The organism is Janthinobacterium foliorum (assembly GCF_978021625.1).
Map to the genome: position 1 here is coordinate 1 of NZ_CDXDQE010000014.1, position 57,162 is coordinate 57,162.

Below are 57,162 nucleotides of genomic sequence, written 5' to 3' on the forward strand. Positions count from 1 at the left end.
CCGCCTCGACCTTGGCCGAGAACAGCACGGCGCCCACGCCCGTCGTCACGCCGCAGCCGATGTAGCAGACCTTGTCGAACGGCGCGTCTTCGCGGATCTTCGCCAGGGCGATTTCCGGCACCACGATATAGTTCGAGAAGGTGGACGTGCCCATGTAGTGGAACAGCGGCTGGCCGTTCAGCGAGAAACGGCTGGTGGCGTCCGGCATCAGGCCGCGGCCCTGGGTCGAGCGGATGGCCTGGCACAGATTCGTCTTTTGCGACAGGCAGAACTTGCATTGCCGGCATTCCGGCGTGTACAGGGGGATGACGTGGTCATCCTTTTTCAGGGTCGTCACGCCCGGGCCCACGTCGACGACGACGCCGGCGCCTTCATGGCCGAGGATGGCGGGGAACAGGCCTTCCGGGTCGGCGCCCGACAAGGTGTAGTAATCCGTGTGGCAAATGCCCGTGGCTTTCAGCTCGACCAGCACTTCGCCGGCGCGCGGGCCGGCCAGGTCGACTTCTTCGATCGTCAGCGGGGCGCCCGCCTTCCATGCAATCGCGGCTTTGGTTTTCATGTGAGGTACTCCTGCTCGGTTTCAGACGCGCCATTATCGGGTGCCGGCGGGCAAGATGGCGCGGCAGGCCCCGCGCTTGTCTGAAAACGCGGCGCATTTGTCCGAAGCCGCCGCAGCGTGCAGCAGCGCACGGAAGCGCCGCATCCGCGGGGCGTATGCTGCGCCAGTGCGATGTGCGCTTGTGCCAGCTCAATCTTGCCGGCACCAGTACGCGCATGCTTGGCAGCAGGCCATTCGCATTGAGCTAGATTGATTCACCCCCGCCCCGCCATTCGTCGTTCCCGCAGGAGACTGACATGCGCAAGCTATTTCGCCCCCTTCCCCACACCTGGATGGCCTGGCTGCTGGCATGCTGCCTGGGCCTGCTTGCCGCCTGCGGCGGCGGCCACGACCATCATCCGCCGCCCCCAGCCACGACGGGCAGCTTGACGGTGACCATCGGCGGCTTGCCGGCCGGCGTGGTGGCCGCCGTCACGGTCACGGGTCCCGCCTCGTACAGCAAGGCACTCACGGCGTCGACCACCCTGGATGGCCTGGCGCCCGGCGCGTATGCCGTCAGCGCCGCCAGCGTCGCGTATGGCACGGGCAGCCTGGCGCCCACGCCCGCGACGCAGCAGGTGCAGGTCAGCGCCGGCGCCACGGCCAGCGCCAGCGTCGCCTATGCGGCCAGCGCGCCGCTGGCCCTGGCCCTGCAGGAGGTGGCGTCCGGCCTGAGCGCGCCCATCTTCCTGACGGCGCCGCCGGGCGACAGCCGTCTGTTCATCCTTGAGCGCGCCGGGCGCGTCCGCGTGGTGCAGAATGGCAGCTTGCTGGCCACGCCCTTCCTCGACATCAGCACGCTCACCACCACCAGCGGCGAGCGGGGCCTGCTGTCGCTGGCCTTCCATCCGCAATACGCCAGCAATGGCTATTTCTTCATTTATTACACCAACCTGGCTGGCGATATCGTCATCGAGCGGCGGCAAGTGTCGGCCGGCAACGCCAACGTGGCCGATGCCCTGTCCGCGCTGACGATTCTGACGATCGCGCATCCCACGTTCAGCAACCACTATGGCGGCCTGCTCAGCTTTGGCCCGGACGGCTACCTGTATGCGGGCACGGGCGACGGCGGCAGCGCGGGCGATCCGCCCGGCAACGCACAAAACACCAATGTGCTGCTGGGAAAACTGCTGCGCCTGGACGTGAATGCCAGCACGGTGGCCCAGCCTTACGCCATTCCTGCAGGCAATCCCTTCGCCGGCACGGCGGGCGCGCGCGCCGAAATCTGGGCCTATGGCTTGCGCAATCCGTGGCGCTACGCCTTCGACGTGCCGGCCCAGCTGCTGTACATCGCCGACGTGGGCCAGGATAACCGGGAAGAAGTCGATGTGCGCCCCGTGGGCCAGGCGGGCAACAACTATGGCTGGAACATCATGGAAGGCACGCAGTGCTACAACAGCGCCAGCTGCAACCAGGCAGGGCTGGTGCTGCCCGTCATCGACTATGGCCACGACAGCGCGGGCGGCTGCTCCATCACGGGCGGCTATGTGTACCGGGGCACGGCCTTGCCGGAACTGGCGGGCCAGTACCTGTATTCCGACTACTGCAGCGGCTGGCTAAAGAGTTTCAGCTACAGCAATGGCGCCGCTTCCGCCGTAACGGACTGGGGCATCACGAACGTGGGCAATATCCTGTCCTTCGGCCAGGATGCGCAAAACGAACTGTACATGCTGAGCGGCACGGGCAAGGTCTACCGGATTGTACGCAAGTAAACGGGCTAAACGGGCGCGCATGGGCGTGCGCACGCAGTCCTGGCCGCGCACGCCTGAGCGGCGTTTTTCGACGGGGCGCGGGGAACCGGCTAGAATTGGTTTTTTTCCGCCGCGCCCTGCGCCCCAGCTCAAGAGAACACCATGGCCCGTTTGAAACTCGAATTTCCTGAAGACCAGTACTGCTATTCCTCGCAACTGACGGTACGCACGACGGACATCAATGCCGGCAACCATCTCGGCAACGATTCCATGATTTCCATGATTTCCGAGGCCCGTGCGCGCTTCCTGTTCGAGTTCGGCGTGCGCGATATCGAAGCGGACGGCACCGGCATCATCGTTACCGACCTGGCCACCACGTACCGCGCCGAAGCGCATGCGCGCGACCAGCTGCTGTTCGAAGTGGGCGTCATGGATTTCAACAAGTATGGCGGCGACATCACCTTCCGCATCACGCGTCCCCGCGACAATACCCTGATCGCGATGGCCAAGTCCGGCTTTGTGTTTTTCAACTACAAGCGCAGCCAGGTCGTGCCCATGCCGGAAGATTTCGGCAGCAAGTTCCCACAGGTAAACTGGATCGATTAAGCGGGGCGCCGTGCCGCCATGCTGTATGCTTGCCAGGAAGACAATTGATTCTGGAGCGGCATGCGATCATCGATAAGGGCAAGACTGTGCCTCGGCCTGGCGCTGCTGGGCGCGCTACCGTGCGCCTGGGGGGCGCCGCACACCGTCATCCTGTACGGCGACGACGACTATGCGCCCTACAGCTACGTGGAAAACGGCGTCTTCAAGGGCATGTACGTCGATATCCTGCGCGCCGCCGCAGTGAAGATGCCCGCCTACCGCCTCGTCTTGCAGCCGCGCCCCTGGAAACGGGGACTCGATGCGCTGGAGAAAGGCCGGGTCTTCGGCCTGTTCCCACCCGGACGCAAGACGGAACGGCCGTACGTACAGCCGTATTCCGCCATGCTGTATCGCGAATCGGTGGTGCTGTTCTGCCATGACGCCGTCATGCGCACGGCGCGCACGCATTTTCCCGGCGACTTTGCCGGCCTGACCATCGGCGTCAACACGGGTTTCCTGCTGTCGGAAAAATTGATGGCGCCGGCGCGCCAAGGCCTGCTGCACCTGGAAGCGGCCAAGGGCAACGAAGCCAATCTGAAGAAACTGGCCTTGCGGCGCATCGATTGCTACGCCAGCGACCGCGGCGCGGCGCGCCACACGGCGCGCCAGCTGCACGGCGAGCTCGAACGTTACGGCTTTCATTTGCGCGAGGTGCTGGAGCTGTCGTCCGAAGCGACGTATATCGCCTACAGCGCGCGCAGCACGCCGGCCTACAAGGCGGACTTCATCGAACAGATGAATGCCGCCTTGCTGGCGCTGCGCCACACCGGCCAGCTGGAACGCATCGAACAGGCTTATTTGCGGGAATGATGCACGCTGATTAACGGCGCTGCACCTGCTGCTGCAAGGTCATGACGGGCTTGCTGCGGCCCGTCGGCTTGACGCCGAAGGTATTTTCAAACCAGTCATCGATCATCTTTTTTTCATAGCGCAGCGCGTCGCTGCTGGAATAGCGGTTAATGCGCTGCAAGTACGACATATCGGACAGTGCCGCGTTGCCGCTGGCAATCACCTTGCCATGCTGCTCCAGCTGGTAGCGCAGGCGCATGCGTGGCCAGTCCGTGCGGCCATCCATGATGCGCACGTCCATGGCGCCACGGCGCATCGGATCTTCGCGGCCAGCCAGGTCGATGTCCGTGATCTCGATCTTCAAATCCTGCCCCGGCCGCAAACCCTTGCCCAGCAACTGGAAATGCTCCGCCAGGCCCGCCAGGATCTGCTCGCGGTCGCGCGAGCTGAACGGCATGTCCGTGTAATCGTCGGGCTTGCTGAAATTGACTTGCACGCCGGCCCAGGCGCTGCTGCTGGCAAGCAGCGCCAACGCCGCGACCCATGTTTTCGTCGCCTTAGAAATACGCATATTCATCCCTTTCAGAAAGACTGGCCCGCAGGCAGTGACCGCAATGCCATTCATTGCAGTGCCTGGTTTCAATATAGCCTGAAGAGAAAATTTCTGGAGCGCAATACAACACATGTCGCCGCACGACACTGCCGTGACCGACTTATTTGCGCCCCTGGCGTTTCGCCTGCGTGCCGAAGGTCTTCGCAAACCAGTCGTCGATCATCAGCTTCTCATAGCGCAAGCGCGTATCGCCGGCATAGCGGTTGATGCGGCTCATGTACGACATGTCGGACAACTCGGCGTCGCCGCTACTGATCACCTTGCCATCCTGCTCCAGCACGTAGTGCAAGCTCATGCGCGGCCAGTCGGCGCGCCCGTTCAGCACGCGCAAGGCATTCGCACCATGCATGCGCGGCTCTTCGCGCCCTGCCAGGTCCACATCGGTGACATCGATTTTCAAGGTTTGCTCGGGCTTGAGCGACGCCCCCAGTTTCTCGAAATGCTGGCTCAAGTCCTTGAGTACTTGTTCGCGCTCACGCTGGTCGAACGGCAGATCCGTAAAGCGCTCGGGTTTATCGAAACGCACCTCCGTTCCCGCCCAGGCGGCGGTGCTGGCCAGGAAGGCCAGGGCCCCCAGCAGGGCCCGCGTTGATTTTTGCATGATGTTCGTCCTTTCATGAACAAGGTGGGCGCACAAGCCCCCTGATATCCCTTCAATATAACGGCAAGTACCCGCTTGGGAAGCGAAATTCATACCTTGTTACTTTCTTTCCCCGCCGCTTCCCAGGCCAGAATCCCGCATTTTTTTTGCAGATTCATTAGCAATATTATTTAAAACAAAGTATTGTCTTGAAAATATAGTTGCCTAAGCGATAAAGTATACATAGAGACGCTCCCCGGCAATTTAAAGTATTTCTTGACATGCCTGTTGCATGAATTACGTCAATTATTATTGCTTATTGTTAATACTTGGCTGTCGGTCTACAATCGACAAACTGCGCCGGAAAAACGCGCAACGCCGTTAGTCGCGCACAGGAATTCCTGGCGCGGGCGTCTTAGCATTGCGTCAGTTATGCCTTTTAGCGGAACTCGCCCTTATGTCATTTTTGTCTTCAGCATCGCCCAAGTTACCCCCGTGGAAAGTCCTGCTCGTCGATGATGAACCCGACATCCATGACATCACCAAACTGACGCTGAGCCGTTTCCGCCTGGAAGGCCGCGCGCTCAGTTTCGTGCATGCCTACAGCGGCGCCGAAGCCAAGCAGGTGCTGGCGCGCGAGTCCGGCATCGCCCTGGTGTTCCTCGACGTGGTGATGGAGCGCGAAGACAGCGGCCTGGAGGTGGCGCGCTGGATGCGCGAAGACCTGGGCAACCAGTTCACGCGCATCGTGCTGCGCACGGGCCAGCCGGGCCAGGCGCCGGAAGAGCGCGTGATCGTCAACTACGACATCAACGACTACAAGGAAAAGACGGAACTCGACCGCACCAAGCTGTTTACCACCACCTTCGCCGCCCTGCGCGCCTACCGCGACATCATGAAGGTAGAAGAGGCACGCCTGGCCCAGCTGCATTACCGCGAGGGCCTGGAGCGCGTCATCGCCGCTTCCGCGCACATTTTCAAGCAGCGCAACCTGCGCGACTTCGCCAGCGGCCTGCTGCAGCAAGTGGTCGCCCTGCTGCGCCTGGAAACGAGCATGCTGCTGCGCCTGCGCGGCGCCAGCGCCATCTCGGGTGAACAGGATTATGAAATCCTCGCGCAGATCGGCGACACGGACGACGGCATCCTCAGCCCTGCCCTGCTGTCGCAGCTGGACCATGCCAAGAGCAATAAAATTTCGCGCCTGCACGGCGACACCTATGTCGGCTATTTCCCGAACAGCAGCGGCAAGGCCTCCCTGCTGGTCTTGAAAGGCGTGGAGGAGATTTCCGACCTCGACGCGCAATTGCTGGAAGTATTCTGCTCGGGCGTGGCCATCGCCTTCGACAACATCCTGCTGACGCAGGAAATCACCGATACGCAAGCCGAGCTGATCCTGCGCCTGGGCGACGTGGTCGAATCGCGCTCGCACGAAGGCGGCAACCACGTGCGCCGCATGGCCGAAGTGTGCCAGCTGCTGGCGCAGGCGTCCGGCATGTCCGAGGAAGAAACCATGGTGCTGCGCCACGCGGCGCCCATGCACGACATCGGCAAGATTTCCACGCCCGACGCCGTGCTGCTGAAACCGGGCAAGCTCGACGCGGCCGAGTGGGAAATCATGAAGCAGCACCCGACGGTGGGCATGTCCATCCTCGACGGCTCGCAGCGCCCGCTGCTGAAGGCGGCGGCCGTGATCGCCCACCAGCACCATGAAAAATACGATGGCAGCGGCTATCCGCAAGGCCTGGTGGGTGAAAACATCCACAAATACGCGCGCATCGCCGCCGTCGCCGACGTCTTCGACGCCCTCATGCACAAGCGCTGCTACAAGGACGCCTGGCCCCTGGAGCGCGTGGTGGGCTATCTGCGCGAAGTGAGCGGCAGCCACCTCGACCCGCAGTATGTGGAGTTGCTGATTGCGAACCTGGACGAGGCGCTGGCGCTGAATCAGCGTTTCCCGGATTAGCATGCGTACGTCGGATTACGCGGCTACCAGCAAAACACACTTCGGCCCAGGCCGCCAACACGGGCATTGCGGGCCAAGCGGGCCTGAAAAATGTCGAGGGCAAGGCGCAGCGACGCAGCGGCGTAGGTAGGATTAGCGCGCAAGCGCGTAATCCGACAACATCGTTGACGTGGCTTGTGGTGGCGTCGGATGACGACCCTTCAGGCCTGATCCGGCCTACGCGACTGATATTCACGGCCGTCGTTTTCATTCTGCGAACCCGCGCCGCAAGAGCGCCTGAAAAACGTTCAGGGCAAGGCGCGCGGTCGCAGACAGTGCGAACCAGCACGGCAAGACCAAGCAACGCAGCCATGGACGTTTTCTCAGGTGCTCTTCGGCTCCAGCGGAAAGCGTATCTTGTAATGCAACCCCATGCCCGGCGCACTGACCACCTTCACCGTGCCGCCCAGCGGTCCCGTCACCAGGTTATACAGGATATGCGCGCCCAGGCCGCTGCCGCCGGACCCGCGCTTGGTCGTGAAGAAGGGGTCGAACAGCTGGCCCAGGGTGGCACTGTCCATGCCCATGCCGTCGTCGCTGTAATCGAGTTCCAGCATCTCGCCGGCCGTCCGCGCAGACAGCTTGATCTTGCCCGGTTCGCCTTCGGCAAAGCCGTGCACCAGTGAGTTGACGACCATGTTGGTGACGATCTGCGAGACGGCGCCGGGATAGCTGCGCAGCTGCACGTCCGGCGCGCAGTCGATGTCCACCTTGATGGGCTTGCCCTTCAGCTTGGGCTGCAGCGAGAGCAGGACTTCATCGAGATACTTGCGCAAGTTAAAGCTGCGCAGCTCGTCCGAGGACTGGTCCACGGCCACCTGCTTGAAGCTGCGCACCAGCGCCGCGGCGCGCTGCGTATTCGTCGTCATGATGCGCAGGGTCTGGTCGATGATGTCGAAGAACTGCTGCAAGCCGTCTTCGTCGAGCCGGCCGCCTTCCAGGTCTTCGCGCGTGAGTTTCAATTCCTGCACCAGATGGCTGGTAGCCGTCACGCAGATGCCCAGCGGCGTGTTGATTTCATGCGCCACGCCCGCCACCAGGCGTCCCAGCGAGGCCAGTTTTTCCTGGCGCACCAGTTCCGACTGCGCTTCCTGCAGCGCGCTCAAGGCGCTGTTCAGGGCCGCGTTCTGCTCTTCCAGCGTTTCCTTGGCCTTGCGCATGGCGCTGTCAGCCTGGATGCGCGCCATCGCCACGGCCACATGACTGGCCATGAATGCCAGCACGTCCAGTTCCGCCTGGCCATACACGACGGACGTGTCATAGCTTTGCACGATGATCACGCCGTATTTGCGCTCGCCCAGCAGCATGGGCGCGCCCATCCAGCTGGCGATGCCGGTATTGCCCAGCGGCTCGTCCATCTCGCCGCTGGCCACCAGCGCCGCATAGCTGTCCGCATCGAGCAGGCAGGCCTGGCGGCGCGCCAGCACATACGAGCTCATGCCGATGCCGTAATGAAAGCGTTTCACGGGCGCCTGCGCATCCTTTTCATCGACAAAGTACGGGATCGTGATGTCCTTGTTTTCCGGGTGATACAGGGCGATGAGGAAATTTTTCGCCGTCACCAGCTCGCTGATGATGGCGTGCAAACGCGCGTACAGGGTCGTCGCGTCGGCCGCCTGCGCCGACAGGTTGGCGATTTCGTACAGCGCATGCTGCAGGTTTTCCGCGCGGCGCCGCTCGGCCACCTCGTGCGCCAGCAGGGCCGTGCGCTCCTGCACCGCCTTTTCCAGGCGGTCCATGCTTTGCATGCCCTGCAGGGCGCTCGACACGTGCGTGGCGATCAGCGCGAACAGGGCCTGGTCTTCCAGGCTGAAACGGTGCTCGGCGTCATAGCTCTGGATGACGATGGCGCCCAGCACCTGGTGCTGCGGGTCCAGCAGCGGGCAGCCGATCCAGTGCTCGGCCGCCGTGCCGCCGCCCCAGGCGCCGCCGCCGATGGCGCGCATGGCGTCGTCGTCGGCCGTCATCACCAGCTGCTTGCGGTTGACGATGACCCATGCCGTGGGCGACTGCGCCGCGCTGGCCAGGCGCACGCCCGCTTCCGGGTCGGGCGAGGCGTCGAATTCGTCGACAAAATACGGAAAGCGCACGAGGCCGTCGTCGCGGTCGCTGAGTGCGACATAAAAATTCGCCGCATACATGATGCGCCCCAGCGCCGCGTGCACGGCTTGCAGGAATGCACTGATATCGCTGCAGGTACTGGCGCGCTGGCCGATTTCCAGCAACACGGTCTGGACGGCTTCCAGACGGCTGAGACGGCTTTCCATGGAGTGACAAGTGCCTTCTAAATATGTTCTGAAAATCAATATTATCAGTTCAGTCCCGCCTTGGCACGGCATTAAATGCACAATTCTTGCCTTGAGGCATGACACCACGCGCCACGCACACATTTGCCACCTCGGCGATACAGTGGCAGACTAGGCCCCTTCCTACAGACCAGACCGTCCTCATGACCGCCACGCTCCGCGCCACCCTTCGTCCCTACACCCTCGCCGCCCTGCTGGCCTTTGCCGCGCTGGGCATGCCGCCGCTGTGCGCCGCGCCGGCCAAGGCGCCGGCGGCGGAGACGGCCGATGGCGGGCGCTACTTCGGCCCCCTGGTCGACGGCAAGATGCATGGCCAGGGCCGCCTCGAGTATGCGAGCGGCGCGTTTTATGCCGGCGGCTTCGCGCGCGGCGTGTTTTCCGGCCAGGGCACGCTGCGCCAGGCCTCGGGCGTGGAATACGTGGGCGCCTTCCGCCAGGGCGCCTTCGACGGCCATGGCCGCTACACCTCGCCCAAGGGCGAGCTGTACGAGGGCAGCTTCGTCAAGGGCAGCTTCGAAGGCGAAGGCCGCTTCCAGGGCGCCGATGGCGCCACCTTCGAAGGTCATTTCAAACACTGGCGCCCGCACGGCGCCGGCAAGCTGACCGACACGGACGGCACCGTCTTCGAAGGCGAATTCGTCCAGGGGCAAGTGCTGGGCAAGGCGAAAGTCAGCACCAGCGACGGCATCCATTACGAAGGCGCACTGAAAGACTGGAAGTTCGAGGGCGAAGGCGTGCTGCGCACGGCCGAGGGCGATGAATACCGGGGCAGTTTCAAGAATGGCCAGTTCGACGGCAAGGGCGTGCTGCGCTACGCCGTGGCGCAGGCGGACGGCCGGAAAGAGGACAGCGGCAACTGGACGGAAGGCCAGCTGGACGACCCGGCCGCCGACAAGCTCACACGCGACAACATCGAACTGGCCCTGTACAACCAGCGTACCTTGCTGGACCAGGCCCTGGCGCGCATCGCGCCCCGCGACCCGGCGAAAAAAATCAATCTGTACCTGCTGGGCGTGGCCGGCGATGGCGCGCAGGAAGTATTTCACCGCGAAACGGCCTTCGTGCAGCGCCAGTTCGACCGCGATTACGGTACCGTGGGCCGCTCCTTGATGCTCGTCAACAGCCGCAACACGGTGGCGCAGCAGCCGATGGCGACCTTGACCAGCCTGCGCGCCAGCCTCGACGCCCTGGGCGGGAAAATGGACAAGCAGAACGACATCCTGTTCCTGTTCCTCACCAGCCACGGTTCGCCCGAACATGAACTGGCGCTGGCGCAAAACGGCATGGATCTGCACAGCTTGCCAGCGCAGGAGCTGGCGTCCATGCTCAAGCACAGCGGCATCCGCTGGAAAGTCATCGTCGTTTCCGCCTGCTATGCGGGCGGTTTCATTGCGCCATTGAAAGATGACAACACCCTCATCATCACGGCCGCGCGCAGCGACCGCACCTCGTTCGGCTGCGACGACCAGAACGATTTTACTTATTTCAGCGAAGCCTATTTCAAGGAAGCGCTGCCAAAGAGCGCGGGCTTTGCCGACGCCTTCGAGCAAGCCAGGATACTGGTGCAGGCGCGCGAAGCGGCCGATTTCCGCGAAGGCGGCATGGAAGCGGAAGAGCATTCCGAGCCACAGATGTTCCAGGGCAAGGCCATCGCCGCACAGCTGAAGGCGTGGCGCGCCCAGCCCCGCTAAGCGCGGCACGGCGTTCCTTCTTTCTGTACAATAGCCGTCACCATGCGCCGATTCCTCCTCATTTTGCTGCTGTTCGTGCTTCCGCTCCAGATGTCCTGGGCCGCGGCGAGCGCGTATTGCCTGCATGAAGAAGGCAAGGCGGCGCAGCACCTGGGCCACCACAGCCACCAGCACAAGGCGGATGCGGACAAGAAACCCGTGGCCGACAAGAAAGTGGCCGACCAGCAAAAAAAAGGCCAGCCGCACAGCGACTGCAACGTCTGCCATGGCATCGGCCACGCGTGGCTGCCGGCCGGCTCCAGCCTGCCCGTCGTCGACACGGCCGCCGTGATCGCCGACACTGCCCCGTTCTTTTACGCTTCGCACATCCCGGACGCGCCCAAGCGCCCCGACTGGTCGTCGGCCATCTAGGCCGACGGGACGTCCCCTTTTGTAAAATCGCAACGCGCGCCTTGAAATAATCCGGGCGCAAGCCTGCGCGTCCCGTCGAATTCTTTTCCGTTTTTTTGGAGAATTCGATGTACCGATCCCTCTATCTATTGTTACTCTCCGCTGGCCTGCTGGCCGGCAACCTTGGCCACGCCCAATCTAGCGCGGAAGCTGCCGCGCCCCTGACCCTGCCCGCCGCGCAGGCCCTGGCCGAGGGCGGCAACGCCACCCTGTCGGCCGCCCGCCACGAACTGGCGGCGCAGGGCGGCAGCGTGCAGCAGGCGCGCGCCCTGCCCAATCCGGAACTGCAAACCGTGCTGGAAGACACGCGCCGCGCCACGCGCAGCACCACCGTGCAGCTCAACCAGCTCATTGAACTGGGCGGCAAGCGCGGCGCCCGCACAGCCGCCGCCCAGCGTGGCGAAGACGTGGCGCAGGCAGGCCTGGCCCTGCAGCAAGCCGAGACCCGCGCGCAGGTGACCACCGCGTTTGTCGAGGTGCTGGCGGCGCAGGAAGGCTTGCGCCTGGCCGACAGCGCGCAGGCGCTGGCCGCGCGCGCCAGCGATATCACGGCGCGCCGGGTGACGGCCGGCAAGGCCTCCCCCGTCGAGGAAACGCGGGCCCGCGTGGCCGAAGCCAGCGTGCGCCTGGAACTGAACCTGGCGCGCAGCGCCCTGGCCAGCGCCCGCCAGCGCCTGGCCGCCCTGTGGGGCAACGCCACGCCCCGCTTTACCGTCGCCGAGGGACGCCTGGAAACCCTGCCGGAACTGCCGCCAGGCAGCGAGCTGGCGGCGCGCCTGCCGCAAGCGCCGGTCGTGCGCCAGGCAAGCAGCGCGCTGGCGCAGCGGCAAGCCCTGCTGGATGTGGAACAGCGGCGCGCCACGCCCGACGTCACCGTGAGCATCGGCATGAAGCGCTCGGAAGAACTGGGACGCAACCAGGCCATCGTCGGCCTTGCCTTGCCGCTGCCCCTGTTCGACCGCAATGCGGGCAACAAGCTCGATGCCCTGCGCCGCAGCGACAAGGCCAGCGACGAGCTGGCCGCCGCCCGCATCGACGTGCAGACCAGGGTTGCCGCCGCCAGCGAACGCCTGGCCACGGCGCGGCTCGACGTGGAAAGTTTGCGCCGCGACATCTTGCCTGGCGCCCAGAGCGCCTACGACGCGGCCAGCAAGGGCTTCGAGTTTGGCAAGTTCGCCTTCCTCGACGTGCTCGATGCCCAGCGCACCTTGCTGCAAGCCAAAAACCAATACCTGCGCGCCCTCACCGAAGCGCACCAGGCCGCCGCCGAGATCGAGCGCCTGCTGGGCGCCCCCGCTTCCCTGTAAGGAATACCGACATGCACATCACACTCAACAAAAAACAGGGCATCGCCATCGCTGGCATCGCCGCCGCCGGCCTCGTGCTGGCCAGCCTGATCCTCGGCACGGGCACATCCGCCAGCGCCCCGCCCCCTGCCGCCAAGGCGGAAGCGCATGCTGAAAAGAAAGACGCACACGGCCACGCGGCAGTGGAAGGCAGGCTGGAACTGACGGCCGCGCAAAGCCGCGCGGCCGGCGTCGTCATCGCCACGGCCGCGCCGGGCCGCATCAAGACCACCGTCGCCCTGCCCGGCGAAATCCGTTTCAACGAGGACCGCACGGCCCACGTCGTACCGCGCCTGGCCGGCGTGGTGGAAGCCGTGCAGGCGGACCTGGGCCAGCTGGTGAAGAAGGGGCAAGTGCTGGCCGTCATCGCCAGCACGGACCTGTCCGAGCAGCGCAGCGAACTGCTGTCGGCGCAGCGCAGACTGTCGCTGGCCCGTTCCACGTACGAACGTGAAGAAAAACTGTGGCGCGAGAAAATCTCCGCCGAACAGGATTACCTGCAGGCGCAGCAAACGTGGCGCGAAGCGGAGATTGCCGTGCAGAACGCGCAGCAAAAGCTCAGCGCGCTGGGCGCCACGGGCGCGGCCAAGGGCCCCCTGAACCGCTATGAGATCCGCGCGCCGTTCGACGGCATGGTGCTGGAAAAACACATCGCGCTGGGCGAAGCCGTGAAGGAAGACGCGAACATCTTCGTCATTTCCGACCTGTCGACCGTGTGGGCGGAAATCGCCGTGCCGGCGAAAGACCTGGCCACCGTGCGCATGGGAGGCAAGGCGGAGGTGAAAGCCAGCGCTTTTGTTGCCAGCGCGAAGGGCACGATCACCTATGTGGGCGCCTTGCTGGGCGAACAGACGCGCACGGCCAAGGCCCGCATCAGCCTGGCGAACCCCGACATGGCGTGGCGCCCGGGCCTGTTCGTCACGGTCGAAGTGGTGTCGGGCGAAGCGGACGCGCCCGTTACCGTGCAAAGCACGGCCATCCAGACGGTGGAAGACAAGCCCGTCGTCTTCGTGCAAGTCAAGGATGGCTACCAGGCCACGCCGGTGCTGCCGGGACGCAGCGACGGCAAATGGACGGAGATCAGGCAGGGCCTGCCCGCCGGCGCGCCGTACGCCGCGCAAGGCAGTTTTGTCCTGAAATCGGAGCTGGGCAAGGATGCCGCCGGCCACGAACACTGATCACGTGAAACAAAGGACACCATCATGTTTGAACGCTTGATCCGCTTTGCCATCGACCAGCGCTGGCTGGTGATGCTGGCCGTCGCCTTTATCGCCGGCCTGGGCATTTACAATTACCAGAAGCTGCCCATCGACGCCGTGCCCGACATCACCAATGTGCAGGTGCAAATCAATACCCAGTCCGCCGGCTATTCGCCGCTGGAAACCGAGCAGCGCGTCACCTTCCCCATCGAGACGGCCATGGCCGGCTTGCCGAACCTGGAACAGACGCGCTCGCTGTCGCGCTATGGCCTGTCGCAGGTTACCGTGATCTTCAAGGATGGCACGGACATCTATTTTGCCCGCCAGATGATCAACGAGCGCTTGCAGGAAGCCAAGGAAAGCCTGCCGGCCGGCATCACGCCCAAGATGGGGCCCGTCTCCACGGGCCTCGGCGAAATTTACCTGTGGACGGTGGAAACGCAGGACGGCGCGAAAAAGCCGGATGGCACGCCGTACACGCCGACGGACCTGCGCGAAATCCAGGACTGGATCATCAAGCCGCAGTTGCGCAATGTCACGGGCGTGACGGAGATCAATGCCATCGGCGGCTACGCCAAGCAATACCAGGTGGCGCCGTATCCGGAAAAACTGGCCGCCTACGGCATCAGCCTGCAGGACGTGGTAACGGCGCTCGAACGCAACAATGGCAACGTGGGCGCCGGCTATATCGAAAAACAGGGCGAGCAGCTGCTGATCCGCGCGCCGGGCCAGGTGGCGTCGAAAGACGATATCGGCAACATCATCGTCGCCAATGTGCAGGGCGTGGCCATCCGCATCCGCGACGTGGCGGACGTGCTGATCGGGCGCGAACTGCGCACGGGCGCGGCCACGGAAAACGGCCGCGAAGTGGTGCTGGGCACCGTCTTCATGCTGATCGGCCAGAACAGCCGCGCCGTCTCGCAAGCCGTGGATAAAAAGATGGTGGAGATCAACCGCAGCCTGCCGACAGGCGTGCACGCCGTCACCGTGTATGACCGCACGGTGCTCGTCGACAAGGCCATCAATACGGTGAAGAAAAACCTGCTGGAAGGGGCCGTGCTGGTGATCGCCATCCTCTTCCTGTTCCTCGGCAATATCCGCGCGGCCGTCATCACGGCCATGGTGATACCGCTGGCCATGCTGTTCACGTTTACGGGCATGGTGCAATACCATGTGAGCGCCAACCTGATGAGTTTGGGGGCGCTGGACTTCGGCATCATCATCGATGGCGCCGTCGTCATCGTGGAAAACTGCGTGCGCCGCCTGGCCCATGCGCAGCAAAAGCTGGGACGGCCCTTGTCCCTGCAGGAACGCTTGCACGAAGTGTTTGCCGCATCGCAAGAAGCCCGCCGGCCATTGCTGTACGGCCAGCTGATCATCATGGTGGTGTACCTGCCCATCTTCGCGCTGACGGGCGTGGAAGGCCGCATGTTTACGCCGATGGCCTTGACGGTGGTGATCGCCCTGCTGGGCGCCATGCTGCTGTCGATCACCTTCATTCCCGCCGCCGTGGCCCTGTTTATCGGCGACAAGGTGGCGGAAAAGGAAAATGCCATCATGCGTGCGGCCAAGCGCTGGTATGCGCCGCTGCTGGACAAGGTGATGCGCAACACGCCCGTCGTGCTGGTTGGCGCGGCGGTGGCCGTGCTGCTGTCGGGCTTGCTGGCCACGCGCATGGGCAGCGAATTCGTGCCCAGCCTGAACGAGGGCGACATCGCCATCCAGGCCCTGCGCATCCCCGGCACCAGCCTGAGCCAGTCGCTGGCCATGCAGCAGCAGCTGGAGCGCAAGCTGATGGACAACCACCCGGAGATCGCCCGCGTCTTCGCCCGCACGGGAACTGCCGAGATCGCGTCCGATCCCATGCCGCCGAATATTTCCGACGGCTACATCATGCTCAAGCCCCGCAAGGAATGGCCGCAGCCGAAGAAGTCGCGCGAGCAATTGCTGGCGGAAATCGAAGCGACGGCCACCAGCTTGCCGGGTAACAACTACGAGTTCTCGCAGCCGATCCAGCTGCGTTTCAATGAACTGATTTCCGGCGTGCGCAGCGACGTGGCCGTGAAACTGTTCGGCGACGACATGGCCGTGCTCGACAGCACGGCGGCGAAGATCGCCGGCGTGCTGGGCAAGATCTCCGGCGCCACGGAAGTGAAGGTCGAACAGACGACGGGCTTGCCCATGCTGACGGTGCAGATCGACCGCGAGCAGACGGCCCGCTATGGCCTCAACATTGCCGACGTGCAGTCGGCGATCGCCACGGCCATCGGCGGACAGGAAGCGGGCACCCTGTTCCAGGGCGACCGCCGCTTCGACATCGTCGTGCGCCTGCCCGACAGCCTGCGCAGCGACCTGGAGCAATTGAAGCGCCTGCCCATCGCCCTGCCCCAGGGAGCGGGCACGGAAGGCCGCGCGCGCTTCATCCCGCTCGGTGAAGTAGCCAGCCTGCAAGTGGCGCCGGGGCCGAACCAGATCAGCCGCGAAGATGGCAAGCGCCGCATCGTCATCAGTGCCAACGTGCGCGGGCGCGACATCGGTTCCTTCGTGGCGGACGCCACGCAGCAGTTGCAGGCGCAGGTGGCCATTCCCCCCGGCTACTGGACCAGCTGGGGCGGCCAGTTCGAGCAATTGCAGTCGGCCACCAAGCGCCTGCAGCTGGTGGTGCCCGTGGCCCTGGCCCTCGTTTTTGTCTTGCTGTTTGCCATGTTCGGCAATGTGAAGGATGGGGTACTGGTGTTCAGCGGCATTCCGTTCGCCTTGACGGGCGGCATCATCGCCCTGTGGCTGCGCGACATCCCCATGTCGATCTCGGCGGCCGTCGGCTTCATCGCCCTGTCCGGCGTGGCCGTGCTGAACGGCCTGGTGATGATCGCCTACATCCGCCAGCTGCGCGAACAGGGCATGCCCCTGCAGGAGGCGATACGCCTAGGCGCCATCACGCGCCTGCGGCCCGTGCTGATGACGGCGCTGGTGGCTTCGCTGGGTTTCGTGCCGATGGCCATCGCCACAGGCACGGGCGCCGAAGTGCAGCGTCCGCTGGCCACCGTGGTGATCGGCGGCATCCTGTCGTCCACGGCCCTGACCCTGCTGGTGCTGCCGCTCTTGTACCGGCTGGCCTACCGCAGGCAGGAGGAAGAGGAAATGCACGCCGCGCCCGCAGGCGCGGCGGTGTAGTCATGGAGCCAGGCGTAGCAAAATCGTAGCGAGCGGCTTCGATTTACGGCTGAGACGCGCAGCTGTACTCAATCAAGTACAGCGCGCATCGGAGGCCGCAAAGCGTGCCGCGCAGTAGATTTTGCTAGCCTGGCCGGCGGTAGCCGCCTTCGATCCAGTTGGCCGCCGCCGTGGCATTGAACTTGAACGCGGCCGAGGTACGCACCTTGGCGATCTGCTCACCGTCCGCATCGTAAGCGCTCAGTTCGGCATACGGGTGGTCTTCGTCGGGCACGATGTCGAACATCACCTTGATTTGCCCCTCATCGGTGGCGACGAACAGGTTCTTGTGCAGCTGCGCGTGCAGCTGCTGCTCGTGGCGGCGCAGCACTTCGGAAGCCGTCTTGACCAGCGTATTGAAGGCGTTGACGTCGAGCGGTTTCGGGTTTTTCTTGTCGCGGCCCATGGTCCACGGGCCCACCAGCGCCGGCTCCGGTTCGCCATCCTTGATCATGGCCACGGCCCATCCTTCATCTTCCTCATTCTTGATCACCCGCGCCGTCCAGCCATTGCCCACCCACAGGCGTGGCTCCTGGATCGGCGCGTCGTTGTCCTGCTCGGCTGCTGCGTCGGAAAAGTCGGGGAAATCGGTACTCATGGCGGTGCTCGTGGTGGAAGGTCGGGGCTAGCATGATAGTCGAAAACGCCCGTCCGTGCCGCCCTGGCGCATGCGAAAGCGGCCGCTGCCATAGCCGATCCGGGCAATAAGGCAAGGTATCAAATTAGTAGCTTTACTCTAGCGATCGGGCTTTGATATTGCTCAAGTAAACCTATTATTAATTTGCAATCTGAATTGTGTTTTTTATATTTCAAATATTGCATTTAGCAATGCTTGGCATCAAGAAACTTATCTGCCCGCGACGCCCCTCGACCCAGTACGCCGCATAGCATCCGCACGCCAGGCAATAACGTCCTCGCTGTAAAAAAAGCTGCGTACAACCATACCAATCAGAGGGATTAAATATGAAACTCTTGACTACCCTGGCCTTGGCCACGTTGACTGTTGCCGCCGGTACGGCCAGCGCCGTCCCCACGTTCACCACGGGCGGCACGGCACTGGCCGGTGAAGGCCTCGTCACGTCCGTGGCCGGCGCAACGACGATCAACTTCAACGACGGCCTACTGCCAAGCAACTATACGGGGTCCGTGTTTACCAGCGGCCATCCCGCCTACGCGGCGCAGCCACCGAACGACATGACGGCCTTCTATTCCGTCGGCGTGACGAATGGCCAGATCACGCCCGGCATGGCGACCTTCAGTGGCGGCCTCAGCTATTTTGGCTTCTACATGGGTTCGCCAGACACGTATAACAGCGTCGTCTTCACCATGGGCGATCACAGCACGGTCACCTTGACGGGATCGCAAATTGCCACCCTGGGCGGCGTCAGCGCCAACGGTGATCAATCGGTTGGCCTGTACGTGAACGCATGGGCTGGCGAAGGGGCGAAATTCACCTCGGTGGCCTTCCACTCGCCGGGCCAGGATGCCTTTGAAAGCGACAACCACGCCTACATCGCCGCCGTGCCGGAACCGGAAACCTATGCCATGCTGCTGGCCGGCCTGGGCTTGCTGGGCTTCATGCTGCGCCGCAAACAATCCTGATCAGCCACACACCGGCAAAAGCCCGCGCTGCGGGCTTTTTCACTGCCAGGCTGGCCGACGCTGCCGGCGCCGATTCTTCAGCACAGGGACATGGCGGGCCGGTTGGGCCAGGTCAGCGGCGGACCAGGCGGCACCCAGCGCGGGTCGATGGCCGGCAGCGGCGCATGGTAGTTGAAAGGATTGATGATGATCGGCGGGATCGCCGATGGCGCGCCAACGGGCTCGGCACAAGACTGCGGGGCGCTACGCTGGCGCGTGGTTCGATGGTGGGAAGGGGATAGCGATTGATCCCCGGTATCTGCAAACAAAAGCATGTTGCCCTCCTTGCGAGACTGAGGTGTTCAGTATAGGACGGCTTGCGCGTATTACAAGAAAAGAAATCTTGTTCCAAATAAGCGTTTCCCTCCTCTCAAGACCTTCCATACCGTGAAAATGACCGCCTGTCGCACGCCGCTGGCGACGGGCCAGGCACGCCGCTACAGTGTGATCATGCAAGACCCCGACACCCACACTCAGAGGCTTACCATGAAAAAATTGCTCACCTTCGTCCTCATCCTCATGCTGGCCTGCCTGTTCCTCGACAAGATCGGCGCCACGGACATGCACATGCAGTTCAACGGCAGTGACGTCGATGGTCCGCTGGAGTGGCTGTTCGGCCTGGTCTTTGCCAGTGGCGGCGTGCTGATCGCGGCACTCGTGCTGGTATGCGCCGCCGTCGTCGCGGGGGTGCTGCTGGCCGGCGTGGGCGTGGTGCTGCTCGCCGTGGTGGCGTTCTGCGTGGTGCTGGTGCTGGCCCTCAGCACGCCCGTGCTGCTGCCGTTGCTGATCCCCATCGCCATCGTCTGGCTGCTGGTCGGCCGCAACCGCAAGCTGGCGCAGGCACGCCGGCACAGCCTGTAATCACTGCGCCATGAACTTGCTGAGCACGCCGTCGCCGCCGCCCTCGTTCTGTTCGATGCGGTTGCGCCCGCCGCGCTTGGCACGGTACAGCGCCTCGTCCGCGCGCGCCAGCACGGCGTCGCAATCGGCATCGGTGCCGGCCATGGCGGCCATGCCGATGCTTACCGTAACGGTGATCACGATGCCGCCATCGATGGTCAGCGAACTTTCCGCCACGCGGCGGCGCAAGCGCTCGGCAAAGATGGCGGCCGCGCCCAGATCCGTCCCTGGCAGCAAGATGGCGAATTCCTCGCCGCCCACGCGGCCCGGCACGTCGACCTTGCGCAAGGCCTGGCACATCAGCGCTCCCAGGTGGCGCAGCACGGCATCGCCGACGGCGTGGCCATGTTCGTCATTGACGCGCTTGAAGTGATCGATATCGAGCATCAGCACGGTGGCACAGCTGGCCAGTTCGCGTTGCAGCCGCGCATGCTCATTTTCCAGCGACGCCATGAACTGGCGCCGGTTCGGCAAGCCCGTCAGAAAATCCGTGGTGGCCAGCTGCAGCAGTTCCGCATTCATGCGCTTGCGCTCGGTAATATCGAGCGATGACACCATGAGGAAGTCGAGACTGTCCGCATGGCCCGGCATCACCAGCAAGCTCAGTTCATTTTGCCGCGCCGCGCCATCGAGGCGCACGAAGCTGCTCTCGCATTCGTACAGATGGGCGCCGCCGGCCAGCGCCAGCAAGGCATCGCCAAAACGGGGCAAGGCGCTGTCGTCGAAATTCTGCGCCAGGCCCAGGGCGCCACGGCGCTGGTCGTCGTCCGTGGCGCGTACCTGCGCCAGCGCGGCGCCATTCGCGTCGATGATGCGCACCTTGGCCGCCAGCCCTTTCAATTCCTCCGGGTGCGTTTGCAACCATTCGGCCAGGTCGCCCACGCCAGCCTGTTCCAGGGTATCGAGCGCGGCGCGCACGGCCGACCAGTCCTGTTCCCACAAGGCCACGGGCGCGTAGTCGTACAGGCTGCGGAAGCGGGCTTCGCCGGCGCGCAGCGCCAGCGCCACCTGCGCCTGTTCGATGGCCATGCCCGCCAGGTGCGCCGCCTCGCCCAGGCGCGCCAGGTGCGCCGCGCCGGGCAAGGTGGGCTGGCGGTGGTAGGCCATCAACACGCCCAGCAGCTTGCCCGAGCCGCCACGCACGGGCTCGGCCCAGCACGACTGCAGCTGGGCCCGCCAAGCCAGTTCCATCGTGCCCTGCGCGCCCGCATCGGCATGCAGGTCGGCGACGATCACGCGCTGGCCGCTGCGCAACGCTTGCGCCGCGATGCCGTGCACGCCCTGCAGGGTATCGAGGTCATGGCCGTGGCTGGACAAATTGAAAAACGCGGGCAGGCCCGGCGCCGCGCCCAGCACCAGGCGGTGGCGCTGTTCGTCGAGCAGCAAGATGCTGCACAGCATGGCGGGATGGTCGGCCTGCACACTGAGCACCACGCTTTCCAGCACGCGTTCCAGCGGCGCGCCCGTGGCCAGCATTTCCAGCACTTGCCGCCGCGTGTGCTCGCGCCGTTCCATCTGGCTGCGCTCGCTGATATCGCGGAAGGTCCACAGCCGCGCCTGCTCATTGCCCAGCTGCATGCTGCGCACATATTGCTCGATCACCCGGCCATCGCGCAGGTGCAGCACGTCGCGCCGCTCGCGGTGGCCCTGCGGCGCGTGGGCGCGCGCCACCAGGAATGGCGCCGACTGTTCGAGCTGGCTTGCCACATGGCGCACCAGCGCCTCGCCATCGGCTTGCCAGTCGAGCGCGTCGGGCACTTGCCACAGGTCGCGGAAGCGCCGGTTCGAGGTAAAGATGCGGCCATCGATGTTGTCCACCAAAATGCCGTCGATGGTGGAATCGAGGATGTTGCGCAGCATGGCCTGGCTGCGCTGCGCCGCCTCGGCCATGGCCAGCACGCTCGCCTGCCCCTGCTCCAGCTGGCCGGCCAGTTCGCTGGCGCGCGCCAGCGCCCCGTGCGCGCGGGCGCGGCTGGACGCCAGCAGCCACGCCGCCAGGGCCAAGGCCAGGCTGACCAGCAGTCCCGTCCAGGCCACGGCCCGCGGCCGCGCCAGCAATTCGCCATCGAAGCCCGGCATGGCGCGCACACGCAAGGTCCAGGCATGGCCGGCGATGCGGATCGTCTGCTGCGACGCCAGGACGGCCGACGCCCCGGCCGACTGCGTGCCCGGCAAGCTGTCATACATCAGCGCCGTATCGGCCAGCTGCGCGCCGTCGTAGATTTCCAGGTCCAGCTGGCGCGACGCCTCGCCCCCCACGCCAGCCATCAGGTCGCCCATGCGGAATGGCGCGAAGACCCAGGCCCGCAGCGCGGCGCGGCGCTGCTCCACGCTGGCATGCGGCAGCGCATTGTCATACACGGGCAGCACCACCAGGAAGCCATACGCATCGCCGCTGCCACCGTCCTGCACCAGGCGGATCTTGCCCGTCATGGCGGCCTGGCCCGTGTCGCGCGCCTGCTCCAGCGCGGCGCGGCGCACGGGCTCGGACCAGATGTCATAGCCGAACGCCAGCAGGTTGCTGTCGCTCAACGGTTCCAGATAGGTAATGGGCGCGTGCCACTGGCGCTGGCCGGGCGGGCGGATGGTGTAGTCGGGATAGCCTTGCGCGCGCACCTGCGCCTCGTGCCGCGCGCGCGCGCTGCCGGGCAGCAGCGGCAGGTAGCCGATGCCATGGATGCCGGGAAAATGCCGGTCCACCTGCTGCGCCGCCAGATACGCGTGGAATTCGCCCCGCGTCACATCCTGCGAGCTGGCATACAGGCCCTGCACCCCGTGCAGCACCTGGATATACGTCTGCATGCGGCTGACGATGCTGCCTACCAGTTCCCGCACGCGAAAATCGAAATCAGCTTGCACTTGCTGCTCGCTGGCATCCTCGACGTTGCGCCAGGCGCCATACGTCAGCCCCAGACACAGGGCCAGCACCAGCGCCGCACACAGGCGTGGTCCCACCCAGTGCGACACTGGCCTGGAAAACCACGACGGGGACGCGCGTGTATGCATGACGGGCTCATCAAACTACTTCCGGGCCGCAGGCTGGCAGCGGGCTGCACGACTACCATCGGTAGTCGATGAGAATGATAGTACGTTACAGCGCAGGGCCTTGCAACGCTCAATTGTGTGTCAAAAAGACCACAACTTGCAAAGCCGCAACTGAGTTTTCCCAGCACAAATTCGACGCCAGGATAACTGATAATGATTCTCATTTATAATTGCGATTCCTTCTGCTGCCCTTCCTTGCGCCTTGACAATGCCTTCTCCGCCGCCTTCCCCCGCCGACGCTTGCTGGCAACGGCCGCTGGCCACGCCTAGACTGGCGCCGGGGTGCCGGGCCCCTGTTCTTCACGGACACCACCCACGGCATCGGGTACGACGCGGCGGGAATGCCACCGGCGCCGGGCGCACAAACGGCTATCAATGGCAAAGCGGCGCCGCGGCGCCAGCCGGTCTGAACACCATGCGCTACAGTACTGGCGATTGATTGCAGAAAACAGGAGCATCGCTTGCACGACGACCACTGGCAGGGCAGCTTATGGCTGGCGCCGGACTTTGCCATCTTGCATGGGGCAGCCGGCGCCACCGCCCGCCATGCCCACTATGCGCACCAGCTGATGCTGAGCACGGGCGCCCCGTTCACGGTGGAGCTGGACGGCGCCGTCCACACGGCGCGGCGCCTGCTCGTCGAGAGCCTGCGCCCGCATGCCATCCTGGCGGCGCCCGCGTCCATGCTGACCATCTATGCGGAACCGCAGCGCTTCGGCGCGGCGGGCCTGCTGGCGGCGCTGGACAGCCTACCCGCCCCCGCGCCGGACACCTTGGCCGCCGCACTGCAAGCCCAGCCTGTGCTGCCCCTGCCCGACGCGCGCCTGCAGCGGGCGCTGGACCAGCTCGACGCTTTACTCTCCGGCAAGGTCAGCGCGCTGGCCGTGGCCGGGGCGGCGCATTTGTCGCTGAGCCAGCTGGAGCGATTGTTCAGCGCCCGGCTCGGGCTGCCCGTGCGCCGCCTGGTGCTGTGGCGCCGCCTGCGCCTGGCCATCCGTTTCATTTTGCTCGGCAGCACCTTGACGGATGCCGCCCACGGCGCCGGCTTTGCCGATGCCGCGCATTTCTCGCGCACCATGCGCAGCCTGTTCGGCGTGCGCGCCGACCGCAGCCTGCGCCAGCTCACTGTCGAGCTGATCGATTGACGGGCGCGCGCAAGCCGGCCGGCGGCTCGGGCGCGCGCACGCCCTCTTCCGCGCGGAACGGTTCGCGCAATTGCGCCCCGTATCCGACGGGGTAGTCGGGACGGCTGCCGATGCCCAGGTCATCGCCCGTCATGCGGTAGCGGGGCGCGTCGAAGCGCGTGCCCAGCATGCGGTCCCAGCACGTAAAGAACAGGCCGAAGTTGACGTCGCCGGCCGTGCCGTACTTCATGTGGTGGAAACGGTGCAGGGGCGCCCAGGCAAACACGTGGCGCAGCGGTCCCATGCGCATATCGACATTCGCATGCTGCAACAGCAGCTGGATGGCCACGGCAAACGCCAGCACGCCCATGACGTGCTCCGGTATGCCCAGCAGCAGCAAGGGCAGCATGCCGCCCGCCGCTTCCAGCAGCAAATGCAAGGGATGCTTCATCCAGCCATTGAAGCCATACAGGCGCTGCACGCTATGGTGCACGGCATGCAGTTTCCACAGAAAATAATAACGGTGACTCAGGTAATGCACGAGGGTGATGCCGCAGTCGGCAATGACGACGGGCAGCAGCAGCTGGCCCCAGAACGGCAGCTGGACGGGCCAGAACGGCCCCAGCGCCAGGCGTCCCGCCAGCAGAGGGAAAATGGCCAGGCCCAGCAGGTACAGCGTTTCATTGACGAGCGCGTGCGCGATGTCGCGCGCGCCGTCGCCATGCGCGTGGTTCCACGCACCGTCATACGGCAGGTAGCGCTCGGCCAGAAAAGAAGCAAGCAGGGCCAGCAGCAACAGCGGCGGCAGAACCCAGAGAGCATAGTGGCAGGACGCCACCAGCACGGCGGCGGCGCCGATGAAGCCGGCCCAGAAGACGGGGCCGTACAGCGCGGCAAAGAGGGATTTCATGGCAGGATGCTCCTGTGGCAAAAACCACAGCATGGCCCCGCACCCTGCCGCGCCGCTTGAAGAAACGGCGCAAACTGCCTAGTTGGCAGCCGGTTTCACGGCCTTGCGCGCAGCGTACTGCTGGTAGCCATTGGCGCGCAGGGCGCAAGCCGGACAAGTGCCGCAGCCATAGCCCCAGTCGTGCAGTTCGCCCCGCTCGCCCAGGTAGCAGGTATGCGTGCCGCTGCGGATCAGGTCGACCAGCGGCTGGCCGCCCAGGTCTTCCGCCAGGTCCCAGCTTTGCGCCTTGTCCAGCCACATCAGCGGCGTTTCCAGTTTCAAGCGCGTGTTCATGCCCAGGTTCAAGGCCACTTGCAGCGCCTTCATCGTGTCGTCGCGGCAATCCGGATAGCCGGAGAAATCCGTCTCGCACATGCCGCCCACCAGCACCGTCAGGCCGCGGCGGTAGGCGACGGTGGCAGCCACCGTCATGAAGAGCAAGTTGCGTCCCGGCACGAAGGTGTTCGGCAAACCGTTTTCCTGCATGACGATCTCGACGTTCTGCGTCATCGCCGTGTCGGAAATGGCGGAAATCAGCGACAGGTCTATCATGTGGTCAGGGCCGAGGCGGCTGTCCCACTCGGGCGACTGGCGGCGCATCTGTTCCAGCACGCCGGGACGCACCGTCAACTCGATCGCATGGCGCTGGCCATAGTCAAAGCCAATCGTTTCCACGCGGCTATAGTGCTTCAGGGCCCAGGCCAGGCAGGTGGTGGAATCTTGCCCCCCGCTAAAGAGCACCAGTGCAGTATCAGTTGCTAGCATAATTTCTTTCTTTTCAGTTTTATTCTGTTGTTGAGTGCGCTGGGAAACGAGATTCTGTGCGCTAATAATACTTATTCGTCCGCCATCAATTTACCTATTCCGGTAACATGCAGTCAGCATTTACTCATCTGGAGCACCATGTTTTCTGCACGACCTATACGGCACACAGCCGCCGGCAAGGCGCTACGACCACGAATTTTGGCACAAGTGGTGGTAAAAGTAATGGGTCAACTGACACTGGCCGCCGCCGGCAGTGCCATCCTGGTCTTCCCCATCGCCCACGCCAACGCCCAAGAAGCCACGCAAGACGCCGCCGCGGACAGCCCTGCCGGCACGGAAGCGGCACCGGCCCCGCTGCAATACGAGGTCAAGGTGAACGCGCCGGGCGACCTCGATGAGTTGCTTGAAAAGAACCTGGACCTGGAACGCTTCCGCGGCAATCCGCGCATGGACCGCGAACAATTGCAGCGCCTCGTGCGCGATACGCCGGAGCAGGCCAAGAACCTCGTGGCCACGGCCGGCTACTACACGCCCACCGTCACCGTGCGCGTCGATACGACGGGCGCCAGGCCCGTCGTCATCGTCGACGTCGAACCGGGCGAACCGGTGACGGTCGACAAGGTCGAGCTGGAATTGCGCGGCTTCGACCCCACGCCGCCACTGGCCGCCAGCGAGCCCTACGACACGGAAGCGCTGAAGCGCAACTGGGCCCTGAAGACGGGCAGCGTGTTCCGCCAGGCCGAATGGGAATCGGCCAAGCGCGCCCTGCTGCGCGAAGTGGTGCAGACGCGCTACCCGCGCGCCCAGCTGGTCGATACGCAAGCCGTGGTCAACCCGGAAACGCACAAGGTATCCCTGCTGGTGGTGCTCGACAGCGGCCCCGAGCTGCGCTTTGGCGAACTGCGCATCGAAGGCTTGAAACGCTACGATGAAAGCATCATCCGCAACCTGGACAAGATCAGCCCGGGCGACTACTACAGCGAATCGGCGCTGCAATCGTTCCAGGCGCGCCTGCAGGACACGGGGTATTTTGCCAGCGTGGAAGTGAGCGCCGACATGAGCAGCATCCTCAGCGAACAGATCGAGGCGGGCCAGGAAAGCCAGGCGGCGGAAACGGAAGGCGCCGCCCCCGTGGCCAAGCCCGTCAACCGGGGTCCCGCGCCGCAGCTGCCGCTGGTGGTGCGCGTGACGGAAAACAAGCAGCAAAACGTCAGCGCCGGTCTCGGTTTCAGTACGAATACGGGGAATCGTGCCCAGCTCAACTATGACAACCTGAACGTGTGGGGCACGCGCTTCAAGAGCGCCATCACCATGGAAACGAAGAAACAGGCGGCGCACGCCAACTTCTATTTCCCGACGACGGCGCGCGGCTACAACGACAGCGCGGGCGCCTCGTTCGAGCGCAGCGACATTTCAAATGAAATCACGGCCGTCTCGACCGTCTCGGTGAAACGCAACTGGGGCGGCACCAATCTGGAGCGCAGCCTGACGTTCGAGTTCCTCAGCGAAGACAAGACCGTCGTGGGCCTGGAACAGACGCGCAGCAAGAGCTTGCCGCTGACCTACGCCATCACCAAGCGCGACCTCGACAGCCTGCTCTTCCCCACCAAGGGCTATGTCATCAATGCGCAAGTGGGCGGCGCGCTGCTGCCCGTGCTGACGGACGAGCGCTTCGTGCGCGTGGCCGGCAAGATGGTGTATTACCGTCCGCTGGGCGAAAAAGGCGAGCTGATCCTGCGCGGCGAAATGGGCGCGCTGGGCTCGAAGGAAAAACGCGGCGTGCCCGCCGTCTACCTGTTCCGCGCGGGCGGCGACCAGTCGGTGCGCGGCTATGGCTACCAGGAACTGGGCGTGAAGGAAGGCGACGCCACCGTCGGCGGACGCTACATGCTCACCGGCAGCGCCGAATACCAGTACTGGTTCAAGCCGAAATGGGCGATCGCCGCCTTCTATGACGCGGGTAACTCGGCCGACACGGTCAAGGCGGCGATGACGCCGAAATCCGGCTATGGCCTGGGCGGACGCTACAAGAGCCCCGTCGGCCCCATCAACGTCGACGTGGCATATGGCCATGCCGTTCACAAATTCCGTCTGCACTTCTCTCTGGGATTCACTTTCTGATGTCCGATATTACTACCGAGTCCCCCAACGCCGCCGCGCCGCCACCGGCGCCGCCGGCGAAACCACCGCGCCGCTGGCTGCGCTACCTGCTGATCGCCGTCGCCAGCCTGGCCGTGCTGCTGGGCGCCGCCTTCTGGTTCCTGGGCCGCGAATCGACCTTGCAATTGCTGGTGCAAAAAATTTCCAGCGCCAGCGGCGGCGAGATCGAAGTGACGGGCGTGTCCGGCTCGCTGTACAACCGCATGCACCTGGGCCACGTCAGCTACCGCAGCAAGACGCAGCACATCACGGCCGACAACATCGACATCAACTGGTCGCCCTTCCAGTTCTTCTCGGAAGGCATTGCCATCAGCGAACTGCACGTGGCCAGCCTGGCCGTGGAAAGCCTGGCCCCGTCCGATGAACCATCGAGCATGCCCGCCAGCCTGGCGTCGCCGTTCAAGGTGGGCATCAGCGATGCGCGCCTGGACAAGGTCACTTTGATCAGCCCTGGCGGCAACACGGTATTTGAAAAAATCCACTTCACCCTGTCGGGCGACAAGACGCAATGGCAACTGCAGGACGCCTCGGCCCTGACGCCCTTCGGCCAGGCCACGGCCAGCGCAACGATTGCCGCCACGCAGCCATTCAAGCTGGCGGGCAAGGCGGGCCTGACGCAGGTGACGCCACCGGCCGGCGAAAAACCTGCCGCCTTGACTCTGCAGCTGGGCGGCGACCTGAACCTGCTCAACGTCACGGCCAAGGGCAGCGCGGGCGCCGCCACGGCCGACGCGCAACTGGCGCTGGCGCCGTTCGACCCCATCATGATCCTGCGTTCGGCCAGCATCCGTGGCCGCAACATCAATCCAGGCAAGTTTGACGCGACCCTGCCGCAGGCCGACCTGAGCCTGGAACTGGACGCCGCCATCGATACGCGGCCCTCGGCGCAAAGCGTGTCGGGCAAGCTGGCGATCCTCAACCACGCCACGCCCGGTCCCATCGACCAGCAAAAACTGCCGCTGCGCCAGTTCGAGGCGCGCCTGGGCGGCACCCTGACGGCCACTACCCTGGAATCGGCCCTCATCGATTTCGGCAACGCGGGCAAGTTCACGGGCAGCGGCAAGGTGGACCGCGATGCGGCCGACGCGCCCATCGGCAAGGCGCAGGTCACCCTGCACACGGACAAGATCGACTTGCAGCACATCTACAGCAGCATCAACAGCACGAAAATCGCGGGCGACATCATGCTCGACAGCGACGGCAAGACGCAGACCCTGCGCGCCAAGCTGGGCGAAGCCAAGCTGCGCCTGGACGTGGAAGCCACCCTGGCCGATTCACTGGTGCAATTGCGCAAGGCCACCTTGCAAGCAGGCAAAAGCAACGTGAATGCGACGGGCCAGATCAGCCTGAAGGATGCGCAGGAATTCAAGGCCGTGGCCAACGCCAGCCGCTTGAACCCGGCCGACTTCGGCGCCTTCCCCGTGGCGGACCTGAACCTCGACGTGCGCGCCAGCGGCCATGTGGCACCCCAATGGCTGGCGAATGCGGACTTCACCGTACGCCCCAGCAAGCTGCTCGACCAGCCCTTGTCCGGCAAGGGCAAGCTGACGGCCGACGCGGCCCACTTCAGCGGCATCGACGTGCAGCTGGCGCTGGGCAAGAACAACGTCACGGCCAAGGGCAACTTTGGCGGGGCCGGTGAAAAGCTGAACTGGAATGTCGATGCGCGGCAACTGTCCGCCTTGCAGGGTGACTTGCTGGGCACGCTGCTGGCCAGCGGCGTGGTACAGGGCACCTTGCAGCAGCCGCGCACGACCTTCGTGGCCGATGCCAAGGGATTGGGCCTCGCCAGCGGCAAGCGCCCCGCGGCGGACAGCGCAATCCACGCCAGCGGCGAAGTGGGCCTGACGGGGCCGAAGCAGGAAGCGGCACTGAAGGTGGCGGGCTCCCTGCAAAAGATCAACCCGGCCGCCTTCGGTGCGGCCTTACCTAACGGCAACGTCAATGCGGATTTCACCGGCAGCGGCCGCCTGACGAGCGACTGGCAAGTGGCCCTGAACCTGGGCTTGCGCGAATCGACGCTGCAAAACGCGCCACTGGCCGGCTACGCCAAGCTGTCGGCCACTGCCAAGCGCATCGACAGCGTGGATACGGAACTGCGCCTGGGGCCGAACAGCCTGCAAGCGAAGGGCGCCCTGGGCGGCGCCACCGACAAGCTGACGTGGAAACTCGATGCGCCGCAGCTGTCCACCCTCGGTCCCCGCTTCGCCGGCGTGCTGCAGGCGTCGGGTGCCGTTTCCGGCAAGATGGACGCGCCGGCCGCGCAGCTGAGCCTTGATGGCCGTGACCTGACCTTCTTTGGCGACCAGCAATTGAAATCCATCAAAGGCAGCGCCAGCGTGGGCGCCGGCCAGGGCGCGCTCGACCCCATGGTCAGCAGCCTGGAGATCGCCGGCTACAGCACGCCCACCTTCAAGCTGGGCAGCGCGCGCCTGAGCACCTCCGGCACGCGCGGCAGCCACACGGTGAACCTGGCGGCGCGCAATGACGATTTCGATGCCAGCGTGCAAATCAAGGGCAGCCAGAGCGGCGCCAGCTGGACAGGCACCATCGACAGCCTGCAAAACAAGGGCCGCTATGCGCTGGTGCTGCAGGCGCCCGTGCCCGTCAAGGTGGCGGGCGCAGCCGGCAGCGGCGTGGCGGGCCTGGGCCAGCCTGAACAGATCAGCGTGGGCAACACCGTCATCAAGCTGCCTGCGGGCAGCATCACCATGCAAAGCCTCGTCAAGAACGGTCCCCGCTGGACCAGTTCCGGCCAGGCGGCCGGCGTGGCGCTAACCTACCTGGCGCAGGTGATTCCGTCGCTGCAGGCGAACGCGCGCAGCGACCTGACCCTGGGCGCGCAATGGTCGCTCGACATGCAGGTGCCGACGGCGAAACAGAAGGACCCGGCCCTGGCAGGCATGCTGCACATCTACCGCGAAAAAGGCGACGTGACGGTGGGCGTGGAACAGCCGCTGGCGCTGGGCCTGCGCACCCTCGATGCGCGCATCGACGTGGCCAACCAGCAATTGCGCCTGGCCGTGAAACTGGACGGCGCGCGCGCGGGCCAGAGCGATATCAACGCCACCGTGCAAATGCTGGGCGGACGCATCAGCAACGACAGCGCCCTCACGCTGACGGGCACCACCAATGTCGATTCGCTGGCATGGCTGGCCCCGCTGACGGGCCAGCCTGGGCTGGAACTGGGCGGCGCCCTGAAGGTGGCCCTGTCCGGCAGCGGCACCATCGGCGCGCCGCAATTGAATGGCGACATCAACGGCAGCAAGCTGCTGGTGAACTGGGCCGACCAGGGCTTGAAATTGCGCAATGGCGTGCTGCAAGCCAAGCTGGCCGGCGACCAGCTGCAATTGCAGCGCCTGAGCTTTGACGGCGGCGACGGCAAGGTGCAGGCCGACGGCTGGGTGCGCTTTGCGAATGGCGAAGCGAGCCTGGAGCTGAAACTGATGGCCGACCGCCTGCAGGCGCTGTCGCGCCCCGACCGCACCCTGGTCCTGTCGGGCAACAGCACCCTGGTGCGCAACGACAAGCGCTTCAGCTTCGAGGGCAAGTTCAAGGCCAACCGCGCCCTGATCGAACTGGCGCCGCAGGATACGCCCACGCAAAGCAACGACGTGGTGGTGCTGGGCAAGGAGGTCAAGGGCAGCAAGGAAGCACCATCCCTGCCCCTGAATATCGACCTGGAATTTGACCTGGGCAACGCCTTCCACCTGCGCGGCATGGGCCTCGATGCGGACCTGGCGGGCAGCGTGCGCGCGCGCGTCATCAACCGCGCCGCGCCGCGCGTGACGGGCAGCATCCGCGTGTCCAACGGCCAGTATGCTGCCTATGGGCAAAAACTCGCCATCGAACGGGGCCTGATCGCCTTCACGGGCGCCTACGACAATCCGTCCCTGAATATCCTGGCCGTGCGCAAGCGTCCGGAAGGCGAAGCCCTGTCGGAAACGAACGTGGAAGCGGGCGTGGAAGTGCGCGGCACGGCCCAGGCGCCGACGGCCAAGCTGGTCTCCACGCCCACCGTCTCGGACAGCGACAAGCTGGCATGGCTGATCCTCGGCCACGGCGCGGAATCGGCGGCCGGCGATGAAATGGCCTTGCTCACCACGGCGGCGGGCGCCCTCTTCGGCGGCTCCGGCGGCGGCTTGCAGGGCAAGCTGGCCAATTCGCTGGGCCTCGATGAAGTGGGCCTGTCGCAGGCGCAGGGGCTGGAAAGCACGGTCGTCACCGTCGGCAAGCGCCTGTCCTCGCGCGCCTACCTGACGTTCGAACAGGGCACGAGCACGGCCACGAGCCTGGTGAAACTGCGCTACAAGCTGAACCGCCGCATCACCCTGCAGTTCCAGACGGGCACCAACAATGCGCTGGACGTGTTGTACACCTGGGCATTTGATTAGGGTTTCCGTTACTGAGCTTAGCGGCGCTGGGCAGATTGCAGTACATGCATGACTAGGCAGCTTTGTTTAGCATGAACTGCAATTTGCGCTTATTCTGGTCGAATGTGTAGATCGCCGTCAACGGTACGGCCGTTACCAACAATCCGGCCAAGACGGCACTCAGTTGGCGGTCGAAAGTCTTCAGTAGCGGCACCGCCATGATGGCTTTGCTGACGACATGGCTGACATAAACACCCACAACCGCAGACGCGGTGCCCGCCAAGATGATGCCGATACTGTCCAGCTTGTTGGCATCGCTGCTCGCCAGAATGCGCACGCACCGCACCACGCTCAGTGTCGATTCGCGGATCATCGCAAGCACGAAGGCCGGCATCCGCACGATAAACGAGATGAGAATCTGCGGAATGACACTGAGCGCGCCAGCCACACCAGACTCGATCCCTAATTCTTTCGCGCGCGCCCATATTTGGCGCTCCTCAAAGCGCTGTTCCAGACGCAGCCGTATCCTTTCCATTGCATCCTTATTGTTCTGCAGCCAGCCATCGGCATTGACCAACTTGCCCTTGGCGGCAAAATCGCGGATCTCGTCGACGAAGATGTCTATGGTCTCGACCACAATCAGGCCGACGACCTGCTGAACTGCCATCGCAGCCCCGCTCTTGACCACCGTCGATCCAATCTCAACTGCCGCATCAAGCCGGTGTGCGTTGCGCTGCGCATTGGCGCGCGCATATGCTTCCTCGATGTCCGCTTTATTCAGCGCGACCACTTTTCCTGTTCTCTTGATTGTCACATACACCATATCGCCTTCGTCACGACCTTCCTTGGCAACGTGCTCCAGCAAATCTTTTGCGCCCAGGCTGCTATTGAACGAGCTATCTGCGAAAACCAGATTGTCCTTCGAATTAATGACGTCGATCATCTGCTCGTCGGTGGTCCCCATACGGATCAAGAGGTCGTCGAAATACTGTTTTTTGGCGATAACATGTTCAACATCGGCGTCGCTGACAAACAGCGGCCTAGCCTTGTCATAGCCATTTTCAACTGTGGCGAGCATACCGTCGCAGGCTGTCGCCTTTGCGCGGATATCGGACATCGCCGCATAGTTCTCGTGCGTACCCAGGCCTGGCGAGCGGTTCTTGAAATCCAAGTAAGCCTCCGACAAGTTGTGGTACTTGTCCGCACTATGCTGGTCGATGCCGTGTATGAGTCCGCCCAGACCAAACGACGCCACGGCGCGGCGGATTGCTTCCTTCTTGCATTGCAAGAAGATGTCGTCCACGGTATCGGCAGGCACAGGAAGACGCTGGCGCACGTCGTCCACCATCTGCATGGTCGACTTGTCGACTTCGAACGTGCTGCGAAAGTATTCAAAAACCTTTTCCTGACTGAGGTCTTTATAGTGCTGGAACGTTTCCTGATAGAACTCGACCTTTTTCAACTGCGTATAATCAAAGTTACGCGCATCCTCGGCGGCCGACACATACGCATTGGAGGCCGCTTCGCGGGCGGTCTCGTAAGCGACCTGTGTCGCTTCCAGCGTCCGCTCACCTGCCTCGATAATCGTCTCTCTCGCGCTTGTCAACGTTTCCGCCACATTCACGCTTTTTACCTTTTCCGTGACCAGTGCCGCAGTGTCACTGACACTTGATCTGGCACTAGCGACCGTCCCCGCAAAATCCACGCCCTGAATCGAATCGCCGACCTTTGCGGCTACTTCCGTCATGGCATCTTTCATTGCCCCAAAAGATAACTTTTTGTCGAAAAATCCCACTAGTTTCCCGCCTTCCGAAATGTTCAGTATTTACACGCAAATATTTCCATATGGAAATATTGATATTATTCCATATGAAACAGTCATGTTGTTGTTTTACTGAAATTTTTTGGTCGATGCTGAATAGCAATGGGAGGTGTGCGACATGTGTTCCCGCGTTCCCGCCCCAAGATATCTGCATAGCGGGATTGTCACTGTGTGGCTGCAGCATGGCTAACCGCCAACGACAAAGGGCGCTGCGGCGCCCTTTTTCTTGATCTGCCGCAAAGGCGGCCTTACTCGGCCACGTCGAGGCCCCGCTCGATCATGCCTTCGACATAGGCGCGCAGGTATTGTTCCAGCGCGGGGCCGGACAGCACATTGGCCGTCAGCGCGCCGTGGGGCGAGCCCTTCAGCACGCCGTCGTGGTACACGCGCGCGATCCAGGCCACGTCGGTGCCCGGGGTATAGTCGAGCTCATAATCGAATGTTTCACCGCTGACTTTGCGTGTGTAGACTTCCTTGACAATTGCCATCTAAAACAGCCTTTCTTGACGAGATTAACTGGGGTGCGGGTGCGGCACGGGATCATCCTGCGGCACCGGGTGCACGGGCCCCGGGTGGTGGCCCGGCGCCTGTTGCGGCTCCGGCGCCGGCATGGGTTCATCGACAGGCGCCGGGTCGGGCGCGCGGTGGGCTTCAACGGCGAACGTGGTCATGGCTGGCCTCCCTGCGGACAAAGGAAGACCATACCACGAGATGCGCGCCGCTGGCCCCGGCAATGCCCTTATTTGCCGGCCGGCTTGACGTCAGGGGCCGGCGTCGGGGCATTCTTCACATATTTCTCCAGCCAGTTGTTGCTTTCATACAGCATCTGCATGATCGACTCACGCGCGCGGTAAGCGTGGCTTTCGTTCGGCAGCATCACCAGGCGCGCCGTGCCACCCAGGCCTTTGACGGCCTGGAACATGCGTTCGCTCTGAATGGGGAAGGTGCCCGAGTTGTTGTCCTGCTCGCCATGGATCAGCAGCAGCGCATCCTTGATCCTGTCCGCATAATTGAATGGCGACATGGCCTGGTAGACGGCGGGCGCCTGCCAGAACGAGCGCTCTTCCGCCTGGAAGCCGAACGGCGTGAGGGTGCGGTTATAGGCGCCGCTGCGGGCGATGCCGGCGCGGAACAGCCGCGTGTGCGCCAGCAGGTTGCCCGTCATGAAGGCGCCATACGAGTGGCCGCCGATGGCGATGCGGTTGCGGTCGGCAACGCCGCGGCGCACCACTTCCTCGACGGCCGCCTCGGCATCGGCCACCAGCTGCGGCAGATACGTGTCGTTCGCTTCCTGCTCGCCGTTGCCGACGATGGGAAACGATGGATTGTCGAGCACGGCGTAACCCATGGATAGAAAGGCCGCCGGGCCCCAGTAGCTGACGGCATTGAATTTGTACGGCGAGCCCTTGGTCTGGCTGGCGGCGCTGGCCGTCTTGAATTCCTGCGGGTAGGCCCACATCAGCGTCGGCAGCGGGCCGTCGCGCTGCACGTCATGGTTCGGCGGCAGCATCAGGGTCGCCGTCAGGTCGATGCCGTCGGCGCGCTTGTAGCGGATCAGCTCTTTCTGCACGTCCTTCAGCTGCGGCAGCGGATGGGGAAAGTGCGTGAGGGCCGTCAGTTGCGCGGCGCCCTGCTGCTTCAGGTTGCGCACATAATAATTCGGCTGCTCGGTCGGCGATTCGCGCGTGGACAGCAGGCGGCTGCCCTCCTCGTCCAGCACGGCCACCACGTTTTCATAATAAGGCGCGGCGCTCTGGAACAGCCGCTCCTTCTTTTTCGTCGCCAGGTCGAGGCGGTCGATGAAGGGACGGTCGCCTTCGGCGGAAGCGCCCTGGCCATCGAGCAGGATGGAATGATCCAGCGCGATCAGCAGGCGCGGCAAGCCGGCCGCGTCCGCGCGCAGGACGGGCTGGCCCGGATCGTTGTAGCGGTCTTCGAACGATCCAGCATACACGAGGTCGGCCGGAGTGGCGGGCTGGTCAGCGGCGTGATCAGGGTATATCCGCCAGTGCTTGATGGCGCGCGTCTTGTACCACGCTTCGCTGAGCAGGGCCAGGTCGCCGCGGCCCCAGGCCACGCCCGCATAGCGCGAACCGAGCCGGGCCAGCACGGCCGGCTTGCTGGTAAACGGCGCCGCCTGCGTGTAGACGATGTCACGGATATCGGCAGCCTTGGCCGGGTCGCCGCCGTCCTGCGCCTCGGCCCAGACGAGGGTGGCGGGCGCATCGACCCGCCAGCTGACGGCACGCACGCCGGCGGAAACGGCGTCGTTGCCTGGCGGCAGCCCTTCCTCCAGCGGCAGGGTCGCCACCGCATGCAGCACCTTGCCGCTCAGGTCGCGCACGTCGATCCGGTGGCCAAAGTCGGACGCCGGCACGAGGTAGGAATACGGACGCAGGATGCTCGTCGTCAGCAGATGCTTGCCATCGGGCGAGGCCGATGCGCGCGAGAACTGGCCAGGCTGGCCCACCAGGCGCTGCTTGCCCGCCACGTCCAGCAGGGCCAGCTGCACGGTGATGTAGTGTTCGAACAGCTGCGCGTCCTGCGCGTTTTTCAGCAGGTCCGGATAGGTGCGCAATTGCTTGACGCCGCCACCGGGCACGCTGTCCTGGATCGCCGGTCCCGTCGGCACGCCGCTGGCCACGGGCGCCGCGCCCAGCTTGGCCGGCTTCAGCTGCACCAGCAGGGTCTTGCTGTCCGGCAGCCAGGAAAAGCCGCGGCCATATACGGTCGACAGGGGCGCGCTGCCCAGCTTGCGCGCCGCTTTCGTCTGCACGTCGAGCAGCCACAGCTCCACGCCCGATGCCGTCTCGCCCCTGGCAGGATCGGCAAAAGCGATGTGGGTGAATGCCAGGTAGCGCTGGTCCGGCGACCAGGCCAGGTCGGCGATGCGCGGCGCGGCGGGCAAGCCGCTGACCTTGATTTCCTGCTGCGTGTCGATATCGAGCAAGCCCAGTCCCGTATAGAAACTGAAGCGGCTGGCCGAGTACGTGCGCGGATTGATGCGCAGGCCCGCCAGCTTCAGTTCCGGCTGCGCCACTTCGCTGATGCTGGGCAAGGATGGCGTGGGCAGCACGGCGGCCAGGTTGCGCTTCGGACTCAGGCTCAGCGTCGGCGCGCGCGGCGCATCGACGATGGCTTGCAGGGGTGCCGGCGGCAACTGGTAGCCACCGTCTTGCGCCATGGCCAAAGGCGACGACGCCATCAGGCCAACGGTGATGGGCAGCAGGGGAAAACGTGTAGACATGGCACTCCAGGGAGATAAATGGGCAGCAAGGACTGGCGGCACCGTGCCGCGCATGGCGGTACCGGGTGACAGGCCATAGTGCTTTCACGCCATGTAAATGTCAATAAGCAACTTTTGCCATCGGCCCGCCACGCCCTTGCCGCCATCTGGCTTACAATCGCTGTTTTCCCCGTCCCTGAATGCCTACATGGAAACCACTACCCTTGCCCTGCTGTTCCTGGTCCCGCTGCTGGTCTGGCGCATCTATTCGCGCCTGAAGAAACTGGTGGCGCGCCAGAAATCGCAGCTGTGGCGCCACTGGACGGTGGCCATCGGCTTCCCCGCCCTGCTGCTGTTCCTGGCGACGACGACGAAATTCGAACTCTTGCCCCTGTCCAGCCTGGGCGCAGGCGCGCTGGCCGGTGGCTGGCTGGGCGTGCTGGGCCTGAAGCTGACGCGCTTCGAGCACGTCGGCAAGGATTTTTTCTTTACCCAGCACCGCTACCTGGGCCTGGCCATCACCATGCTGTTCATCGCCCGATTGCTGTATCGCGGCATGGAAATCTACCTGAACACGCGCCTCGACGTGCCCGTGCCGCCGCCGCCGTTCGGCCAGAGCGCGCTGACCATGGCCGCCTATGGGCTTGTCATCGGCTACTACGCCGTGTACGCCTGGGGACTGGTGCGCTGGCGCCAGCGCAACAAGCCGCTGCAAACGCCGGACTAGTCAAGCCAGCTCGTCAATAGTACTGGCACAAGCCCGTACACGTCGTCACCGCCAGCGCCTGGCGGATCGTCGCCAGCGCCGGCGCCAGGGCGGGATCTAGATCCTGGTCCGCGTCGGCAAGGCTGCCCAGCAGGCGCTCGCGCAAGGGCGGCGCCATCAGATTGGCATTCGCCGTGGCATGCTGCGCTGCCGCTGCCAGCATCACTTTCTTCTGCGCCACGTTCCAGAACGGCACCTGCACGAACTGCACCACATTCGCAAACATGGTGCCCGACCCTTTGCTGAATGCGCGGGCGCGCATGCGCTCGGCACCGCTCACGTCCTGCGGCGGCTGAGCATGGAACTCGGCTTCCATCAAGCCGGTCAAATGCGCATGGCAATGCACGCCGAAGGCAAACAGGGCAGCCATTTCATCGCCGTAATCGGCCAGGTTCTGCGTCACCTGTGCCTTGCGCGCCTGTTGCAGCTCGGCGCCGGACAAGGGCAGCGGCCGGTTCAGGCCGTAGGTGTAATACGCCTTGCCCAGATTGGTCGCCCGTTCGCACAGCGCCACGCTCTGGTCCATGTCCTGCAGGGCGGCCACGGGCGCCTGGAACAGGTGCGGGGCATCCGTTAGCTGGGCAAACAGTGCCGCCACTTCGGGGTCGCCCAGGCGCGGCAAGCCGCCCTGCGGCGTCGCCTTGTCCATCAGCGCTTCCAGCTGGCCGCTGGCGTGCTGGAAATCGGCATAGCTGTCGGCCCGGGCGGCGGGCGCGGCAAGCAGCGCGCCCAGGAACAGGATACGCAGGCGGCGGTGCAGAGCGGCTGTTGGCAAGGTCATGTCTTTCTATTTCGTCAAAAGGTAGTGCGTGCGCAGCGCCGGCGCCTCGCCCGTATTCTCGCTGCCATCCTCGACATTGCCGAAGTAGACATTCAAATCCTGCTGCGGACGGAAATGGCGCAGCTTGACTTGCAAGGTGGTGGGATTGATCTTGGTAAACGTGCCGGGGAAACACAGGCTGATCAGTTCGTCCGGCTTGCCCTTGACCAGGTTCAAGGTAAAGTCTTCGATGCCATTCTTCCACGTATTGCCCGTCTTCAGGATATACGAGACCCACTTGGCATTGACGAAACCGCCCTCGCCCTGCTGGGCCGCCAGCCGGTTCCACGTCTTGTAGAAGGCCGTGTCGCCACAGTATTTCTTTTCAAAGTCGTTGCCTTCGCCCAAGTAGGAGGCACCGGGGCCGGCCGCCACGAACGGCGCATACTGGTGGCGCACGCGCACCGTTTTACCTGCCGGGAATTTCTGCCGCCACTGGTAGACCACCGTCACGGACCAGGCCGGCACCCATTCTTCGTCTTCGGACAGCTTGGCCAGCAAGCCTTCGGCGATCATGGCTTTTTTCTGCGCGGCAGTCAGGGCCGCCACCTTTTTTTCAAACGGGCTGAACGAGGGGAAATACGCGACTTGGGCATCCGACAGGCCCAGCTGCGCCAGGCGCGCCGTCACGTCACGGCCGTCGAGCTTGGCGGCCAGCACGGTCTGGTAATCCTTGCGCTTGCCGTCGACCTCGATCGAGAACTGCCGCGGCTGGCCATAGTACGTGGGCGACTGGTGGTAGCCGGCCTGGTAGGGGGGCAGCGGGAAGATGATGGTCTCTTCCACGTCGCTGGGCGATTCGTTGAGAAACTCATACTCGACCTTGATCAAGTCCGTGCTGACCGTCAGCACTTCCTTTTTCATGGCCACGGCGTCAGTCTTGCCGACGATGATGCCGCCGGCACTGACGGAGCCGATGCCGTCATTGGCCATGGCAGGCACCGGGTACGCCAAGGCCAGCGCCAGCGCGGCCGGCAGCAGCAAGGGGCGCATCACGCCACCTTGCCCGACACGGGATCGACCCGGCGCTGCAGCACGAAAATCGGTTGCGCCCATTGCGTATCCTTCTTTTTCTTACTGGTGATCAAGGTCAGTTCCGACGGGTCGTAGACGTCCGTATTGTGCGTCAGCGGGGTCGTCATCAGGTACTGCGCTTCCGTGTTCTTCAGGAATTCGCCGACCAGTTGAATATTGCGGATATCCAAATGGGCAAACGGTTCGTCGATGAAGACGAAGCCGCCGGAACCATCTTCCGATTTCAGCAGGCCGATCAGGAGCACCAGCGACTTCATCACCTGCTGGCCGCCCGACGCTTCGCCATCGTTCATGCCGATGACGCCCTTGCCGTCGAACTTGAAGCGCACGTGCAAGCCCGCCTGCGACAGCTGCACGTCGTCGTTTTCCAGGCGCACGGGGTCGGCATGCACTTCGATGCCGGCCAGTTCGCCCAGCTCCTTGATGTTCTTGCTGTAGGTCTTGATGGTGTAGCGCAAGCGTTCCATGTAGGCGCCACGCGCATTGCCCGTCGCCTCGATGGCGCGGTTGTTCTGGTAGCGACGCTCGTCCGTTTCCGACTGACGGCCATGCAGCTGGTCCGACAAACGGTGGTGCTGGTCGATGACGGTGGCGTCCAGCTCCCAGTCGTCGCGCGCCAGGCTGCTTTGCAGGCTGGCCACGCGCAAGTCGACCTGGTGCGCATTCTGGTGTTCGGCGACGAGCGCCGCGCGGCGCCCCGGCCTGCGCCAGCTTTTCGGCAAATGACGCCAGGCGCGGCGCAGGGCCAGCAAGGCGCGCGCGTGCTCGGCGCGCTGTTCAATTTGCTTCTTGTAGCCCAGGCGCGACCCCGCTTCCGCTTCCGACAGGGCCAGGCGCGCGTTTTGCCACACGGTATCGGCACGCGTGCGCGCCACGGTGGCGTTCTTCGTCAGGTTTTGCAATTCGCCCAGGCGGCCGCCCACTTCCAGTCGCTCTTCCTTGAGCGGCTTGGAGTTGCGCAGCGCTTCGGCGAATTCTTCCTGGCGCGCACTGAGTTCCTTGGCCGCGTCAACGCCGGCGATGCGCGCCTTCAAGGCGCCCACTTCGGCCGCCAGCTTCGAAATGGCCAGGGTCAGGGTATCTTCCTGCCCTTCCAGGCCAGGCAGCGAGCGCAGCAGCGCCTCCAGGCGGCCGCTGCGGCCAGCCTGGCCGAAGCGGTAGCGCGACGCTTCCACGAACAGCGAGCGGCCGCCGCGGCGTTCGCGGTGGTAGGCCTCGGGCGTGATCCACTCCTCGTGGTTGCCTAGCTTGAAGCCTGCCTCGACGGAGTCAACTCTGGAAATGCGCGACAATTGCTCGATCAGCCAGCTGGGCACGGGCGCGGAAAATTTCACCACCGCCAGCAGGCTTTCATCTTTCGCGCTAGGTGCCGTGACCAGGTCGGGCACGATGAAGTGGCGATAGCGTTCCTTTTCCGCCAGGCGGTAGGCGGCAGCCGCATCCTTGGCCTTGTCCAGCAAGACCACCGAGGCGTAGCCGCCCAGCACGCCTTCGACGGCGCCCTGCCAGCGGCTGTCCGTCACTTCGACGATGTCCGACAGCATGGCGTGGGCAATGCCCGCGTCACGCAGCGCGCGGCGCATGCCGCGCACATTGTCCGGCTCAGGCATGGCCGTCTTGCCTTGCAGTGCGGCAATCGTTGCCTGCTCGGCCGCGATGCGCGCCGCCAGGGCGTCGCGCTGCTGGCGCTGCTGCAGCAATTGCGCTTCCTTCTGTTCCAGCTGGGCCGCCACTTCGGCGATATCGCTGCCGGAATCGGCCGCCAGCTTCTGCAAGCGGTCCTTCTGTTCCAGCAGGCTGTCGAGCGGCTTCAGCTTGGCGTTGATCAGGGACAAGCGGCTCTGCAAGCCGATCGATTCCTGCTCCAGCAACGTCTCGTTCATCTGCGCGTCGGACAGGGCCTTCGCTTGCGACGCCAGCGCATTGCGTTTATCGGTCAGCTGCTGGTCCGCCTGCGCCATGGGCTTGCGCGCATCGCGCAGCTGGCGGCTGGCCGTGGCGGCTTTTTCGCGCGCCTCGTGGTACTGCAGGCTGGGCAGCACTTCTTCCAGCAGGTTGCGGCGCTCTTTATGCAGCCCTTCCCACTGGTGGTAATTGGCCACGCGCAGGCGCAAGCCTTCCAGGTTGGTCTTCGACGCTTCCAGTTCCGTCTCGAAACGTTTCAGCTCCACTTCCGTGTCGCGCTGGTGGCGCTTGGCTTCGTCGTAGGCGTCCAGCACTTCCTTGTCGCCGAACACCTGGAACACCAGGTCGAGCAGCTGGCGCGGCGCGTATTCGCACAATTTGTCCGTCTCGCCCTGCTCCAGCGCCAGCACTTTCGACATGGCGGGCGACAGGCCCGCATTGGCCAGGCGCTTGCGGTAGTTTTCCACGCCCAGCCAGTCATTCGCGTCGGCGATATCCTCGATCTGTACATTGCCCGGACGCATCAGATACTGGCGCTTCCAGTCGCCGCCATTCTTCTGGATCTGGCAAAACAGGGTCACTTCATCGTCGCTGAAGAAGCCGGAACTGCGGAACGGGCGGTTCGACAGCTGCTTGCCCACGTTCTTGTTGTCGACCACGGCGCGCAGCCAGGCCGTCTGCTGGCCCGAGTGGCGCGCATAGTGCTTGTAGGTGCGCCCCATCGAGCAATCGAGGCCGAACAGGGTGCGCAAGGCGTCGAGCAAGGTGGTCTTGCCCGAGCCATTCTGCCCCGCGATGGTGATGATCTTCGCGTCGAGCGGAATATTCTTGATGCGCTGCCAGTAATCCCAGTGCACCAGTTCAAGTGATTTGATATGAAACATGGGTACTTTCAGTGAGGGAGGTCGGGCGCGGCGGCATCGCCGGCATCGCCGGCGTCCGGCAGGTCGCCGATGTCGGCGGACAGGTCGGCATCAGGATCGACGGCCACCAGGCGCGCAGGCGCCCGCTTGAACACGTCGGCCAGGGCGCCATTGATGATGCGCTCCTTCAGCACGTCCGTGTCCATCATCAGGTCGAGCAGCGGGCCTTCCAGGATGTAGTCGCCGCGGCGTTCGATGAAGCCCAGCTTGGCCAGGGTGCCCAGGTTCATGTCCATGCGCGTCTTCTTGCCCAGCTTGTCGCCGAAGTCGGCCAGCAGCGCCTTGTAGGCGATGCCGATCGACGCGTCTTCCGCGCGCGGCAGCGGTTTTTCCGTGCCGAACATGTCGTTCTGGTCGTCGTCCGCATGCTGGTGGGTTTCCTGGCGTTCGCGCTTGGGCAGGATGATCTGCGCCCACAGCACCACCAGCAAGGCCACGCCATCGCGGGCCAGGCCAAAATTATTGTTTTGCCACACATCGCGGGCGCCGAAAATCTTCGGCTCGATGGTGCGCGTCAGGGCCAGGGTGACATGGTCGGCGTACACGTTGTCGAGCAGTTTCAGGCCGCAGGCCAGCAATCGCGCATCGATCTCGGCGCGGAACAGCTCGTCGGACAGCACGCGCTTGACGAGCTTGTCGTCGCGGCGCAGGGTTTGATGCGTGAGCAGGCGCGCAATCAGGATTTGGGAATCGTCATTCATCAAAGGTGGCGCCATCTAAATCAAGTGAAACATTCAGTGAAAGCGAGGCGATCGACATGGCCGCCACGTGGGGGTCGGCCAGCTGGACCATCTCGTCGGTCGGTGTAAAGGTGATCGGCAAACGGGCCAGTTCGGCCGTCGATCCCTGCAAGCTCGCTTCGGACACATCGCCCAGCAGCGGCAGCATGGAGGCGCGGTAGGAAGCCACGGCAAAGCTGGCCGGCAGCAGCGAGTCCTGCACGGGCACGGATTTCGGCCCCTCTTCGCCGATGCTGGGGAAATTGCCCAGGCTGGCGAAATTCGACAGGCGGTCCAGGAGGTCATCGAGTTCAAGCTGCATGGCGGGTCCGTCGCTGATGGTGGTGGGCGCGTCCTCGCCGCTGGGCAGGCCCGTGTTGATGACACCTGCCGCCCGCTCGGACAGCAGTTCCGTTTCGGCCACGTCGATCATCTCGGCCGGCGTGGAGAACAGGGGCACGACGGGCTGGTCGATGGCGCCTTCGGCCAGGCTGGCCAGGTCGTCATGCAGCAGCAGCCAGCGCTTGATGTCCGTGGTCGACAGGCCCGACTGGCCCAGGTGCACCCGCTGGCGCTCGATCTGGTTCAGGGCGCGCGAAAACATGCCTTGCATGTTCAGCAACTTGCTCTGCGCGCGGCCGATCGCCTGCGCCGCCTTGTGCGTGGCGCTGTCCGCGTTTTCATCGGAAGTGATGGCCACGAGGATCTCGGAACCCTTCTCGACCCAGTCGCACGCCATGTTCCACTTCGCCTGCGCCGTGCGCAAACGGAATTCGGAACCGGAGGCGATGGCGTCGGAGAATTCTTCCGTCAAGTCCACCAGGCGCCCCAGCAAATGCTGGAGTTGCTCGACCGACACGCCGCCGACGGCTTGCGCGCCCGCCACCTGCGACAGCAAAAAGCCCATTTCGGCCTCGTCTTCCGTCTGGCCCAGGCCCAGCAGGCTGTCGATGGCGGACAGCACATTGCGCGCCATGGGCGTGACGCGGTACACGCCCTGCTGCGCATCCCAGGCCAGCAGCTGGTTCGAGCGCAGGCGCAGCAAGACGGTTTCCAGGCTTTCCGGCAACAGGTACGCCAGTTTCGTGTTGATATCGGCGCGCGTATACGCAGACGTGGCCGCATCGGCGGCCAGCTCGCGCAACACCAGCAGACGCACTAGCACGCCATCGAAACCGCCGTGGAACAGGGCCGTAAACACTTGCAGCAAGGGCTGCGCCCGCTTCAAATGGAATACCTGCTCGATCTCGTCGGCCGAAATATTCGGCTGGAAATGCGCCTGCAAGGAATCGTGATGCTCTTGCTCTGTCTGATTTGCATCCGTAGCCACGGCTGCACTTGCCATTATATCAATCATTCTATTCCGGATGAGTGTTCAGCGGGCGGCGCTGCGGGCTAACGCGGCGCTGCGGGGCGGGGGCGTCAGTATATCAGTTCTGACATGCAATTTTGCGCGTGGCAGGGGGCAAGCGGGCAGCCAGGCTGCCGAGTGTTGTATTGACGGAAACCCCAATGCCGAAAGCAGGCCAGTTCCTGCGGAATCGTGATGCGCCCACTGGGCGCATCCCCCCTGCGGGTCTGCCCCCGGCATTGGCTGGCCGGGTTAGGCAATGCAGAGAATGGGCATCCAATCAGATAGCAGGCACTTACTTCTTGACGATCTTCTGCAAGGTTTGCTCCACATAGTCGCCGCCATCCGCATCGGCGAACGTGACCTTCACGGGATACCATTCCAGCGACGGCGCCAGCCACAGATCCACTTGCTGCCCCTTCTTGTCCGGCGGCGGCGCCTTGACCAGGTGGATGGCGGCCACTTCGCCCATGCCCGTGGTCACGGACTCTTCCTTGACGACCTTGAAGACCCACGGCTCGGCATCATGCGCGCCGGCGACAAAAAAGGCCCATTCCGAGCCGGGGACGAATTTCTCGGGCGCGGCGCGCGCCACGCTGGCCAGTTGCCAGACGGCGCTGTTGCGGTCCTGTTCGCCGCCTTTCAGCGGATACGTTTCATCGCCTTCGCCAAAGACGATGGTCTTGCTGTCGCGCTTGAAGGTGGTCGTGACGGCATCCTTGCGGAAGCGCTTTTCCACGAACTGCGCGGGCGCCAGGCCGTAATCGTCGACCGTGCCTTCGCTGCGCTGCTCGAGGATCTTGCCGAACAGGGCCGCCTTGGTTTCGGCCAGCAGCGAATACTTGCCGTCGCCCACACGCCAGTTGCTGACGGATTCGCCGGACAGGCCGATGCCGCGCTGCTTGGCCTTGATGGAATACACCAGATCAGCCGATGGCGCCAGCTTGTACGGGCGCTTGATGACGGGATGCTCCACGGGCGCGTCGGCCATGGCGGGAGTCAGGGTGGCAGCCAGCACGCCGGCGGCCAGCAAGTGTTTCAAGGTAGTCAGAGTAGTCATTTATTTTCCTGTAGCGTCATTGACGGAGATCTTGGTGACGGTTTGCGTGGTCAAAGCCCCGCTCGCCTCGGTATTGCGTATTTGTACCGGATACCACTGCATGGATGGCGCCAGCCAGATATCGAGTTGCGACGAATACGTGCCCGGCTTGGGCGGGCGACGCAGATGCCACGTCACCAGGCGGCCCATTTTCGTGTCCAGCTCTTCCTCGCCCACCAGCTGGAAGCGGAACACGGTCGCTTCCTTTTCCTCGCCGACGAGGATATCGATATTGCCCGCCAGCTGGTTGACGTCGGCGCGCCCGATGGCGGCCAGCTGGAACGGCACGCTGGCCTTGTCCTGCGCCCCCTCCTGCCAGGGCGCCGTGGACGTCGTGGCCGAAAACGTGATGACCTTGCCATCGCGGTTGAAATGCGTGGCCGTTTGTGCCCGGCCCTTGCGTTTCTCCGTGGCCGTGACGGGCACGATGCCCGCGCCATCGATCACGCCCTCGCTGGTCAGCACCAGTAAGTTGATGCGCGTGATCAGCATGCTCAAGCCCACCTCCAGTTTCAGCTGGTAGGTATCGCCCCGGTTATCCCACGCCATGGCGGCCACGCCCTGCCACTTGGTGCCGTCCGCATCGCGCCGGTCCACGTGCAGGTCGAACTGGGCCGACGCGGGCGCATTCGTCTTGTAATGCCGCGCCTGCTCCACCACGGGCGGCGGCGGCGGCGCCGGCGCCGGCGCGGGCGGCGCCACTTCGGCCGGTGCCGGTGCCGTGATGGCGGGTGCGCCCGCCGCTGGCGCTGCCGGCGTGGCCGGCCCTTCCGGCGCATCGCTGGCCGGCGCCGTCAGCACGGGCGCATCGCTCGACGGCAATGCCGTCGGCGGCGGCGGTGGCGGCAGCCTGGGCTTGGGCACGGGCGGCTCGGGCGGTGGCGGTGGCGGTGGCGGCTTGGGCGCCTCGGCGATCAAGGCCATGCTGACCACGTGCGTGCCATCCTGTGCCAGCGGCACCATGCTGGCCCGCGAAGTGAGCCATTCCAGCGCCACGTAATGCAAGGCGCCAATCACCGCGACGCAGACGACGGTGCGGCGACGTGGTGAGGAGAAGAAGGAAGCGGGCATCATGAGGCGTAGTGTAACGCTTTCGCCCCCTTCCCTGCTTCTTGCCCGTGCTCAACTTCTGATGTTTTATGTAAGAAAATGTTCGTGCCCTTGCGTCAGTTGCAAGCTGATATCTGCTACGCTAGGCCTATCCATCTACCAGGAGATTTCGCATGGCAAACCCGCAAATGCCCCAAATACCGGGCGCAGCAGTTGTGACCGATACCCTCGACTTCGTGAAAAACCTGTGGGGCAGCATGAGCGTGCCTGGTATGGGCGTGCCCGGCATCACGGCGCCCACCATGTCCGTGGAAGAGCTGGACAAGAAGATCAACGACCTGAAGGCCGTCGAGGCGTGGCTGAACCTGAACACCAGCATGCTGCGCGGCAGTATCCAGGCGCTGGAAGTACAGCGCGGCACCATCGCCACCCTGAAGTCGATGGGAGCATCGTTAGCGGCCGCCATCACCCAGCCGGGCGCCAGCGACAAGTCGCTGTTCGAATCCGTGCCGTATGCATCCGCGTTTTTCCAGCAGGCGGCCCCTGCGGCGCCCGCCCCCGAAGCAAAATCCGCACCGGCACCCGCTCCCGCGCCGGAACCGGCCCCCGCAGCGGCAGCGGCAGCGCCCGGCGACGCCAGCAGCCATGCGGCAGCCCAGCTGGCCAATCCAAGTGCTTGGTGGAATTTGTTACAAGATCAGTTCAAGCAAGCCGTGTCGACGGCGATGTCGCCCGACGCGGCCAGTGCGGCAGCGGCCAGTTTTGGCGGCGGCGCGGCTGGCGCGACGGCCAGGCCGGCGACCGGCAAAGCCGCCAAGCCGGCAGAAGCTGGCACGGCAGCCAAGGCCAAGGCCCCGTTGCGCAAGGCGCCGGCAAAGCGCGCGGCACCCAAGTCCAGGACGCCAGGCAAGGCCTAGCCCCTCAAGTCGGCAATATGATCAGGCGATACGATGAATGCGGATCGCCTCGATCTGGTTGTCGGCCTGGCGTTTAACGTCACCGATCGTGATCAGGCCTTCGTCGGCCAGCGCCTTGGCGTGCTCGTACGAAGACTGGAATGTTTCCAGCGTGTCTCCCTTGGCGGCCACCGGGCGTACCCAGGCAACGGCGCCGACTTTCATTTTTTTGTATACTTCATTGACCACATCACGCATAGTTTCTTCCTTATTGTTGTAAAGCAACTCAAGCGCAGGCGAACCCACGCTGGCCCCTAGTTTATCATCCGGCACGCTGGCGCACGACTTTTCCCCCTTTTTCCGCCGCCGGCGGCGCTTTTTCCAGCACCACGGCCACCTCTTCCGGCCCGGGCGGGGGCGTCATTTGCACCAGCTGTTCCATCAATTGGGCGAAGCGCTGCTGCCCTGGTGCAATTTTGTCTACATACAACAACACTTCCATGGCTTCGGCCGCCAAGTCCGCCTGGTAGCCGCGCTGCTGCAAAAAGGAGACGATGATTTGCGCCGAATTGAACAGGATGCGCAGGTTGTTGGGCAGCTTCTCGCGCGCCGTGCGCATCCAGCTGACGGCTTCGTTGAGCTTGTCCGTCTTCCACAGCAGCACGCCCTTGTTCATCAAGTCCGACGCTTCCTTGCGCGAGGCGATGATCAGGCTCGTGCCCTCGTCGCCCATCTTCGCCTTGTCGAAGATCTTTTGCACCTCGTCCTGCACTACCTGGTTGTCGTGGTTGTTCTTCACCACGTAGCACAGCAGGCCGGCCGGCGCATCCTTCACGCCGACGGCGAACAGCAGGGTCGCCAGTTCCATGCAGATACTCTTTTCCGGCCGCGCCGGGTCCTCGGCCAGCATGGCTTCGAGCTCGTCGCCGCACTTGCGCGCGCGCCGGTAATCGCCCGTTTCGTGGTGCACCATGCCTTCCGTGATCTTCGCGCGCAGGCCGATCTGCTCGGGCGAGAATTCGCGCTGTGCCAGCAGCAACCACTGCAGCGCTTCCTTGGCATCCTTTTTGAGGCCGCACACGCGCGCCAGGCCCAGGTAGGCGTCCGGCGTCTTCATGACGGAAAATTCGCCGATGGAGATGCATTTGCGGAAAGCCTTTTCCGCCATGCTGACATTGCCTATTTTTAAGGCAGCCTGGCCCAGGTTGCGCTGGCGCGGCACGGAATTGGGCGACAGGCGCGCCGCCTTTTCCAGCACGCCGCACGCTTCCTCGTGCTGGCCCATCAGCTGGTAGGCGACGGCCATCTGGTCGTAGGCATCGATGTAATACTTGTTTTCGACGATGACGCCCTGGAAGATCTGCCGCGCCGCCTCATGCTCGCCGTTATTCATGCGGATCTTGCCCAGCCCCGCCCTGGCCCAGCTGTAGTCGCGCTCGGCCAGCACCTTTTCGTACACGGCGCGGGCCTTTTCCGGCTCGCCGCTCTTCAGCAGCAAACTGGCCTTCATGCGCAGCAGTTCCAGCTCGTGCAGCTTGTTGACCTCGATCTGCGCGTCGCACAGCTTGGCCGCGCGCAGATAATCCTTTTCCATGCATGCCTGGTCGATTTCGCGGAAGACCTGCTTCTTGTGCCAGACGCGGTTCAGGCGCGTGAGCAGCACGCCTTCCGTGATGGGCTTGATCAGGTAGGCGTCCGGCTGGTGCTCGGCGGCGCCCATCACGGATTCCACGCTTTTCTCGGCCGACACCATCAGCCATACGCTGGACGGCGCCGTCAGGTTGCGCACGCGCGTCTCTTCCAGCACTTGCTGGCCGTTCTTGCCTTCGCCCAGGTTGTAATCGCACAGCACCACGTCGTAGCGCGTCTTGGCCAGCAGCTTCATGGCTTCGCCGCCGCTGGCGGCCTGGTCGATATGGCGCGCGCCCAGGTTGCGCAGCGATTCGCGCAGCAGGATGCGGATGCCGATGAAGTCGTCGACCAGCAGATAATGCTTGTCGGCCCAGTCGGTGGTGCCCGCTTCGGCGGCGGTGGCGTGGCTGTCGGTCATGGCGTCCTCGCTCAGGGCAGGCGCAGGATGAAGCAGCCGCCGCCCAGGGCGCCGCCGTTTTCCAGGGCGATGCTGCCGCTACTGCCCCGGTGCTTGTGCATCTTCGCCACTTCGCTGGAAAAATACAGGCCCAGGCCCGTGCTGTTGGTGGAAAAGTTCACGCCGGCGGCCATGCCATCCATGGCCGCGCTGCCCGCGTCGAGCAAGGCTTGCGTATAGCCGTCGCCGTTGTCTTCCACGCGCAGCTCCAGCAAGCCGCCGGCCTCGCGCACCGACAGGCGGATCGTGTCGCGCGTGTAGCGGATGGCGTTGTTGATGGCATGTGCCAGCACGCCGATGACGAGGTCCTCGTCGAGGGTCCAGATCAGCTCCGGCGGACAGGCCGTCTCCAGGCGGATGCCCTTCGAGGCCAGCAGGATTTTTTCCTGGTCCACCACCTGGTCGATCACCTGGCCCACCAGCTGCGGCTGCACGTCGAAAGGATAGCCGGGCTTGCCCACTTCCTTGTACAGGGCCAGCAGCTGAATCAGGTTATCGTTGAGGCGCTTGGTCTGGTACAGCATCTGCGCCATCTGCAGGTAGGCGGGATCCGCTTGCGGGGACGCTTTCGCCTGCTCGGCCGCCAGCAGCGACTCCAGCGTGCCGCTGACCACGCTGATCGAGTTTTTCATGTCGTGCACGGTCGACGCCAGGAACAGGAAAAGCTCGGGCGAGCTGTGTTGATCTTCCACCGGATATCTCCTCGGGCGCCGGCGGCACGGCGCCGCGGCTTGAATATTGCCAAGGATAAATTATACCGCCAGCCTGCGGGCGCCTGCCAGCCGCGCGCAAAGTCCGTGAGTTGACGCAACAATGCCGCCCCCGCTGGCGCAGGGACGGCATGGCGCTGGCCCGGCAATGCCGTCAGCGCCGGGCAGCCGCCAGGCGTTTCACCACGGCGATCATGCGGTCGATCTCTTCGTACGTGTTGTAGAAGGCGAACGAGGGCCGCACGGTCGCCTCCACGCCGAAGCGGCGCAGGATAGGCTGGGCGCAGTGGTGGCCCGAACGCACGGCGATGCCCTCCTCGTTCAGGGCCTGCCCCACCTCCGCCGGCGCGTAGCCGGCCAGCACGAACGAGGCCACGCTGGCCTTGTCCAGCGCCGTGCCGATGAGGCGCACGCCGGCAATGGCTTGCAAGTGGTGCGTGGCGTAGTCCAGCAGCGCGTGCTCGTAGGCGGCGATGTTGTCCAGGCCGATGCGCTGCACGTAATCGATGGCTGCGCCCAGGCCCACGGCATCGGCGATATTGCCCGTGCCCGCCTCGAAGCGGTTCGGCACGCCCTGGTAGACGGTGCGCTCGAACGTCACGTCGGCGATCATGTTGCCGCCGCCCTGCCATGGCGGCAATTGCTCCAGCAAGTCCGCCTTGCCATACACGGCGCCGATGCCCGTCGGGCCGAACACTTTATGCCCCGAAAACACATAGAAATCGGCGCCCAGGGCCTGCACGTCCACGCGCAGGTGCGACACGGCTTGCGCGCCGTCGACCAGCACGCGCACGCCGGCCGCATGCGCCAGCGCGATGATCTGCGCCACGGGCGTCACGGTGCCCAGCGCATTCGACACCTGCGTCACGGACACCAGTTTCGTGCGTCCGTTGAGCAGCTGGCGGAATTCGTCGAGCAGTATCTGCCCGCTGTCGTCGGCGGGAATCACGCGCAGGGTCGCGCCCTTGTCGGCTGCCAGCTGCTGCCAAGGCACGATGTTGGCGTGGTGCTCCAGCTGCGAGACGATGATCTCGTCGCCGCTGCCGATGTACTTGCGGCCAAAGGTATTGGCGATCAGGTTGATGCCTTCCGTGGCGCCGCGCACGAAAATGATTTCATTGGCCGAGGCGGCGCCCAGAAAATTCGCCACCTTGGCGCGCGCCGCTTCATACGCATCGCTGGCGCGCGCCGCCAGGGCGTGCGCGGCGCGGTGGATGTTCGAATTCTCGTGCGCATAGAAATACGACACGCGGTCGATCACCGACTGCGGCTTGTGCGTGGTGGCCGCATTGTCGAACCAGGCCAGCGGCTTGCCGTTGACCCGTTCGGCCAGCACGGGAAAATCGCGCCGCACGGCATGCACGTCGAAAGGCGCGGGCGTCTGCTGCTGGCCTGCATGCCGCGCCGGCAGCGCGGTCTGGAAATAGAAGGCGGGCTGGCTGCCTGACGGCGCCACGGGCAGCTGGCGCGCGGGGGCGCGCTGCGGCGCGGCAAAGCGCCCTGTCAGATCCTCGGGCGCGGCCTGCCCCAGCCCCTGCTGCGCCAGGCCATCGAGCTTGCCGTTCGACGCCGGATAGCCGTGCGCGCCGCCGACAAAATAGTACGGCGACGGCGCAGCGAGGCCAGACGCGCGCGGCGTGGGAAGCGATGCGGGAGATGGCGCCATCGGCGCTTCCAGCGGCGCCGTCACGGGCGGCACCTGCGCCGTCGCCACGCCGGGGGCGATGGCGGCGAACGACGGGCCCGGCGGCGGCGGCGGGCGGTTTGCGTAGCGGGGCGCCGCATCGAGCACGCTGCCCGAGCCGCCCGGGCTGGGCGACTTGTCCAACGCGGGCGACAGGCCGGGAAGGCGCGCGAAAAACTCGCCCGCCAGGCGGTTCAGGGTCGCTTCATCAGGCAGGAAAGGGACGGCGGGCACGGCCGCCGCGCCATCACTTGTAGGTGTCCGGGTAGTCATGGTATTTACCGATCTCCACGTCTTCCAGTACGGCCAGCGCATCGTCGGTCAGCACGGCCAGCGAGCAATACAGCGAAATCAGGTAGGACGAAATCGCGTGGCGGTTGATGCCCATGAAGCGCACGGACAGGCCGGGGCTTTGTTCGCCCGCCAGGCCAGGCTGGAACAGGCCGATCACGCCCTGGCGCTGTTCGCCGGCGCGCAGCAGAATGATCTTCGTCTTGCCGTCTTCGATAGGCAGTTTGTCGGATGGCACCAGCGGCACGCCGCGCCAGGTGAGGAACTGGGAACCGAACAGGCTGACGGTGGGCGGCGGCACGCCGCGGCGCGTGCACTCGCGGCCAAAGGCGGCAATGGCCAGCGGGTGCGCGAGGAAGAAGCCCGGCTCCTTCCAGACCTTCGTCAGCAGCTCGTCGAGGTCGTCCGGCGTGGGCGCGCCCGTCAGCGTGAAGAGGCGCTGGTCGTCGTGCACGCTGGCCAGCAGGCCGTAGTCGGGATTGTTGATCAATTCGCTTTCCTGGCGCTCCTTGATCGTTTCGATGGTCAGGCGCAGCTGCTCCTTGATCTGGTCGTGCGGGCTGCTGTACAGGTCCGACACGCGCGTGTGCACGTCGAGCACCGTGCTGACGGCATTGAGGAAATACTCGCGCGGCTGCTCCTCGTAGTCGACGAAGGTTTGCGGCAGTTCCGACTCATCGCGCTGCGAGCAGGCCACGCGCACATCCTTCGGATTCCTGACGCGGTTGAGGCGGTAGATACCGGCTTCCACGGGCAGCCATTGCAGCAAATGCACCAGCCAGCGCGGCGTGATGGTGGACAGCTGGGGGACGCTCTTGCTTGCATTGGCCAGCTGGCGCGCGGCGTTATCGCCCAGCGCAAACTGGCTATCGGGGGTTGCTTCGGCCATCAACGGCTCCTCATGAGAAAAGTGAATATGCTTATCTGAAAAACAAATAAAGTATCCAGCGTCTCCTCTTTTCCCTCAACATGCTATCGCCATCAACGCGGCCTTCTCCAGCCTAATCCACCAGTTCCGGTTCGCAACGGGCCATCAAGCCCGCCAGGCCGATGCCCAGCGCGCCGGCCAGTTTTTCCACCGTCAGCAGCGACGGCGTGGCGGCGCCCCGCTCGATTTCGCCGATGAAGGAGCGGTTCAAGTCGGCCGCTTCGGCCAGCCGTTCCTGCGACCAGCCATGCCCTTCGCGCAACTGGCGCACGGCCAGGCCAAACTGTTTGATCAACATGCTGTCCTCATGGGTGGTGGGCAAAAGCGGGGTGCAATGGCGGCTGCAATTCTGGCGCCTCCTGCTGGTTATGGGCTTGCGTGATGTTGCTGCCGGGGGCGACGTTACGCGTCAGCCAGACGTTGCCGCCGATGACGGAACCCTGGCCGATGGTCACCCTGCCCAGTATCGTGGCGCCCGCATAGATGACCACGTCGTCCTGCACGATGGGATGGCGCGCCAGTCCTTTTTTCAGCACGCCGTCGTCGCCGGCGGGAAAGCGCTTGGCGCCCAGGGTGACGGCCTGGTAGATGCGCACCCGCTCACCGATGATGGCCGTCTCGCCGATCACCACGCCCGTGCCGTGGTCGATGAAAAAGCTCGCGCCGATGACGGCGCCCGGATGGATGTCGATGCCCGTCTGCGAATGGGCCACTTCGGCGATGATGCGTGCCACCAGCGGCGCGCCCAGCGCATACAGGGTGTGCGCCAGGCGGTAATGGATGATGGCCAGGATGCCCGGATAGCACAGCAGCACTTCATCGACGCTGTGCGCGGCCGGGTCGCCGTGGAAGGCGGCCGCCACGTCCGTGTCGAGCTGCGCGCGGATGCGCGGCAGCGCGCGGGCGAAGCGCTGCACGATGGCCAGCGCCTGCTGCTCCACGGGCACCGTCTGCTGCAAGCCGTGCTGGCGCGCGTGGTAGCTGAGCTCGCGCCGCACCTGTTCGTGCAAGCCCGTCAGGGTCGTGTCGAGCGTATGGCCGACAAAGAAATCCTCGCTTTCCTGCTGCAGGTCCAGCGGGCCCAGGCGCATGGGAAACAGGGCCGCGCACAGGGCGGTGACGATGTCGCGCAGATGCTGGCGCGACGGGAATTCGCGCGCGCCGCATTCCTGGTGGCGCAATAAACCGTCGCGCCAGCGCTCGCGCACGGCGCGCAATTCATCGACGATCTGGTGCAGTTCCCATTGCGGCTGTGCGGCAAGGGAAGCGGGAGGCAAGGCGCGCTGGTTCATGGTGCTCCTGAAGGGTGGATTAATCTTGCAGCCAGGGCAGCGCATGCCAGCGCCAGCCGCCGCTATGGCCGCGCTGCTGCTGCTCGTCGAGGTCGCCCTCGAAGCCCTGGGCGATATTGAAGACGTGCGTGAAGCCCGCCTTGGCGGCCGCTTCGGCGGCCAGCGCCGAGCGCTTGCCGCTGCGGCACAGCAGCACCACCACTGCCGCCTTGCCGCCCGCCTTCGCTTCCAGTTCGCGCACGAAGCGGGGGTTGCGGTTCATGGAAGTGCCTGTCGCCCACGCCACGTGCAGCGACCGCGGCACGTGGCCGACGAAGGTGCGCTCCTCGCTGGTGCGCACGTCGACCAGCACGGCCTTGCCGGCCTGCACCAGCTGCCACGCGTCCTGCGCGCTGACGATGCCCGCATACGGCAAGCCTTGCGCCTGCGCCTGGGTGCGCGCGTGATTCAGCACCGCGTCAAATGCCGCCTCGCCGTGCGCGGCGCGGGAATCGAATACCAGTTCTGTCGCTGCCATCATTCCACCTTTTATTCCGTCGTCAAAAACAAGCACGCGTTCACTGTAGCGAACTTATGTTGTTCGGAAAACAAATTAAAAAGAGTTTGGAAAGCTGAAAAACGTATATGGGGTCAGTTCCTTCGGAATCGGAATATGCCCCATTGGGGCATATCCCCCTGAGGGTCCGACGCCGGAACCCGCTTCCGGGTGCAATCAGGAAGCCCGGCGGCGCTCGCGCAGTAAAAATCGCGCAGGGTCGAGCGCGGCGGCCAGTTGTGTCTCCAGCGGCAGCGGCTCGCCCTCCAGCTGGCAGGCCAGCAGTTCAGCCGCCAGCGGCGCCCAGATCAGGCCGCGCGAGGCGTAGCCCAGCAAGCCATGCAGGCCGGGCCAGCGGGGCACGTCGCGCAGGCGCTCGCAGCGGCCCGGCACGCCGGGATCGGGCAAGGCGCCCGCCAGCGGCAGGCGGTCCGGCGCCACGCAGCGGAAACCCGTGCGTCCCGCCAGCGGCGCGGCGAACGCGGGCACGGCGAGGATGTCGGCGATCTTGAGGATATTTTCATGCTGGCTGGCCGCGCGCACGGTGTTGTCGTCATCGGCATCGTAGGTGGCGCCGACGCAGACGACGCCGTCATGCGCCGGCGTCATGTAGGCTTCGCGGCAGACGACAAACGGCACGGCCGGCAGCAAATCCGGCGGCAGATGCGTGACCTGTCCCCGCACGGCATCGAGCGGCAATCCGGCCGCCTGTTCGAAGTGCACGGCGCCCGTGCCGGCGGCCAGGATCACGGTAGGCGCCGCCGCGACCAGGGCGCCCTGCGCGTCGCGCACCAGCCATTCGTCTTCCACGCGTTCCAGGCGCAGGGCGCTGCTGGAAAAGCGCCGCGTCAGCAAAGGGCCGCAAGCGTCCAGCATGGCGGCACATACGGACGATGGGCGCGCCCAGCCGCCCTGCTCGAACCACCAGGCGCCATCGGGCGCCGGCGCGCCCAGCATGGCGGCGGCCTGCGGCGCTGCCAGCCAGCGGGCGAACTCCGGCGGATACACGCCGCTGGCGGCGATCTGCCGCTGCACGGCCGCATGCCCGGCATCGCGCGCCAGTTGCAGCACCCCGCATTGCGCGCCCTCGAAGGCGGTGCCGATGCCGCCCAGGTCCTGCCAGTAGCGCCGCGCGTACAGGTAGGCGGCGCGCACCAGGCGCGTGGCGATGTTGTCGTCCTTCGACAGCTGCGGCATGAAGATGCCGGCCAGATTGCCCGAGGCTTCGCTGGCCGGCTGCGCATGGCGTTCGATCAAGGTCATTTTCCAGCCGCGCGCGGCCAGCCGTTCGCAGGCGGCGGCGCCGGCCACGCCTGCGCCGATGACAATGGCGCGCCGCTCGGGCGCCGCGCTGGCCACCTGCTCTGCCCGCCGCGCATAAAACACGGCGCGCAGGCGGCTCTCGTCAAACACAAAACCGTTCTTTTGCAGCGCCGCGCGCTGCGCCTCGTCCAGGTGCACGGCATCGAGCCGGCCGCCATCGGCCATCAGCCGCGCCAGCACCGCCGCCGCTTCGGGCACGCACGCCAGGTGCACTTCATCGATGCGCGCCGACAGCTGCGCCAGGCAGGCTTCCGGCTCGCCGATCAGCACATCGAGCGTGACGAGGCCATCGCGCGAGGCCATGCGGTGCAGGCCGGGCACGCAGGGCGGCCATTGGCGGCGCCACTCGTCCGGCAGATGGCTGGCATCGACGGGACGCGGCGCCAGCGCGATGTAATGCAGGCGGCGCCCGCCATGCGCGGCACAGGCGGCGTGAAACCGCGCGCCGTCGAAGTCCGTGTCGAGCATGACCAGCACCTGGCGCATCATCGCCCCGCGCGGCAAAAACAGGCGGGCGCGTGGTCATTGACCATGCCGATGCCCTGCATGTAGGCGTAGATGATGGTCGAACCGACAAACTTGAAGCCGCGCTTGAGCAAGTCTTTCGACAGCTGGTCC

The 57,162-nt window shown here is 64.6% G+C and carries 46 protein-coding genes (1 of these 46 only partly in view); 16 read left to right on the forward strand and 30 right to left on the reverse strand.

Going from position 1 to position 57,162, the window contains the following annotated elements; all coding sequences use genetic code 11:
* The coding region (locus tag ACZ92H_RS23555; RefSeq protein WP_465051332.1) for an alcohol dehydrogenase catalytic domain-containing protein at positions 1 to 559 on the reverse strand (559 nt) is incomplete at its 3' end.
* Positions 560 to 855: 296 nt separating this feature from the next.
* On the opposite strand from ACZ92H_RS23555, the gene ACZ92H_RS23560 reads away from it, so the two are divergent.
* The 3 genes from ACZ92H_RS23560 (at position 856) to ACZ92H_RS23570 (ending at position 3,744) form a co-directional block, all read left to right on the forward strand.
* Positions 856 to 2,310 carry a PQQ-dependent sugar dehydrogenase gene (locus ACZ92H_RS23560; RefSeq protein WP_465051331.1) on the forward strand — a complete coding sequence of 485 codons (1,455 nt, stop codon included), beginning with the start codon at positions 856 to 858 and terminating at the stop codon, positions 2,308 to 2,310.
* A gap of 141 nt (positions 2,311 to 2,451) precedes the next feature.
* Positions 2,452 to 2,895: a thioesterase family protein gene (locus ACZ92H_RS23565; protein ID WP_076565483.1), complete on the forward strand. Its 444-nt coding sequence runs from the start codon at positions 2,452 to 2,454 to the stop codon at positions 2,893 to 2,895.
* A gap of 60 nt (positions 2,896 to 2,955) precedes the next feature.
* Positions 2,956 to 3,744, forward strand: coding sequence for a substrate-binding periplasmic protein (locus tag ACZ92H_RS23570; protein ID WP_465051330.1), 789 nt, complete (start codon positions 2,956 to 2,958; stop codon positions 3,742 to 3,744).
* A 10-nt stretch (positions 3,745 to 3,754) separates the two neighbouring features.
* Here ACZ92H_RS23570 and ACZ92H_RS23575 read toward each other — a convergent pair whose 3' ends face one another.
* Positions 3,755 to 4,294 carry a DUF3016 domain-containing protein gene (locus tag ACZ92H_RS23575; RefSeq protein WP_465051329.1) on the reverse strand — a complete coding sequence of 180 codons (540 nt, stop codon included), beginning with the start codon at positions 4,292 to 4,294 and terminating at the stop codon, positions 3,755 to 3,757.
* 142 nt (positions 4,295 to 4,436) lie between these two features.
* Complete coding sequence (locus tag ACZ92H_RS23580) at positions 4,437 to 4,937, reverse strand: DUF3016 domain-containing protein (RefSeq protein WP_131375860.1); 501 nt, start codon at positions 4,935 to 4,937, stop codon at positions 4,437 to 4,439.
* 436 nt (positions 4,938 to 5,373) lie between these two features.
* Here ACZ92H_RS23580 and ACZ92H_RS23585 point away from each other — a divergent pair, with 436 nt between their 5' ends.
* The gene (locus ACZ92H_RS23585) at positions 5,374 to 6,879 is read left to right on the forward strand and encodes a DUF3369 domain-containing protein (RefSeq protein WP_131375858.1); all 1,506 of its coding nucleotides are present in this window, start codon (positions 5,374 to 5,376) and stop codon (positions 6,877 to 6,879) included.
* A gap of 362 nt (positions 6,880 to 7,241) precedes the next feature.
* Here ACZ92H_RS23585 and ACZ92H_RS23590 read toward each other — a convergent pair whose 3' ends face one another.
* Positions 7,242 to 9,185 carry a GAF domain-containing sensor histidine kinase gene (locus ACZ92H_RS23590; RefSeq protein WP_465051328.1) on the reverse strand — a complete coding sequence of 648 codons (1,944 nt, stop codon included), beginning with the start codon at positions 9,183 to 9,185 and terminating at the stop codon, positions 7,242 to 7,244.
* A 182-nt stretch (positions 9,186 to 9,367) separates the two neighbouring features.
* Between ACZ92H_RS23590 and ACZ92H_RS23595 the strand changes: the two genes are divergently transcribed.
* The 5 genes from ACZ92H_RS23595 to ACZ92H_RS23615 all read left to right on the forward strand — a co-directional run bounded on the left by ACZ92H_RS23595 (position 9,368) and on the right by ACZ92H_RS23615 (position 17,084).
* Complete coding sequence (locus ACZ92H_RS23595) at positions 9,368 to 10,915, forward strand: C13 family peptidase (protein WP_465051327.1); 1,548 nt, start codon at positions 9,368 to 9,370, stop codon at positions 10,913 to 10,915.
* Between the two features lie 42 nt (positions 10,916 to 10,957).
* Positions 10,958 to 11,326 (forward strand): cation efflux protein, CzcI family, encoded by a 369-nt coding sequence (czcI, locus tag ACZ92H_RS23600; RefSeq protein WP_131375852.1) that lies wholly within the window; start codon positions 10,958 to 10,960, stop codon positions 11,324 to 11,326.
* Positions 11,327 to 11,433: 107 nt separating this feature from the next.
* Positions 11,434 to 12,672: a TolC family protein gene (locus tag ACZ92H_RS23605; protein WP_465051326.1), complete on the forward strand. Its 1,239-nt coding sequence runs from the start codon at positions 11,434 to 11,436 to the stop codon at positions 12,670 to 12,672.
* A gap of 11 nt (positions 12,673 to 12,683) precedes the next feature.
* On the forward strand, positions 12,684 to 13,889 hold the full coding sequence (locus ACZ92H_RS23610) for an efflux RND transporter periplasmic adaptor subunit (RefSeq protein ID WP_465051325.1): 1,206 nt from the start codon (positions 12,684 to 12,686) through the stop codon (positions 13,887 to 13,889).
* A gap of 24 nt (positions 13,890 to 13,913) precedes the next feature.
* Positions 13,914 to 17,084 carry an efflux RND transporter permease subunit gene (locus ACZ92H_RS23615; RefSeq protein WP_465051324.1) on the forward strand — a complete coding sequence of 1,057 codons (3,171 nt, stop codon included), beginning with the start codon at positions 13,914 to 13,916 and terminating at the stop codon, positions 17,082 to 17,084.
* Positions 17,085 to 17,208: 124 nt separating this feature from the next.
* Here ACZ92H_RS23615 and ACZ92H_RS23620 read toward each other — a convergent pair whose 3' ends face one another.
* Positions 17,209 to 17,721, reverse strand: coding sequence for a hypothetical protein (locus ACZ92H_RS23620; RefSeq protein ID WP_131375844.1), 513 nt, complete (start codon positions 17,719 to 17,721; stop codon positions 17,209 to 17,211).
* Between the two features lie 365 nt (positions 17,722 to 18,086).
* On the opposite strand from ACZ92H_RS23620, the gene ACZ92H_RS23625 reads away from it, so the two are divergent.
* Positions 18,087 to 18,725, forward strand: a complete 639-nt coding sequence (locus ACZ92H_RS23625; protein WP_131375842.1) for an Npun_F0296 family exosortase-dependent surface protein — start codon at positions 18,087 to 18,089, stop codon at positions 18,723 to 18,725.
* A gap of 77 nt (positions 18,726 to 18,802) precedes the next feature.
* Here the strand turns inward: ACZ92H_RS23625 and ACZ92H_RS23630 are convergent, their stop codons facing one another.
* Positions 18,803 to 19,039, reverse strand: coding sequence for a hypothetical protein (locus ACZ92H_RS23630; RefSeq protein ID WP_131375840.1), 237 nt, complete (start codon positions 19,037 to 19,039; stop codon positions 18,803 to 18,805).
* A 211-nt stretch (positions 19,040 to 19,250) separates the two neighbouring features.
* On the opposite strand from ACZ92H_RS23630, the gene ACZ92H_RS23635 reads away from it, so the two are divergent.
* Positions 19,251 to 19,625 carry a hypothetical protein gene (locus ACZ92H_RS23635; RefSeq protein WP_465051323.1) on the forward strand — a complete coding sequence of 125 codons (375 nt, stop codon included), beginning with the start codon at positions 19,251 to 19,253 and terminating at the stop codon, positions 19,623 to 19,625.
* Here ACZ92H_RS23635 and ACZ92H_RS23640 read toward each other — a convergent pair whose 3' ends face one another.
* The gene (locus ACZ92H_RS23640) at positions 19,626 to 22,670 is read right to left on the reverse strand and encodes a sensor domain-containing diguanylate cyclase (protein WP_465051322.1); all 3,045 of its coding nucleotides are present in this window, start codon (positions 22,668 to 22,670) and stop codon (positions 19,626 to 19,628) included.
* A gap of 500 nt (positions 22,671 to 23,170) precedes the next feature.
* Here ACZ92H_RS23640 and ACZ92H_RS23645 point away from each other — a divergent pair, with 500 nt between their 5' ends.
* Complete coding sequence (locus ACZ92H_RS23645; protein WP_465051321.1) at positions 23,171 to 23,854, forward strand: helix-turn-helix domain-containing protein; 684 nt, start codon at positions 23,171 to 23,173, stop codon at positions 23,852 to 23,854.
* Here ACZ92H_RS23645 and ACZ92H_RS23650 read toward each other — a convergent pair.
* Positions 23,832 to 24,743, reverse strand: coding sequence for a sterol desaturase family protein (locus ACZ92H_RS23650; protein ID WP_465051320.1), 912 nt, complete (start codon positions 24,741 to 24,743; stop codon positions 23,832 to 23,834). The two genes, ACZ92H_RS23645 and ACZ92H_RS23650, sit on opposite strands and share 23 nt — an antisense overlap.
* Positions 24,744 to 24,821: 78 nt before the next feature.
* A complete protein-coding gene (queC, locus tag ACZ92H_RS23655; protein ID WP_465051319.1) occupies positions 24,822 to 25,547 on the reverse strand; it encodes a 7-cyano-7-deazaguanine synthase QueC in 726 nt (241 codons plus the stop codon).
* A 222-nt stretch (positions 25,548 to 25,769) separates the two neighbouring features.
* Here queC and ACZ92H_RS23660 point away from each other — a divergent pair, with 222 nt between their 5' ends.
* The gene (locus ACZ92H_RS23660; protein WP_465051318.1) at positions 25,770 to 27,668 is read left to right on the forward strand and encodes an autotransporter assembly complex protein TamA; all 1,899 of its coding nucleotides are present in this window, start codon (positions 25,770 to 25,772) and stop codon (positions 27,666 to 27,668) included.
* Positions 27,668 to 32,101 (forward strand): translocation/assembly module TamB domain-containing protein, encoded by a 4,434-nt coding sequence (locus ACZ92H_RS23665; RefSeq protein ID WP_465051317.1) that lies wholly within the window; start codon positions 27,668 to 27,670, stop codon positions 32,099 to 32,101. The genes ACZ92H_RS23660 and ACZ92H_RS23665 overlap by 1 nt, the downstream gene beginning before the upstream one ends.
* Positions 32,102 to 32,153: 52 nt before the next feature.
* Here ACZ92H_RS23665 and ACZ92H_RS23670 read toward each other — a convergent pair whose 3' ends face one another.
* From ACZ92H_RS23670 to ACZ92H_RS23685, 4 genes are all read right to left on the reverse strand, one after another.
* Positions 32,154 to 33,827, reverse strand: a complete 1,674-nt coding sequence (locus ACZ92H_RS23670) for a hypothetical protein (RefSeq protein WP_465051316.1) — start codon at positions 33,825 to 33,827, stop codon at positions 32,154 to 32,156.
* Between the two features lie 323 nt (positions 33,828 to 34,150).
* Complete coding sequence (locus tag ACZ92H_RS23675; RefSeq protein WP_092801751.1) at positions 34,151 to 34,390, reverse strand: hypothetical protein; 240 nt, start codon at positions 34,388 to 34,390, stop codon at positions 34,151 to 34,153.
* 24 nt (positions 34,391 to 34,414) lie between these two features.
* Positions 34,415 to 34,573, reverse strand: coding sequence for a hypothetical protein (locus ACZ92H_RS23680; RefSeq protein ID WP_465051315.1), 159 nt, complete (start codon positions 34,571 to 34,573; stop codon positions 34,415 to 34,417).
* Positions 34,574 to 34,641: 68 nt separating this feature from the next.
* The gene (locus ACZ92H_RS23685; protein WP_465051314.1) at positions 34,642 to 37,149 is read right to left on the reverse strand and encodes an alpha/beta hydrolase family protein; all 2,508 of its coding nucleotides are present in this window, start codon (positions 37,147 to 37,149) and stop codon (positions 34,642 to 34,644) included.
* 187 nt (positions 37,150 to 37,336) lie between these two features.
* Between ACZ92H_RS23685 and ACZ92H_RS23690 the strand changes: the two genes are divergently transcribed.
* Entirely contained in the window at positions 37,337 to 37,855 is a 519-nt protein-coding gene (locus tag ACZ92H_RS23690) for a CcdC protein domain-containing protein (RefSeq protein ID WP_465051313.1), read from the forward strand.
* Positions 37,856 to 37,868: 13 nt separating this feature from the next.
* Here the strand turns inward: ACZ92H_RS23690 and ACZ92H_RS23695 are convergent, their stop codons facing one another.
* From ACZ92H_RS23695 to ACZ92H_RS23725, 7 genes are all read right to left on the reverse strand, one after another.
* Entirely contained in the window at positions 37,869 to 38,675 is an 807-nt protein-coding gene (locus ACZ92H_RS23695; protein ID WP_465051312.1) for a hypothetical protein, read from the reverse strand.
* Between the two features lie 6 nt (positions 38,676 to 38,681).
* Positions 38,682 to 39,707, reverse strand: coding sequence for a DUF4424 family protein (locus ACZ92H_RS23700; RefSeq protein WP_465051311.1), 1,026 nt, complete (start codon positions 39,705 to 39,707; stop codon positions 38,682 to 38,684).
* Positions 39,707 to 42,538 carry an ATP-binding protein gene (locus ACZ92H_RS23705; protein WP_131375817.1) on the reverse strand — a complete coding sequence of 944 codons (2,832 nt, stop codon included), beginning with the start codon at positions 42,536 to 42,538 and terminating at the stop codon, positions 39,707 to 39,709. The genes ACZ92H_RS23700 and ACZ92H_RS23705 overlap by 1 nt, the downstream gene beginning before the upstream one ends.
* An 8-nt stretch (positions 42,539 to 42,546) precedes the next feature.
* The gene (locus ACZ92H_RS23710) at positions 42,547 to 43,278 is read right to left on the reverse strand and encodes a hypothetical protein (protein WP_131375815.1); all 732 of its coding nucleotides are present in this window, start codon (positions 43,276 to 43,278) and stop codon (positions 42,547 to 42,549) included.
* A complete protein-coding gene (locus tag ACZ92H_RS23715; protein WP_131375813.1) occupies positions 43,271 to 44,641 on the reverse strand; it encodes a hypothetical protein in 1,371 nt (456 codons plus the stop codon). Before ACZ92H_RS23715 ends, ACZ92H_RS23710 begins: the two co-directional genes overlap by 8 nt.
* Before the next feature lie 301 nt (positions 44,642 to 44,942).
* Positions 44,943 to 45,707, reverse strand: coding sequence for a DUF3108 domain-containing protein (locus tag ACZ92H_RS23720; protein ID WP_131375811.1), 765 nt, complete (start codon positions 45,705 to 45,707; stop codon positions 44,943 to 44,945).
* Positions 45,708 to 46,820, reverse strand: coding sequence for a DUF3108 domain-containing protein (locus ACZ92H_RS23725; RefSeq protein WP_465051310.1), 1,113 nt, complete (start codon positions 46,818 to 46,820; stop codon positions 45,708 to 45,710). It lies immediately after the preceding gene.
* Between the two features lie 191 nt (positions 46,821 to 47,011).
* Between ACZ92H_RS23725 and ACZ92H_RS23730 the strand changes: the two genes are divergently transcribed.
* Complete coding sequence (locus ACZ92H_RS23730) at positions 47,012 to 47,713, forward strand: PhaM family polyhydroxyalkanoate granule multifunctional regulatory protein (protein ID WP_465051309.1); 702 nt, start codon at positions 47,012 to 47,014, stop codon at positions 47,711 to 47,713.
* A gap of 21 nt (positions 47,714 to 47,734) precedes the next feature.
* Here ACZ92H_RS23730 and ACZ92H_RS23735 read toward each other — a convergent pair whose 3' ends face one another.
* From ACZ92H_RS23735 to ACZ92H_RS23780, 10 genes are all read right to left on the reverse strand, one after another.
* Positions 47,735 to 47,950: a hypothetical protein gene (locus ACZ92H_RS23735; protein ID WP_034753454.1), complete on the reverse strand. Its 216-nt coding sequence runs from the start codon at positions 47,948 to 47,950 to the stop codon at positions 47,735 to 47,737.
* 64 nt (positions 47,951 to 48,014) lie between these two features.
* Complete coding sequence (locus ACZ92H_RS23740; protein WP_465051308.1) at positions 48,015 to 49,742, reverse strand: response regulator; 1,728 nt, start codon at positions 49,740 to 49,742, stop codon at positions 48,015 to 48,017.
* An 11-nt stretch (positions 49,743 to 49,753) separates the two neighbouring features.
* Positions 49,754 to 50,473 carry a sensor histidine kinase gene (locus tag ACZ92H_RS23745; protein ID WP_131375803.1) on the reverse strand — a complete coding sequence of 240 codons (720 nt, stop codon included), beginning with the start codon at positions 50,471 to 50,473 and terminating at the stop codon, positions 49,754 to 49,756.
* Positions 50,474 to 50,645: 172 nt separating this feature from the next.
* Positions 50,646 to 52,448 (reverse strand): family 2A encapsulin nanocompartment cargo protein cysteine desulfurase, encoded by a 1,803-nt coding sequence (locus tag ACZ92H_RS23750; protein WP_465051307.1) that lies wholly within the window; start codon positions 52,446 to 52,448, stop codon positions 50,646 to 50,648.
* A complete protein-coding gene (locus ACZ92H_RS23755; protein WP_465051306.1) occupies positions 52,423 to 53,355 on the reverse strand; it encodes a family 2A encapsulin nanocompartment shell protein in 933 nt (310 codons plus the stop codon). The genes ACZ92H_RS23750 and ACZ92H_RS23755 overlap by 26 nt, the downstream gene beginning before the upstream one ends.
* A 112-nt stretch (positions 53,356 to 53,467) precedes the next feature.
* On the reverse strand, positions 53,468 to 53,692 hold the full coding sequence (locus ACZ92H_RS23760) for a helix-turn-helix domain-containing protein (RefSeq protein ID WP_034784364.1): 225 nt from the start codon (positions 53,690 to 53,692) through the stop codon (positions 53,468 to 53,470).
* A gap of 7 nt (positions 53,693 to 53,699) precedes the next feature.
* Entirely contained in the window at positions 53,700 to 54,686 is a 987-nt protein-coding gene (gene epsC, locus ACZ92H_RS23765; protein WP_465051305.1) for a serine O-acetyltransferase EpsC, read from the reverse strand.
* A 19-nt stretch (positions 54,687 to 54,705) separates the two neighbouring features.
* On the reverse strand, positions 54,706 to 55,203 hold the full coding sequence (locus ACZ92H_RS23770) for a rhodanese-like domain-containing protein (RefSeq protein WP_465051335.1): 498 nt from the start codon (positions 55,201 to 55,203) through the stop codon (positions 54,706 to 54,708).
* A gap of 195 nt (positions 55,204 to 55,398) precedes the next feature.
* Positions 55,399 to 57,033 (reverse strand): FAD-dependent 5-carboxymethylaminomethyl-2-thiouridine(34) oxidoreductase MnmC1, encoded by a 1,635-nt coding sequence (gene mnmC1, locus ACZ92H_RS23775; protein WP_465052378.1) that lies wholly within the window; start codon positions 57,031 to 57,033, stop codon positions 55,399 to 55,401.
* Positions 57,030 to 57,162, reverse strand: the end of a protein-coding gene (locus ACZ92H_RS23780; RefSeq protein WP_131375795.1) for a DNA-3-methyladenine glycosylase I. It continues 443 nt past the right edge of the window; only the last 133 of its 576 coding nucleotides appear in the window; its start codon lies beyond the right edge, outside the window — the gene reads right to left on this strand; its stop codon occupies positions 57,030 to 57,032. The genes mnmC1 and ACZ92H_RS23780 overlap by 4 nt, the downstream gene beginning before the upstream one ends.

Excerpts from the sequence above, each read along its gene's own strand:
- ACZ92H_RS23560 (WP_465051331.1), top strand. The coding sequence starts at position 856 with ATGCGCAAGCTATTTCGCCCCCTTCCCCACACCTGGATGGCCTGGCTG.
- ACZ92H_RS23565 (WP_076565483.1), top strand. The coding sequence starts at position 2,452 with ATGGCCCGTTTGAAACTCGAATTTCCTGAAGACCAGTACTGCTATTCC.
- ACZ92H_RS23570 (WP_465051330.1), top strand. The coding sequence starts at position 2,956 with ATGCGATCATCGATAAGGGCAAGACTGTGCCTCGGCCTGGCGCTGCTG.
- ACZ92H_RS23575 (WP_465051329.1), bottom strand. The coding sequence starts at position 4,294 with ATGCGTATTTCTAAGGCGACGAAAACATGGGTCGCGGCGTTGGCGCTG.
- ACZ92H_RS23580 (WP_131375860.1), bottom strand. The coding sequence starts at position 4,937 with ATGCAAAAATCAACGCGGGCCCTGCTGGGGGCCCTGGCCTTCCTGGCC.
- ACZ92H_RS23585 (WP_131375858.1), top strand. The coding sequence starts at position 5,374 with ATGTCATTTTTGTCTTCAGCATCGCCCAAGTTACCCCCGTGGAAAGTC.
- ACZ92H_RS23590 (WP_465051328.1), bottom strand. The coding sequence starts at position 9,185 with ATGGAAAGCCGTCTCAGCCGTCTGGAAGCCGTCCAGACCGTGTTGCTG.
- ACZ92H_RS23595 (WP_465051327.1), top strand. The coding sequence starts at position 9,368 with ATGACCGCCACGCTCCGCGCCACCCTTCGTCCCTACACCCTCGCCGCC.
- czcI (WP_131375852.1), top strand. The coding sequence starts at position 10,958 with ATGCGCCGATTCCTCCTCATTTTGCTGCTGTTCGTGCTTCCGCTCCAG.
- ACZ92H_RS23605 (WP_465051326.1), top strand. The coding sequence starts at position 11,434 with ATGTACCGATCCCTCTATCTATTGTTACTCTCCGCTGGCCTGCTGGCC.
- ACZ92H_RS23610 (WP_465051325.1), top strand. The coding sequence starts at position 12,684 with ATGCACATCACACTCAACAAAAAACAGGGCATCGCCATCGCTGGCATC.
- ACZ92H_RS23615 (WP_465051324.1), top strand. The coding sequence starts at position 13,914 with ATGTTTGAACGCTTGATCCGCTTTGCCATCGACCAGCGCTGGCTGGTG.
- ACZ92H_RS23620 (WP_131375844.1), bottom strand. The coding sequence starts at position 17,721 with ATGAGTACCGATTTCCCCGACTTTTCCGACGCAGCAGCCGAGCAGGAC.
- ACZ92H_RS23625 (WP_131375842.1), top strand. The coding sequence starts at position 18,087 with ATGAAACTCTTGACTACCCTGGCCTTGGCCACGTTGACTGTTGCCGCC.
- ACZ92H_RS23630 (WP_131375840.1), bottom strand. The coding sequence starts at position 19,039 with ATGCTTTTGTTTGCAGATACCGGGGATCAATCGCTATCCCCTTCCCAC.
- ACZ92H_RS23635 (WP_465051323.1), top strand. The coding sequence starts at position 19,251 with ATGAAAAAATTGCTCACCTTCGTCCTCATCCTCATGCTGGCCTGCCTG.
- ACZ92H_RS23640 (WP_465051322.1), bottom strand. The coding sequence starts at position 22,670 with ATGCATACACGCGCGTCCCCGTCGTGGTTTTCCAGGCCAGTGTCGCAC.
- ACZ92H_RS23650 (WP_465051320.1), bottom strand. The coding sequence starts at position 24,743 with ATGAAATCCCTCTTTGCCGCGCTGTACGGCCCCGTCTTCTGGGCCGGC.
- queC (WP_465051319.1), bottom strand. The coding sequence starts at position 25,547 with ATGCTAGCAACTGATACTGCACTGGTGCTCTTTAGCGGGGGGCAAGAT.
- ACZ92H_RS23660 (WP_465051318.1), top strand. The coding sequence starts at position 25,770 with ATGGGTCAACTGACACTGGCCGCCGCCGGCAGTGCCATCCTGGTCTTC.
- ACZ92H_RS23665 (WP_465051317.1), top strand. The coding sequence starts at position 27,668 with ATGTCCGATATTACTACCGAGTCCCCCAACGCCGCCGCGCCGCCACCG.
- ACZ92H_RS23670 (WP_465051316.1), bottom strand. The coding sequence starts at position 33,827 with ATGACGGAAGTAGCCGCAAAGGTCGGCGATTCGATTCAGGGCGTGGAT.
- ACZ92H_RS23675 (WP_092801751.1), bottom strand. The coding sequence starts at position 34,390 with ATGGCAATTGTCAAGGAAGTCTACACACGCAAAGTCAGCGGTGAAACA.
- ACZ92H_RS23680 (WP_465051315.1), bottom strand. The coding sequence starts at position 34,573 with ATGACCACGTTCGCCGTTGAAGCCCACCGCGCGCCCGACCCGGCGCCT.
- ACZ92H_RS23685 (WP_465051314.1), bottom strand. The coding sequence starts at position 37,149 with ATGTCTACACGTTTTCCCCTGCTGCCCATCACCGTTGGCCTGATGGCG.
- ACZ92H_RS23690 (WP_465051313.1), top strand. The coding sequence starts at position 37,337 with ATGGAAACCACTACCCTTGCCCTGCTGTTCCTGGTCCCGCTGCTGGTC.
- ACZ92H_RS23695 (WP_465051312.1), bottom strand. The coding sequence starts at position 38,675 with ATGACCTTGCCAACAGCCGCTCTGCACCGCCGCCTGCGTATCCTGTTC.
- ACZ92H_RS23700 (WP_465051311.1), bottom strand. The coding sequence starts at position 39,707 with ATGCGCCCCTTGCTGCTGCCGGCCGCGCTGGCGCTGGCCTTGGCGTAC.
- ACZ92H_RS23705 (WP_131375817.1), bottom strand. The coding sequence starts at position 42,538 with ATGTTTCATATCAAATCACTTGAACTGGTGCACTGGGATTACTGGCAG.
- ACZ92H_RS23710 (WP_131375815.1), bottom strand. The coding sequence starts at position 43,278 with ATGAATGACGATTCCCAAATCCTGATTGCGCGCCTGCTCACGCATCAA.
- ACZ92H_RS23715 (WP_131375813.1), bottom strand. The coding sequence starts at position 44,641 with ATGGCAAGTGCAGCCGTGGCTACGGATGCAAATCAGACAGAGCAAGAG.
- ACZ92H_RS23720 (WP_131375811.1), bottom strand. The coding sequence starts at position 45,707 with ATGACTACTCTGACTACCTTGAAACACTTGCTGGCCGCCGGCGTGCTG.
- ACZ92H_RS23725 (WP_465051310.1), bottom strand. The coding sequence starts at position 46,820 with ATGATGCCCGCTTCCTTCTTCTCCTCACCACGTCGCCGCACCGTCGTC.
- ACZ92H_RS23735 (WP_034753454.1), bottom strand. The coding sequence starts at position 47,950 with ATGCGTGATGTGGTCAATGAAGTATACAAAAAAATGAAAGTCGGCGCC.
- ACZ92H_RS23740 (WP_465051308.1), bottom strand. The coding sequence starts at position 49,742 with ATGACCGACAGCCACGCCACCGCCGCCGAAGCGGGCACCACCGACTGG.
- ACZ92H_RS23750 (WP_465051307.1), bottom strand. The coding sequence starts at position 52,448 with ATGACTACCCGGACACCTACAAGTGATGGCGCGGCGGCCGTGCCCGCC.
- ACZ92H_RS23755 (WP_465051306.1), bottom strand. The coding sequence starts at position 53,355 with ATGGCCGAAGCAACCCCCGATAGCCAGTTTGCGCTGGGCGATAACGCC.
- ACZ92H_RS23760 (WP_034784364.1), bottom strand. The coding sequence starts at position 53,692 with ATGTTGATCAAACAGTTTGGCCTGGCCGTGCGCCAGTTGCGCGAAGGG.
- epsC (WP_465051305.1), bottom strand. The coding sequence starts at position 54,686 with ATGAACCAGCGCGCCTTGCCTCCCGCTTCCCTTGCCGCACAGCCGCAA.
- ACZ92H_RS23770 (WP_465051335.1), bottom strand. The coding sequence starts at position 55,203 with ATGGCAGCGACAGAACTGGTATTCGATTCCCGCGCCGCGCACGGCGAG.
- mnmC1 (WP_465052378.1), bottom strand. The coding sequence starts at position 57,033 with ATGATGCGCCAGGTGCTGGTCATGCTCGACACGGACTTCGACGGCGCG.